This window comes from Thauera phenylacetica B4P, assembly GCF_000310225.1.
Taxonomy (GTDB): Bacteria; Pseudomonadota; Gammaproteobacteria; order Burkholderiales; family Rhodocyclaceae; genus Thauera; species Thauera phenylacetica.
In genome coordinates this window covers 1-57,671 of the sequence record NZ_AMXF01000003.1, presented here as the reverse complement: position 1 = coordinate 57,671, position 57,671 = coordinate 1, and the positions used below count along the sequence as shown (strand labels likewise).

Here is a 57,671-nt window from a genome sequence, read left to right as displayed (position 1 = left end):
GAGGTCGGCTTGAGCGGGTCGGCCACCGCGAGGATGGCGGCGAGGCGGCCGTCGACCGCGGCGTAGAGCGGCGACTTGCCCTCGTCGGCGAGGCGGACCGCGGTGTCGGCGAACACGCCGGGCTCCAGCCCCAGCCGGCGCATCAGGCGGTCGGCGCCGACCTCGACGCGCTGCCCGCCCACCGTCGCGCGCACGCCGTAGCCGGCCTCGGCCGCGAAGCCCTCGGCGGCGGCGATCTCCAGCCCCTCGGCGCGCGCCGCGGCGACGATGGCCTCGGCGATCGGATGCTCGGAGGCGCGCTCGACCGCCGCCACCCGCGCCAGCACCTCGGCGCGCGCGAAGCCCTCGGCCACAATCAGGTCGGTGAGCTGCGGCTTGCCCACAGTGAGCGTGCCGGTCTTGTCCACCGCCACCACCGCCGCGTCGCGCAGCAACTGCAGCGCGTCGCCCTTGCGGAACAGCACGCCCATCTGCGCCGCGCGCCCGGTGGCGACCATGATCGAGGTCGGCGTCGCCAGCCCCATCGCGCACGGGCAGGCGACGATCAGCACCGCCACCGCGTTGACCAGCGCGAAGCTGAGCACCGGCACCTCCGCCGGCAGCCAGACCGCGCCGAACAGCAGCCAGGCCAGGAAGGCGAGCGCCGCCAGCCCCATCACCACCGGCACGAAGACCATGGTGACCTTGTCCACCCTGGCCTGGATCGGGAGCTTGGCGCCCTGCGCCGCCTCGACCATGCGGATGATCTGCGCGAGCACGGTGTCCGCCCCCACCCGCGTGGCGCGGAAGGCGAAGGCGCCGCGGGTGTTGAGCGTGCCGCCGACCACGGTCGCGCCGGCACGCTTCTCCACCGGCACCGGCTCGCCGGTGATCATCGACTCGTCGACAAACGAAGCCCCCTCGACCACCTCTCCATCCACCGCCACCTTCTCGCCCGGGCGCACCTCCACCACGTCGCCCACCGCCACCTCGGCGATCGGAATCTCCACCACCTCGACGCCTGTCGACCCACCCCGGCGCACCCGCGCGGTGCGCGGCTGGATGCGCATCAGGCGGCGGATCGCGTCGCTGGTCTTGCCGCGCGCGCGCGCCTCGAGCAGGCGCCCGATCAGGATCAGCGTGATGATCACCGCCGCGGCCTCGAAATACACATTGACCGTGCCCGCCGGCAGCAGCCCGGGCGCGAACAGCGCCACCACCGAATAGCCCCAGGCCGCCGAGGTGCCCACCGCCACCAGCGCGTTCATGTCGGGCGCGCCGCGCAGCAGGGAGGGCACGCCCTTGCGGAAGAAGCGCAGCCCCGGCCCGAACATCACCGCGCTGGTAAGCACGAACTGCAGCAGCCAGCTCTCGCGATGGCCGATCGTGGCCATCACCCAGTCGTGCATGCCCGGGATCAGGTGCGAACCCATCTCGAGCACGAACACCGGCAGCGTCAGCGCCACCGCGATCCACACCGCGCGCCGCAGCGCCGCCTCCTCGGCCGCGGCGTCGGCCTCGCGCGCGCCCTCGCTCACCTCCGCCGCCGGCTTGGCGCCGAAGCCCGCCTTCTGCACCGCCGCCACCAGGGCCGCGGTCGGCACGCCACCCGCCAGCTCGACGTGGGCGCGGCGCGAGGCCAGGTTCACATTGGCGGAAACCACCCCGGGCACGCGCTGCAGCACCTTCTCGACGCGGCCCACGCAGGCGGCGCAGCTCATGCCCTCGATGTCGAGCTCGAGCGCCTCGCGCCGCACCGCGTAGCCGGCCTTCTCGACCGCGGCGATCAGCGCCGACAGCGGCACCGTGGCCCGCGCGGCGACGGTGGCGGTCTCGGTGGCGAGGTTGACGCTGGCCGCCTGCACGCCCTCGACCTTGAGCAAGGCCTTTTCGACGTGGGCGACGCAGGAGGCGCAGTTCATGCCCGCGATGCGCAGGCTGCGGGCGGGGGCGCCCTGGGCGACGGGAGCGTTCATGGCGAGCATCCGTTCAAAAATGCGATGAATGCCTCACACTGTAAACCTTGCCAACATTGGAAGGTCAACCCGCAACGCGCATCTGCCCGTGACGCTTTGCCGTTGTGGCCCCCATGCAGGGGCGCTAACCTTGGCGCGATCCGCAAACCCCGCGCCCCGCGCGTCTCTCCAGCATCGCCACCGGCCGCCATGAACCACACCACGCTGCTGCACCACCTGATCGCCGCCTCCGCCGCGCGCGCGCCCCAAGCCCCCGCGCTGAGCTTCGGCGGCGCCACGCAAAGCTATGCCGAGCTCGACGCCGCGCTGTCCGCGTTCGCCGCCGGACTGCTCGCCCTCGGGCTCGAGCGCGGCGAACGCGTCGGCATCTACCTCGACAAGCGCCCCGAGACGGTCACCGCCTTCTTCGGCGCCAGCGCCGCGGGCGGCGTGTTCGTGCCGGTGAACCCGATCCTCAAGCCCGAGCAGGTCGGCTACATCCTGCAGGACTGCAACGTACGCGTGCTGGTGACCTCGCCCGAGCGCTTCGCCGCCCTGCGCGACACCCTTGCGCAGTGCCACGACCTGCGCCACGTCGTGCTCACCGGCAAGGTCGAGACCCTGCCCGAACTGCCCGGCGCGAGCGTGCTGCGCTGGGACGAGCTGTGCGCCGCGCCGCCCGCAGCCGGCCACCGCATCATCGACACCGACATGGCCGCCATCCTGTATACGTCCGGCAGCACCGGGCGGCCGAAGGGGGTGGTACTGTCGCATCGCAACATGGTGGCCGGCGGCAAGAGCGTCGCCCAGTACCTCGGCAACCACCCCGGCGACACCCTGCTCGCCGCCCTGCCGCTGTCCTTCGACGCCGGCTTCTCGCAGCTCAGCACCGCCTTCCACTCCGGCGCGCGCGTGGTGCTGCTCAACTACCTGATGCCGCGCGACGTGCTGAAGGCCGTGGAGAAGGAGAAGGTCACCGGCCTCACCGCGGTGCCGCCGCTGTGGATCCAGCTCTCGCAGCTGCAGTGGCCCGAAACCGTCACCGAGCACCTGCGCTACATCGCCAACACCGGCGGGCGCATGCCGCTGGAGACGCTCACCACGCTGCGCGGCATGCTGCCCAAGACCCGGCCCTTCCTGATGTACGGCCTCACCGAGGCCTTCCGCGCCACCTTCCTGCCGCCCGAGCAGGCCGACGTGCGCCCCGACTCCATCGGCAAGGCCATCCCCAACGCCGAGATCATGGTGCTGCGCGAGGACGGCAGCGAATGCGCGCCCAACGAACCGGGCGAGCTGGTGCAGCGCGGCGCGCTCGTGGCCATGGGCTACTGGAACGACCCGGAGAAGACCGCCGAGCGCTTCAAGCCCCTGCCCGCCAGGGCGCCGGGCCGCCAGAGCGGGCTGGTGCTGCCCGAGATCGCGGTGTTCTCGGGCGACACCGTGCGTCGCGACGAGGAGGGCTACCTCTACTTCATCGGCCGCCGCGACGAGATGATCAAGACCTCGGGCTACCGCGTCAGCCCCACCGAGGTGGAGGAGATCCTCTACGCCACCCGCCTGGTCGGCGAGTGCGCCGCCTTCGGCGTCGCCCACGACACCCTCGGCCAGAGCATCGTCGTCATCGCCACCGCGCCCGCCGGCGGCACGCTCGACACCGCCGCGCTGCTCGCCGAGTGCCGCGCGCGCATGCCGGCCTACATGGTGCCCGGCCGCATCGAGGTGCGCGAAGGCCCGCTGCCGCGCAACCCCAACGGCAAGATCGACCGCAAGACGCTGGCGAGCGAGATTGTGGAGTGAGCGCATCCGCCTGCGTTGCCGGTCAAGACAAGAACCGTGCGGATATCCAGGCCCTGCGGGGCTTGGCGGTTCTCCTCGTGGTCGTCTATCACGCACGGCTAGGGGCGCCAGCGTCGGGCTTCCTCGGCGTCGATATCTTCTTCGTGATCTCGGGCTTCCTGATCACGGGACTGGTCAAGGCCGGCATCGAGCAGGGCACATTCACCTTTCGCGACTTCTATTTCCGGCGCGCGAAAAGACTGCTGCCGGCGGCGTACGTAACCTTCCTGATCACGATTCTCTGCGCGCCATTCATTTTGGGCACCAGCGAGTTGCGCGACCTCACGGCGCAAGTCGCTGGCGCCCTGAGTTTCAGCGCGAACATCGTGCTTTGGCAGCAGAGCGGTTACTTCGAGGGCGCGGCGGAACTCAAGCCCCTCCTGCACGTCTGGTCGCTCTCACTGGAGGAACAGTATTACTTCCTGCTGCCGGCAACGCTCGTCCTGATCCCGCGACACCTTTGGCTGCGGGCAACCATCCTGATCGCAATCGCCAGCCTCGGCCTGTGCTTGGCGCTGATCCAGTGGAAGCCCATCGCGACCTTCTACCTGCTGCCGACCCGGGCGTGGGAACTCGCCATCGGCTCCCTCGGCGCCTTCCTGATCGCACAACCGCAGGTGCGGACTGTCGCCGGGCGCCTGTTCTGGCCAAGCCTCGTGCTCCTGATCTCGCTGCCCTTCGTCGCGGTCGGCGGCAGACATCCTGGACTCCCCGCTCTACTGATCTGCATCGCTACCGTTGTCGTCATCCTCGATGGTCGATTGGCGCGCAACACGTCGAAGCCGTTACGGAGTCTCGCTCGTATCGGAGACCTCTCCTACTCGCTCTATCTCGTTCATTGGCCAATCTTCGCCTTCATGAACAACGCATGGGTCGGCGAAACGGCGGGAGAACTTCCCCTGGAACTGGGACTGGCAGCAATGGCAGCCTCCTTTCCAATCGCGTGGCTGCTGCACAGACTCGTCGAGGAGCCCATGCGAAGGGCCAGGATCGCCTTCTCATGGTCGCACTTGCGCCAGGTCGCGATCGTTTCGCTCGCGCTGGCGATCCTTCCGTTGGGGCTTGTGCGGGCCTTCGCCTCCGAGGTACCTTCCGGCACCTTCCGTGAGACGCAGTTCGGGCTCGCCCCCGGTTGCGAGCTAAGCCACTTCCAGGTGCGCCCGGCATGCATGACCTCGACAGATCCCGAGGTCCTGGTATGGGGAGACTCGTTCGCGATGCATGTCATCGCCGCCCTGCGCTCGGGAGCGCAAGCCAGTCTGCTGCAGGTGACGAGAAGCGCATGCGGCCCGCTTGCGGGCATCGCCCCTGTGGAGCGGAACTCGCGCAAAGGCTACGATGCTGCATGGGCACGTACCTGTATCGACTTCAACGATGCGGTCCTCGAGTACCTGAAGACCGCCTCGACGATCCGGACGGTGGTTCTGTCCAGCCCATTCCGGGGCTATCTGGACGGGGAGCTTTTCGACGTGTTGGTCAAGTCCGACTCCCTTTACGTACAAACGCACCCGGACCCGGACCTCGCGCTGAAGCATCTTGCAGGAACGATCGCGCAGATTCGGACGCTCGGGCTCAAGGTCATCATCATTGCCCCGCCGCCATCGTCCGGTTTCAACGTCGGCGCTTGCCTGGAACGTCTGCAGGAGGAGAAGCTGATTCTCGGCGCTCCACAAGACTGCATCATTGACGAGAAGGATTACCGGGAGAGGCGATCACGGGTCCTCGCCTTCCTGAATCGCATCGAAAACGAAGGGAATGTGAGCGTGATCCGATTCGACGCTTTGCTTTGCGACGGCACGAAGTGCCGGACGACGCTGGAAGGAACCCCTCTGTATCGGGACAGCGCCCATCTATCCGATCCAGGCTCCGCACTGCTGGGGACACGGCTGGCGCTGTTCGATCAAGTCGAACGTCTCGCGCGCTGAATGAGGCAAGCAAAATGTTGATCGACCGACGGGACCGTTTGCGCAAACATGCAGCGCGACTCGGCCTGATGCTCACCGCACTCCTGGCGCAACCGGCTGGTGCGGATGTTCTGCGGGTCGGCTCGGGACAGGAGTACGCCCGCATCGCCGACGCAGCGAAAGCGGCACGCGACGGCGACATCGTCGAGATCCTCCCCGGCGAATACCGCGGCGACGTCGCCACCTGGCGCCAGAAGCAACTCACGATCCGCGGTGTCGGCGACCGCCCGGTGCTGATTGCCGACGGCAGGATCGAGCAGGGCAAGGCGATCTGGGTGATCGCCGACGGCAACTTCCTCATCGACAACATCGAGTTCCGCGGCGCCCGGGCCGCAGATTACAACGGCGCGGGGATCCGCTTCGAGCGTGGCCGGCTCGAGGTTCGCAACAGCGTCTTCATCGACAACCAGGCCGGCATCCTCACCGCAAATTTCGCCGAGTCCGAGCTCTTCGTGCGCGACAGCCTCTTCGCGCAAGCTCCGAAGCAAGAGGAGTCGCTGCCCCACCTGCTCTACGTCGGCCGCATCGCCCGCTTCGAGATCAGCGGCAGCCGCTTCCATCAGGGCTACCGCGGCCACCTGCTCAAGTCGCGCGCAAGCTACAACGACATCCGCTACAACCTGCTCTATGACGGGCCGCAAGGCGAAGCCTCGTACGAGCTCGAGCTGCCCAACGGCGGGCTCGCCTTCGTCGTGGGCAACATCGTCGGCCAATCCGCCGCCACGCAGAACCCGGTGATGGTCGCCTATGGTGCCGAGGGCAACGCCTGGCCCGAGAGCGCGCTCTACCTCGCCCACAACACCCTGCTCAGCGATCGCCACACCGGCACCCTGTTCCTGCGCACCTGGCCCGACCGCCTTCCCGAGGGCACCGGGATCGTCGGCATCAACAACCTCAGCGTCGGCCTGGGCAGCCTGACGCTGGCCAACACCGGGGAATTCCGCGGCAACCTGCCCCTCCCGCCGGGAGGGCTGGAGGACCCCGAGACCCTCGACTTCCGCCCGCTCGGCGCCAGCCTGCTGCGCCGATTCACCTCGCCCGCGGGCAGCGCGCGCGGTGTTTCTTTGCAGCCCGAGGGCGAGTTCGCGCTGCCGATCGGCACCCGACCGATCACCCCGCCCGACAGCTGGCTGCCCGGCGCCGTGCAGCTAGGCTACTGAACGGCAACCTCGCCGCAGACGACATCGTGGGAGCGAGCTTGCCCGCGAATGCGGCGATCGGGCACGGAGTTTTCGCGGGCGAGCCCGCTCCCACGGACGCACTCCTGCGGGAGTCGCCAGCGGCGGGACATGATCACGCCCGGAGACTCGGCACTGCGCCACAGTTCACTGACATTCCACGCAGCATGGGGCATCATCCGGGCGGTTCAATGCAATGCGGCGCCGGAAGGCAGCCGATGGAGAGACTCGTGCGCGAACGTTTTTGTGGTGTTCTCGGCTCGTCGGAGGCCGCCGCCTCCCTGCCCGGACAGATGGCCCGTCTGCAGTTTCCTGCCGGAGCGCTGGCGTATCGGCCCGAGGTGAGCTCCTTCCAGGAGGGCGGACGCGTCAGCATCGTCCTTGGGCGCCCGCGCTTTCACGACGCGGCGCTGCAGCAGATCAACACCGCCCAGGGCGCGGCAGCTGCCTGGGCACAGGCCTTCGCGCGTTTCGGCGACGACGCGGTGCACCAGGCTGCCGGGCGCTTCTGCGTGGTGATGGTGGCCGACGACGGGCGCGAGGCGCTGCTCGCCACCGACCGCTTCGGCACCTGGCCGATCTGCTATGCCGCGCGCGACGGCCGGCTGCACTTCTCCGACCGCGCCGACACCGTCCCCGGCGTCGAGCGCAGGGTCGCCCCGCAGGCGGTGTTCGAGTACCTCTTCTTCCACATGATCCCGGCGCCGACGACCATCTTCGAGGGCATCGTGCGCCTGCCCCACGGCCACCTGCTGAAGTGGCGCGACGGCCAGGCCGAATGCCGGCGCTGGTGGAACCCGCAGTTCGACGAGCACGGCTCGCCCGATCTCGAGCCGTCCAAGGCGCGCTTCCTGCAGATCGTCGAGGACGGCGTGCGCCGCGAGGCCGAGGGCGCCAGCGTGGGCTGCTTCCTCTCCGGCGGCACCGACAGCTCGACCGTCACCGGCATGCTGTGCAAGGTGCTCGGCCAGCCGGCGCGCGCCTTCTCCATCGGCTTCGACGCCAGCGGCTATGACGAGATGGAGTACGCCCGCCTCGCCGCCAAGCGCTTCGGCGCCGATCATCGCGAGTACTACGTCACCCCCGCCGACCTGGTCGACGGCATCCCCAAGGTCGCCACCCATTACGACCAGCCCTTCGGCAACTCCTCGGCGCTGCCGGGCTGGATCTGCGCCACGCGCGCACGCGAGGACGGCGTCGAGCGCATTCTCGCCGGCGACGGCGGCGACGAGCTCTTCGGCGGCAACAGCCGCTACGCCAAGCAGCGCGTGTTCGGCTGGTACGACAGCGTGCCCGGCGCGCTGCGCCGCGGCCTGCTCGAGCCCGCGCTGGCACTGCCCGGCATGGACCGCCTCCCGGTCACGCGCAAGGGACAGAGCTACGTCGAGCAGGCGCGCGTGCCCATGCCCGACCGCATCCACATGTACAACATGCTGGTGCGCCTTGGCATGGACTCGGTGTTCGAGCCCGGCTTCCTCGCCCGCGTCGACACCGGCCGCCCAAACGTCGAGCAGCGCGAGGTGTGGCACGCGACCAACGCGCGCTCGCACATCAACCTGATGCTCAACTACGACTGGAAATACACCCTCGCCGACAACGACCTGCCCAAGGTCATCGGCACCACCGGCCTCGCCGGTGTCGAGGTGGCCTTCCCGCTGCTGTCGGACGAGCTCACCGACTTCTCCACCACGCTGCCACCGGAGTGGAAGCTCAAGCGCCTGACCCTGCGCTGGTTCTTCAAGGAGGCGCTGCGCGGCTTCCTGCCCGACGAGATCATCGCCAAGAAAAAGCACGGCTTCGGCCTGCCCTTCGGCGTGTGGGCCTGCCAGCACGCCGGCCTCAAGGCGCTCGCCGCCGACGCGCTCGGCAGCTTCCGCCAGCGCGGCATCGTGCGCCCGGGCTTCATCGACGAGCTGCTCTCGGTCCACCTCCCCGCGCACCCCGGCTACTACGGCGAGATGTTGTGGATCCTGATGATGATGGAGTTCTGGATGCGCGCGCACTGTGATGGAATCAGCATCGACTGATCCATCCTTGTGCCGCCCCAGGCTCGCCCAAGACGGTGACCTGCGCCCAGCGCCGGCCGGCGGGATGCCGCACACGCCGGCAAGTGGCCTGAACTCGTCTCGTCCCTTCCGCTTCGATCACGAACACCCGAATCCACCATGACCGAACCCCGCCAAGCCCCCACCCACACCCCGATGTCGCAGTTCCGCAGCGCAGGCGGCGAGCTGCTGGTCAACGCCCAGCCGATCAGCCGCATCGCGGCGCGGGTCGGCCACACCCCCTTCTACGCCTACGACCGTAGCCTGCTCGATGCGCGCGTAGCACAGCTGCGCGCGGCCCTGCCCGCCGCGGTCAAGCTGCACTACGCGATGAAGGCCAACCCCATGCCGGCGCTGGTGTGCCACATGGCGCGCCTGGTCGACGGCATCGACGTGGCCTCGGCGGGCGAGCTGCTGGTCGCGCTCAACGCCGGCGCCGATCCGCAGGAGATCAGCTTCGCCGGCCCCGGCAAGACCGAGGCCGAGCTGCACCAGGCGGTGGCCGCCGGCATCCTGGTCAACGTCGAATCCTTCCGCGAGGTGCCGATCCTGGCCGCGGCACAGCAGGCGCTCGGGCTGCCGGCGCGGGTGGCGGTACGCGTCAATCCCGACTTTGAGCTCAAGTCCTCGGGCATGAAGATGGGCGGCGGGCCCAAGCAGTTCGGCGTCGATGCCGAGCAGGTGCCCGAGCTGCTCGCGGAGATCGGCCGCGCCGGGCTGGCCTTCGAGGGCTTCCACCTCTTCGCCGGCTCGCAGAACCTCAAGCCCGAATCCATCGTCGAGGCCCAGCAGAAGAGCTTCGCGCTCGCCTGCCGCCTGGCGGAACACGCGCCCTCGCCGGTCCGCTTCCTCAACCTCGGCGGCGGCTTCGGCATCCCCTACTTCCCCGGCGAACAGCCGCTCGACCTCGCGCCCATCGGCGCCAACCTCGCCGACATCGTCGAACAAGCGAAGACCGCGCTGCCGCAGGCCGAGATCGTCATCGAGCTCGGGCGCTACTTCGTCGGCGAAGCCGGCCTCTACATCGCCCGCGTGCTCGACAAGAAGGTCTCGCGCGGCCTCACCTACCTGGTCACCGACGGCGGCCTGCACCACCACCTGTCCGCTTCCGGCAACTTCGGCCAGGTCATCCGCAAGAACTACCCCGCCGCGATCGCCAACCGCATGGATGCCGCCACGACGGAGGCCGTCTCGGTCGTCGGCCCGCTATGCACCCCGCTCGACCTGCTCGCCGACCGCATGAGCCTGCCCGCCGCCGAGCCCGGCGACCTGGTGGCGATCTACCAGTCCGGCGCCTACGGCGCGACGGCGAGTCCGCAGCGCTTTCTGGGGCATCCGGGGGTGGTGGAGGTGCTGGTGTGAGCGCCACCGAGCGTTCATCATCGCAAGACATGCTTCATGATCTCGCCGACGACAAATCCCGCACCAAAATTCGAAAGATGGTCGTCGTCGTAATATAGCGGCAAGCCAGAAACGTTTCCTACACAACGCTCTCTGACGTACGTATCGCAAAAAAATTCGGCCGGTCTCACCCTCACCAAACCTTCATGCTCACCGATCTCGTCGAGAATTCGGTAGGTTCTCTTGTTCCGTTCTCGGAAAACATCCAGCGACACCGATGCGTCATGATCGTTCAAGACGCCACGGTATTGCACCGCACGGACCAACTGCAGCGGAACGCTCCAACCCATCTCGGGCGCCGGATAGACAAGCACGACCCGATGCCCTGCCGCGATCATTTCCATTACCGAACTCTTGATGCTTTCACCCAGTGTCTCCACGTATCCGGTTGCGAGATAGCCCGGAACAATCCAGGGATCGTCCTCTCCAAGCTCAACTCCACCTTCGCCGTTATCGAACCTCGATCGCTCGACCCTTAATGTCCACCGAGCAAAAACGACTATTGTTCTCGGCAATCCCCCTCTCTCGAGCCGATCGAAAAAATCACGCCGCAAGTCCGAACAAACCCTTGAATTCGCGTCATTCTTTGCATCCGAGCCGTGTCGGATCGGAGAGCAGGCGATGTAGGTGAAATCGTATCCCGAAACCCCGCTTCTTCTCGCGTGTAGATCCATCTGGTTAGCGAGTGTCGCGGCGTGGCTATCCCCAAACAGGGCAAAAGTAAGGGGCTTCGAATCGTCTCCCAGCACACAAGCGCCCTCGAGGGATCCGCTTTCCCGCAATTTTTCCCAGCATTCCTTGCTCCTCCCTGTCTCCCGGGCCGTCTTCTGTATCAACAACGCGGCATCGTCCGGGTTTCGACCGAAATAGCCATCTGTAACGTGGCCAATCACGCCGACAAGGCCAAAAAAAGCCAACCCGGCCGAGGCGCCTCCAAATATCAGACTTCGACTCGTTTTTGCCTTGTTTCGAAAAGGCGTCTCGACGAATCGCCATGTAAGATAGGCAAGAAACAACGACGTCAAGGCCATTGCAAAAAAAAGTGATCCGCTCGGCTCGGTGAGACTCCTGTGCCGCAAAAAAGCAAACAGAGGTTGATGCCACAAATAGGCGCTATAGCTGATCAGCCCAATACCTACAGCGACCTCCGACCCCAACCAACGTCCAACGGCGGTGGCGGGCGATGAGCAAAGAATGACGAGCGCAGTGCCTGCCGTTGGTACAAGCGCACTGAGACCTGGAAAAGGGGTGGCTTCGTCAAACGTGAAAACGCTGTAAACGAGCAACAGAAAACCGAGCAAGCCGCCAGCTTCCGCAACATCTCGCCGCGGGGCGACACCAGCCTTCGAGCTGAGGTAAAAAGCGACAAAGGCCCCAACCAACAGCTCCCAACCGCGAGTGGGTAGAAGATAAAACGCCAGAGCGGGATCGGATCGCACGCCCCACTCTGCCAAAACCAGGCTGCCAAGGGTAAGAAGCCCCATGATCAATAAAATCGGACCTTTCCCGATTCTCCATGCAAGCATCAGGAAAACAGGAAAGAAGAGATAATATTGCTCTTCGACAGCCAAACTCCATGTGTGCAGAAGAGGCTTGAGCTCGGCAGCGACATCAAAGTAGCCGCTTTCTTTCCAGAATAGCAAATTCGATGAAAAAGCAACTACCGCAACGAGGCTTTGCGAAAAGTCCTTCATATCTCCCGGCAACAACCAGCGCCAGGCAAACGGAAGGCAGACAAGCATCACGAAAAACAACGCGGGAAGAATCCGCCTCGCACGCCTCTCGTAAAACCCGACGATGGAGAACCGACCATGCTCGAGATCGGAAAGAATGATCTTCGTGATCAGATAGCCACTGATCACGAAGAAGACATCGACACCAACAAACCCACCGCTAAAAGACTCATAACCGGCATGAAAAAATATTACAGGAAGCACAGCAAGGGCTCTCAGCCCGTCAATCTCTCGCCTGTATTCCATTTATTCTTCGAGCTCTTTGCCGCGTTAGTTTTCAAACAATCGAAAATATTCAGGATCAAAATCGGCCGAGGCAGAATTTGAAGAAAAATTCACGTGCATCACAAATAACATCGAGCAGTCTCATCCAGATCGCGCCCCCTCCGCCGTGCGCCCTTGAGTCCATCGAGCATTGAGCCATCTTCGGCAGGGGTCTTCAAGGAAGTAATACGACGCGAGCGCCACGCCCATCGCCACCACGAACGCCCCCGCTGAACCGCCGATGAACTCGGCTCGCAGCACGAAAAAAGGCTGTTGCCAGACGTAGATAGAAAAAGACCAGATGCCAAAAGATGTCATCAATCGCGAAGATAGCAGTGCTCGCACCGCGACGTGGGCGTCCACGAGGTGATTGACGGCAAAGGCGAGCAGATACGGGGACAGCAGCCGGGGCGCCCACCATGGCGCGATATCCGAATATAGGCAGGCTGCGGCGAACGTCGAAAGGAGTGGCAACCAAGACGAGACCGTCCAGCGATAGTGCTCCCGTACCAGTCGGTATCCCGCCGCAATGAACAAGTGCGAGGCGGCGACCTCCGTGCCAAGGTCGCCAGAGTGCGGGGCCAAGGGGCCGAGCCGGACATAAGCCAATCCGATCAGGATGCAGAGCGTGCCGCTCGAGAGCAACACCCACCCTTCCCTGCCCCGAGCCCAAGGCAACAGCGTCACCAGGCTCATCAGCAAATAGGCATGCTCCTCTACATTCAACGACCAGAGATGGCCAATCGGAACATTGCCTTGCCAGATACCGATTTCCAGCGGAAGGTAAGTGCGGAGGAACGCTAGCGTCGCAAAAAACTCTGCTGATGAGAAGTCGGCTCCAGAAATCTCGGCAACGCTATAGATCGAAACGACAAAAAATAAAAAAACCGGGAATACCCGGCTTATTCGACGCTTGTAGAAAATGCTTAACGGCTGCTGCTTGATGAAAAGCAGGCCACTCATCAGGAACCCGGAAAGGCAGAAGAAGACATCGACGCCGAGGCGCCCGGTGTTCAGCGGCAAAATGCTCAGGAAGTGCCCCTCCAGAACCAAGAGGATGGCGAGGCCACGCCACCCGTCGAGGTAGCGCATCCTGCTTGATTCAGGATCCCCGACGCCGCCGATTGGAGCCATTTTCAAGCCTCGACCCGGCGTGATGAACCGTGAAGGCTATCGACTACCTCCACCGCCCTGCCTCCTGCAATTGACGCCGGAGTCCGGGAAAGGAGACACCAGCCTGGTACGCCTTGCGGGCATGAATCAATGCAGCGTCCCAATCCTTGAGCTTGACGAGAAGGAGGCCGAAGTTGTAGTGGAACATCGGTTCATCGTAGCCCTCCGAGAGCGCCACATCGAACTGCTTCCTCGCTTCGGCGTAACTTCCCTTCTTGTATAAATAGACTCCGTAGATCTCACGCGCCCTGGCATCCTTGGGGCGGAACTTGATCGCTCGATCGAGGAAGCATTCCGGGCTCCGGGTCATCCCCCCTCTCAGTCCCTGATCTCGACTCAGCGCAACGTTCATCATTGCAATCAAGGCGCGGGGGTGATTCGGGAAAGAATTCAACGTATAGCTCAGGTCCTGTCCGACCGAGCCGGTCGAGCCCCTCCTCAAGCTCTCTACCGAGGGCGTGAAGTGATGGGTTTCCACGACAGACAAATACTGCCGCTGCGCCTGCACATCGTAGTAATCATACGGCCCGACCCCCGGATCCTCAGGGCCGTTCTTGAACGGCGAACCCGGACAGTACAGTTCCGCTGCAGCGGGCGTCACGTACAGAAGGCAGACGCACAGTAGGGAAAAGAAAACGCTACGCCCTTGCATAATCAACTCTCCAAATCCACCGCAAACGACCAGACCGCGATGCGGCGAGGTCAGGCCAATGACCGACGCGACTTCGCGGCCGCGATCAGTATCTTTGCCATCCTATCCGCCGCAACGTGCCAGGGGAAATCCACTGCCCTCATCCGAGCTGCGTCCCCGAGCTGGCGTCGAAACTCCCTGTCCCGAAGGACTCGGTCGATCGCAGCCCCGGCTGCTGTTGCATCCAGCGGATCCACGAGCAGTCCCGCATCCCCGACGACCTCCGGGATGGAGGAAGTGGACGAGGCCACGACCGGGACGCCGAAGCTCATGGCTTCAAGCAAAGGAAGACCGAAGCCCTCGTAGAGCGACAGGTAGCACAAGCACGCCGCATGTTCGAACCAGGCAGGAAGCTCCGAATCGGAGACGAACCCTGGAACCACGAGCCGCCCAGCCAGCCCCATGGTCTCTGCCTGCGCGGTGAGTTCATGCGACAGGTCTGCGCGGCCCATGCCGAGTACGACCAGCTTCAAATCAGGATAGCGCTCGGCGATGGTAGCGAAAGCGCGCAAAGTCCCGGACACATTTTTGCGCGGCGCCCCACCCCCAAGGGCTAGCACATATTCCGCGTCCAGCGGCCGAACGCTTCCCGGTGGAACGATATCGCACCCCCAGTGAATGACCTCCACCGGCGCGCCACCTCCGGGAAACGCAGCCTCGAGATCGGAGCGGGTATTCGCGGATACGGTTACTACCGCTGACGCCACCCGCATTCCGTTGGCCAGCCGTCGCCGGAAGAACGCCTTTTCGCCAAGGGACTGCCCATCATCGCCTCTTAGGGGGATGAGATCATGGACCGTCATCACGACAGGCACGGCCGAAAACATCGGCGCGCCGCTGCTGGCGCAATGCAGCACATCGCAGCCAGCACGCCAGGCGTGCCACGGCAAGCCGAGATTTTCCCAAGTGTTCCAGCGGTATCCCGGCAGATCGAAAAAAGACACCGTGGCGCGCGGAATCCCTTGCCACAAATCACTTACAGCCGAGGCGCCCTGCCCAAAAAGCAGGAATGAAAAGTCGGGGCGTAGCCTTGCCATTTCGGCATACAACCGAAACAGCGAACGTCCCTCGCCACGCGGTTGCGCGCAAAGGAGGCTGGTCGCATCGACGCCGACAAGCATCAGACCTTCCCCGTCAAACGACCGCCGGCCTGCCCTGCATTCGCCGCCTGCATCAACAAGCCTTCAAAGCTGGCTGCACGGCCCGCCCACGAGTACTCCGCAGCGACGGTCTGCCGGCCCTCGTCCCCGAGCAGTTGCCGTTTCAACGGATTGGCGAGCAGGTCGAGCACGGCGTCTGCCATTTCCCGGGCAGCATTCGCCACGATCACGTTGCGACCTTGCAGTACCTTCAGGCCACCGACGCTGACGGTTGTCGCCACCACGGCCTTCCCCATCGCCCACGCCTGCAGCAGCTTGTTCTTGATTCCTGCACCCGACAGCAGCGGACACACGAAGACCTCCGCCTCCTGGACATACGGACGCACATCGGGCACCGACCCCGTCACCTGCACGCGATCGCTGCGCAGGGCCAGGATCTCGGCCGACGGATCACGGCCGACCAGGGTCACGGTGGCGTCGGGGCGCTGCGCCCACACCAGGGGCATGACCTCCGTGACCAGATGGATCGCGGCGAGCTGATTGGGCCCGAACGCCATGCTGCCTTCGAACACCAAACGCCCGGGAATCTGCGGCCGATCGGATGGCGCAAAGTAATCGAGATCCACGCCGTTCTGCACCACGCTCACCGGCACGGTCGGCGAAACCCGCCGAAAGCTCTCCGCATCCTCCTCGGACACGACCACGCAAACTGCTGCACGGCGCATCACGTAGCGCTCGAATCGGTAGTAGAGGCTCAGGTACTTGAGCTGCCGCAGGCGCGCGGAAAATCCCTTCGTCGCAAGCAAGGCCCGGCGGCTCGTGAGCACCATGTCGTCGACCAGGTCGGCGACGACCGGAACGTGGTCCCAGCCTGAAGGGAGTTGCTGGAAGATCGATGCACCCGCGTCCCAGACGAGGTCGTATTCGTCCGCGCGCAGCTCACACTCGAGCAAGTCGCAGAGTTCAACGCTGGGCGGGTAAAAATCCCGCACGGCCCACCCGGTGAACGGTGCCAGCCATCCCGGTGCGGCCTTCGCCCGCGGACGGGGAACGGTCCACACCCGTCTGAAAAACTCCTCATGCTCCGGAGACCGCTCGCCATCGTGATAGGCGATCAGGTCGAGATCATGGCGCACACCGATCCAGCGTGCCAGGTGCAATACGCGTAGCAGCAGGCCGTCCTGATAGGAGTCGGGATAGCGATCGCACAAGACGAGAACTCTCAACGCAAGGTCTCCTCGAGATCCGCCAGCCAGGACAGCATCGCATCCTCGACAGCACGCTTTTGCGCACGGCTGGAAAAAGTATGGTCGGCCTGCGGAAAGTCGAGCACGGTTGTACGAGGATCCGCAGACCAGGCGAGCAGCAGCGGGGTCTGCCGGAGGTGATCGCGAAACTCGGCGGCAACCAGGTCACGACCGCTCAGCATGACAAGGGAGCGCCCTTGGAATGCCGCAAGCGCAACGGACATCCGCTCACGAAAATCAGCAGGAGCAGCCGCGGAGAGGGCGGTTTGCTCCAGGGGTGACGTACGAGACTTCATCATCCGCCAGGCCTTGGCGGCGAAATCGGCTATCGCCGGGCCCACCGCCACACCTCCACGAACGAGCTTGCGCCAGAAGGCGGGGTCTCGAAACCGACGCGCGTAGTAGTGCGTAACCTCGGCCCGCTCCTGCGACGCAAGCGTGCGCACCCAAGGGTTCAGCAGCGCGACTCCAGCTATCCGGCTGTCCTGAGGCAGGTACATGGCAGCGGCGCTCGCGCCATCGCACAGTCCCCACAAGACAAGATGACGCACCGACGGCGCGGCGCGCATGAAGGCCTCGGTCGCTGCCGCGATGTCCGGTCCGGTGTGCTCGAAATCGACCACCTCGCCGCCTGCGTCGCCCATCCCTCGATAGTCGAAACGCATCACAGGCACGCCAGCCGCGGCGAGCCTGCGAGATAGCTGGAGGAACTGCCGGTGGCTGCCTACGCGGTATTGCGGACCTCCAACGATCACCAGCACCCCGACCGAGCCGGTCGGTTCGTGTGGTAGCGCCAGGACACCGACCAACTCGGTCTCGCCGCAGGGGAAAACGCAGGCAAGCTCGGCAAAGCTCATCGCCCCAGAACCTCGAGCACATGACAGGACCGCTCGATCAGCTCGGGCGCGAGCTCGATCTCCTGCGTCTGCCAGAACGCCGGCCCCGTGACCTTCTCGAGCGACACGGTCGCGCCCTGCGCTTCGAGCCGCGCCCGCAGCGCGGCAAGTGCCGGCGGGGGCGCAGTGCGTCCGCTTCCATCGACCTCCAGCATCGCTACCGCGTACCCACCGGATGCCGGGAGCTCGAAGCTGGACGCCTCCATGCCGTTGGCCAGTTCGGGCGACAGTTCGTAACCCGCAACCTCGACCACCTCGCCCGCATGCAGGGCAACGCGTGCGCGCGCAAGCGCGGTCTTCGCATCGGCGTCCGAGAGCATCTCGCTCGCAGCCTTGAGGCGCAGGAACTGCGACAGGTGCTGGCGGCCATTGGTCACCGGCTGCCACAGCAGCAACGGGAGACGCGCGCCGGCAAGCTTCAGCCAATCGGCAGCAAGCAGGCTGCCGGCACGATGTGTCCACAACACCACCGGGCCGCTGCCGCGCGCACTCAGGAAAGCATGTCCCAGACCGACATCCTCGACCCATTGCGACCAGCTCGCATCGACCAACTCGCCAGCGCTGTCACCACAGCCCAGGAGGTCGAGTTGCAGGACGGTCCAGCCGCGGGCCGCAAACGCCTGCGCTGCCAGCGCGACCATGCGCCGAGACTTGTTCTGCTCCTCGGCGAAGGCAGGCACATGGAGGATGGTGCCCCGGACCGGCCCCTGCGCCCTTGTCAACAGACAGAAACGCCCGCCCAGGGGGGCTTCGAGAAAAAAGGCCTCCCGGGCAGGCAGCGCCATGTCAGCCCAGCTTGGCTTCCACGAACTCGACCACGGTGCCGACCGAGGCGAAGGCGGCACCATCGATCTCGTCGTCTTCGATGACGAAACCGAAACGCTCCTCGATCATGTTGATCAGGCCGACGACCGCCATCGAATCGAGTTCCGGCAGAGCACCGAGCAACGGGGTATCGAGCTCGAAGTCGTTCGCCCGCCCCCCGAGGCTGAGAACCTCGTCGATGATCGCGAGCACTTCCTTCCTGATGTCCAAATCCATCTCCTGCGGCATTTTGTTGGGTCGAAACGAGGAGGATTCTACGATGCCCCCACGGATTCGGCCGGTATTATATGGCGCGTTGCCCTTCGAACTGCTGCGCATGAGACTTGGCCTGCCGATACGGACAGGAAAGACGAAGCGCGACTGCCCCCGGATCGCCATGCCTCTACAACGCCTGAAGCGGACCTTCGCCGAGCTCGGAGCGTTCGAAGCCAGTCTCTACCTCTTCGCAAACCTGCTCGCCCGGATCAGCCGGGGGCGCTGTCGCCTCATCCGCTACTACATCGTCGCACAGCCCGTCGCCAGCGCTCCCGCGCACGCACTTCGCCCCTCCCCGAGCAATCCCGTCCGCATGATCGGCCGTGAGGACGCGGCCGTCGCGCAGTTCCCTCGGCCCAAGACCGTCTTGGCGAGACGTTTCGACGACGGTGGGCTTTGCTTCGTCGCCGAGAGCAAGGGCCGCTTTGCCGGCTTCCTATGGATCTCGCACCGCCAATACGAGGAGGACGAGGTGCGCTGCCGGTTCGATCTCCACCCCCCGGAGCGCTGCGTGTGGGACTACGACGTCTATGTCGAGCCGGATTTTCGTGTCGGCCGCACGTTCGCGCGCCTGTGGGACGCCGCCAACGCCTACCTCACGGCCCAGGGCGTACGCTGGAGCCTGTCGCGGATCTCCGCATTCAACCCCGTGTCACTCGCCGCGCACCAGCGCCTGGGCATCCGCAAGCTCGCGAGCGCGACCTTCATCGTGACCGGAAGGGTCCAGCTCTCGTTGTTCACCACGCCACCCTTCGTGCACCTGGGCTGGAACGACGATATGCGCCCGCAACTTCCGGTAAGGGCCCCCTCGGATGACTGACATCGCTTCCCCTGCCACATTGCTTTCCACGCTACCAGACCTTCCCCGGCCATGATCCGATTTGCCGACAAGCGCATCCTGCTGGAGTGCCTCCGCCCCGACCTCGCCGGACTGGGCAGCAAAGTCGCGATCGGTGCTGCGTGGACCTTCACCAACGTCGGCTTGCGCATCGTCCTTACGATCGCATCGACGGCGATCCTTGCACGCCTGCTCACGCCGGAAGATTTCGGCCTCATCGCGATGTCGGCACTCGTCACCGAATTCGCCGCCCTACTCGGGAACATCGGCATCGGTGGCATCCTGATCCAGCGCAAAGCCTTGCGTCGGCTGGACATGGACACCGCGTTCTGGATCACGATGGCGATCGACACGGCGCTGTGCCTGCTGGTGCTGGTCGCCTCGTTCATCGCTGCTGCGATCTTCGAGACGCCGCAGGTGCAGACCATCATCGCAGTGTCGAGCCTCTCCTTCATCCTTGCCGGGCTCTCGACCGTTCATCTGGCATTGCTTAGCCGGACGATGCGATTCAGGGAAGACTTCGTGGTGCAGGCCGGTTCCCTGATCGTTCGCCTGACCGCCAGCATCGTCCTCGCCGTGTCCGGTTTCGGAGTGTGGAGCCTCGTCTTCGCCGCGCTGATCGGTCAGGCCACGACGCTCCTCCTGGCCTGCGCAATCGTGCCCTTCGTGCCGCGCCTGCGCTTCAACCGCAGGCTTCTCTCAGCGTATGCCCGCACATCCGGAAGCTATCTCGGTGGGGGTATCGTCAATTACTTGATGTCGAATCTCGACTACATGATCGTCGGTCGCCGCTTTGGCCCGGAAGCGCTCGGCTACTATCAGACGGCGTTCTCCCTTCCCGAAGAACTGCGCAACCGCCTGTCAGCGCCTCTGCAACGCGTGCTGTTCCCTGCATATTCTAGGCTGCAGGACGATCTGTCGGCCATGCAGTACGGCGTGCTGAAAAGCCTGCGACTGCTTTCGGCCATTACCATTCCTCTGGGCGTCGGTCTGGCCGCAGTTTCCGACGGCCTCGTGCAAGTCCTTTACGGAAACCAGTGGCTGCCGGTGATCCCGCTGCTCGAGATTCTTGCGATCGGCGGTGCCGCACGGTCGATCTTCAGTCTGACCGCAAACATCTTTTATGCGACGGACAATCCACACCTTGCATTCAAGATCTCGCTTGCCATGCTCCCTGTAACCATCGTCGCGCTGGTCACGGGATCTCAATGGGGCCTGACCGGAGTCGCATGGGCGATGCTGGCTGTACAGTTCCTGTCGGCCATATCGGCGCACCTGGCATTACGCCTGGTCGAATTGAGCCTGCTCGACTTCCTCAAGCAGCTTTTCCCTGCCACGACCGCCAGCGCTCTGATGTTCGCCGCGTTGCGCGCCCTTCCCGACGAGCTTCTATCCGCGCCACCACTCGTGTCCCTGCTCCTGGAAGTAATGATCGGCGCCACGTTGTATGCGCTCGCCCTGGCCTTCATCGCGCCGCCGCTATTCAGGGAGTTTCGTGAGATCGCCCGCCGGATTGTCGGACGCCGATCACCCCCCGAGGGCCCGGGATCGCCCCTCCGATAAATGATGACCTGCCACGCCCGAAGCACACCTACAGGACGCACGAATGAAGGAAACCGTCTGCTACGTACTGGACGCATTCCCCGCCGCCTCCGAAACCTTCATTACGAACGAGCTCCTCGAACTCGTCAGACGCGGCGTGGAAGTGCACATCGTTTCCATGGCCCGCCCCGACATCACCACCGTTCTTCATCCTGGCGTCGCATCCTTGTTACCGCGCGTCACCTATCTCGACGACACGAGCCGCCAAAGACAACTCCGGGCTCTCGGCGCAACCGTGCTGCACAACCCGGTCGGACTTCTGCATGCATGGAGAACCGCCCTCCAGCTCGGTGGGCACTACACTTGGATTCTGCGCCATGCGTTTCCGCTGATCGCGGCGCTCCGACGTAGTCCATGCCAGCGTGTACACGTCCACTTTGGCGGCCCCGCCTTGGAGTATGCCGCTCTGGCCTGCAACGTCGTCCGAAAGCCTTTCACGGTCACGCTACATGGTTCGGACATCTTTCTTCGCCCCTTGCAGGCACTTCGGAAGCTTTGCACACTTGCGCAACGCGTGATCACCGTATCGAGCTTCAATCGCAACTACTTGCAAGACGAGTTCGGTATACCGGTTGGCAAGGTGGATGTCGTGACCTGCGGTATCGATACCGAGTTCTTCAGCACTGGACCCGAAACCCTGCGCCGCATACCGGGAAGGATCGTCACTGTCGCTCGTCTCTCGCCAGAGAAGGGACACATTTACCTTGTGGAGGCTGCCGAACGGCTGAGGAACGCAGGGGTTCAATTCGAATGGAGGATGATCGGCGACGGACCTCTCAGAGCACAACTCGAGTCCATGGTTCAGAAACGCGGACTGAGCGGTCAAGTGCACTTTCTCGGCATGCAGGATGCACGTTCCGTGCTCACCGAGTTGCGTCAGTCCTGCGTCTTCGCATTGGGCAGCACCTCCGAGGCTGCTCCAGTCAGCTATTTCGAAGCCATGGCGACCGAAACCCCGGTGGTTGGAACGCGAGTCCGTGGAGTGCCCGAGTTCGTGCTCGAAGGAGAAACCGGGTTTCTAGTGGACGCCGAAGATCCTGCCGCGCTGGCCGACCGCGTCGCCCTGCTGCTGAAGAACTCGGACCTCGCGCGGTCGATGGGGCGAAAAGGTCGGGTTCATGTGGTCGAACACCTCAGTTTGGCGCGTCAGGTCGACGGTCTGATGCGAGCATGGACCGGCTCGCCCACTCCATGATTTTTGCGCCCCCGGACAGGCCTCGTCTGAAGACCCATGACGAAAAATAAGCTCCTTGTCATCGCATCGGATTTCCCTCCGCTGGTGGGCACCAACACCCAACGAATCATCAGCTTCGTGCGTCACCTGGCACATTGCGGCTGGAAGACGACTGTCGTCACGCGTGCACTCGCCGATCTCGAAACAATCGATAGCAGGGATTATTCGACCATTCCCGCAACGGCAGACATCGTCCGGATCGAAGACCCCGACCTGTTCGCCAAACGCCGGCGGAATACCGGAGTGGGGCCGTCGGACATGGGGCAGGAGCGCCTTCCCCAGTCTCCGGAGTCATCGGGTAACCCGATCGCCGAGGTCCAGCTCCAATGGAGCACCACCGCACTGCAACGCCTACCGCGTGAAGTTGCGTCCCGGGCGGTAAAGACCTGGCTTCGATACCGTTCATACCACCCGGACACTCTGCGACCTTGGGCAGATGCGGCGGCCCGCGCGGTCATCGACCTCGACATCCCCCGGCCCCACGATGTACTGCTGACAAGCGCACCAAGCTACTCCGGGCACGTCTCGGGCTTGACGATCAAACGCGGTACGGGCTTGCCCTGGGTGGCCGACTTCCGTGACCTGTGGGTGGGGCGGCCGTTCCGGGAACCTGTCAGCCAGCTACACGCATGGATGGACAAACGGCTCGAGGCTGCCGTCGTGCGCGAATGTGACGTGTTGCTGCTCGCATCACCCGCGTGGGTAGCAACCTTCGTCCAACGATACGGCGCGGAGATCGAGTCCAAGATTGTCGTGCTGACCAATGGCTACGACGCAGAAGAAACGGACGCGGTACGCGCCTCGCTCGGCGAAACAGACCACTCGATCCGCCGCTTCGTGCTGACGGGTTCGATGCATGCGGCCGAATCGCCTCTCCAGTTCATCCACGCACTCGGCGCCTTGCGCCGACATTCGCCCGATCTGGCCGCGCAGGTGCGTGCCGACTTCATCGGCAATGGCGGGGAAAACACGGCACTGCTGAACGCGGCAAGCCGCGACGAGGGGGTGTCCGACCTGATCCAGTTACACGGGCCGCGGTCGCATGTCGCTTGCGTCCGCGCGCAGTTCGAGGCGGACTTCCTGTTCATGGCGCTTGCCCCGGAACACCGCGATACGATCAGCGGCAAGAGCTTCGAGTACATGGCCACCGGCAAGCCGGTGCTGGCCTGCCTGGCGGAAGACAGCATCCAGGCCAGGCTGCTGGGCGAAGCCGGCACGATGCGGCGGGTGGATTTCGGGGACGTCCAGGCGACCGAGTCCGCGATCCGGCACTTGCTTGCCACCGACAATGCGGACCTCACGCCCAACTGGCAGGTGATTCGTGAGTACGAGCGCGGCGCGCTGACCAGACGGCTCGCAGCAGTCCTGGATCGACTCGCGGCGCAAGGCAGCCGTTCGACGCCTGCCTAGCCAGCCGAGCCTGTCTGCGTACTACGAAGATTGTTCAGGGTGCGCAAGCCGAAGCGAAGGCGCGTCCGATCCCAGGGCGTGAAGCGATTCAACTGGAAGGGGTCTGTAGCCTGTGCGTTCGCACCCCAATTGGTACTGACCGCGGCATCGAAGCCGAGTCGCCTGGCCATTTCCCGGTGTTCGAGTCGGTAATCGCGACCAAACTTTCCGTTCGGATAGGCGAAGAGCCCGACCCGCGTCCCCAGAATCGACTGGAGCTGATCACGGCTGTCGCCCATCTCGCGCAGGGCATCGGCGTCGCTGCAATTCGCCAGGATGGGATGCGAAACCGTATGCGCACCGATTTCCATATCCGCAGCATGCAATGCACGCAGCTGTGCCGTGGTCAGCATGAGATCCGAGGGCAATCGCGCCCTGCACCGACCCATGATGTGCTGCACCGCGTCCTCGCGCGCCGCCTGCTGCAGGTGCTTGACCGCGGGGATGATCCGCTCGAGGGCCGCGCGCTTTTCAGCCACGGTCTCGACGGCCAACTCGCCCAGCCCGAGCACCGCGCAATCGATCCGATCCACCGTCGCATTGCGCACGGATTCGATGACGGAGTCGTTCCACATCCTTCCACCATCTAGAAATCCGGTGCTGATGAAGAACGTCGCCTTCAGTCCATGGCGCTGGAGGATGGGGAGGGCGTGCAGATAGTTGTCGGCATAGCCGTCATCGAAGGTGATCGAGGCCGCACGCGCGGGCAGATTGCCCTGCGAGAGCCTGGTGACGGCTTCGCCAAGGGGCAGGACGGTGAACCACTCCGAGATCCAGCGCATGGACTGATCGAACCGCACGCGGTCGACCTCATCGGGAAAGAGCGGATCGGCGTTCTCGAGCACGCGGTGATAGATGAAGATGCTGAGCCGAGCCTTCGGCCCCGCAGGCGAGAGGATGGAGCAGGCGGCGCGGAGAATCATTTACGGCTCACGGCGAAGAGTGGCCGGGTGCGGCACGCCGGCCGAATTGCGGATCGGGTTTGGGCGCACGCCGCAAACCGATGTACTGAAGCCAAGGCATCTCGACATCGCGCTCCCATCCGCGGCGCTCCACCCACGCACGCGTCATGACCGCGAGCACCATCATGTTGTATGGCAAATCGAAATAGGAGAGGCTCAGGAACGCTCCCCCGGTCGCATAGCCGACGAGACTGACCTGGATCATCGAGCCAAGGTCGGCGGTCCACGCGCTCTGCTCCTGCGCGCGACCATTCTTGCGCAGCCATCCGGCGGTACGGTAAGTGGAGAACCAGATCCCCAGGAAAAGGAAAAGGCCGACGAATCCGTGATTGCCAAGAACCTGGAAATAGATGCTGTGTGCGGCCCGCACGGAAGTTTCGTACGTGCCATAGAGGAAAAAGAAGATCGGATGTTGGTAGCTCATGCCGCCACCGAAGACATTATGTACGGCGACATTCCAGGCGACCCCCCAGGCGTTGATGCGCCCCATGGCCGACGCATCTTCCTGATAGGTCGAGATGGTCTCCATCCGGGTCCACCAATGCTCGGGCATCATCGGTAGCGCGACCAGGACACCAAAAAGCAGGAAGCCCCCGATCAGCGCCTTCTTGCGACTGCGCAGCCAGAACATCGCAGACATCGCTCCGATGGCAAGAAAGCCGCCGCGCGAATGCGTACCGATCGCCGCGGCTGCACAGAGCATCATGAGCATGGTGAAGCCGTATTTGAGCCAGAGCGCCTTGACCTGCAACTGCAGGAAATGCAGCAGCGGAATAGTCATGATCAGCGACAGCGCAAACTCGTTGTTGTCTTCGATGAACGATCCGGGTGGCCCCCAGACCCTGGAGTTACCACCGGAGAGCACCGTGAATAGCCCACCCTTTGCCCCGAGCAGTGCCATCGATCCGACTGTCACCCAGGCAAACGCAAGGATCTGCATCCGATTGATGACCAGCATCGCGGCAACGAAAGTCATGAAGTAGATCTTGATGACCTTGTTCCACTGAGCATAGTCGCCGACCGGATCCATCCCGAATAGCCACGAAACGGTCATCCAGCAGGCGAACAGCGCAAACCACGCCATCGGCGCGCCCTGGAACGGACTCTGCCGATCGCGCGTCATGAGCAGCCCGAGTACGGTCGCCCCCGCTGCGATGGCGGCCAGCGGCGCAGAGTAGGCGAACCCCCAGGCGAATCGGTGGGGGTTCATGATGCTGAGCCAGGTCCACAGCATCACGCCAACCCATGGCCGCTTTAAGGCCAGCACCGCTGCAACTGCAACAATCGACAAAATGATCAAGTCACGCATGGCGAAGCCCTTTCAACGTACGGCCACATGACTGACCACATAGCGAAACTTCCCGGATTTCTCGGCCGCAATGGTCTCGACGAACTCGACGGACACCTCCACCCCCTGTCCCAGGCGGCGCCGAAAGCCTTCGATCACGGTCGTGTCCAATCCCTCGGTGCTCGCCCCAGCTTCCGGCACGATCAGCGCCCGGGTGTGGCTGCGCGTCTCCTGCACGATCTTGAAGGCACGCACCGCGGGGATGTCACGCAGGATGTAGATAAGCGACAGCCCGTGCAGAACGGTGCCATCTTCCGCCACCACGAAATCGGTGCTGCGCCCCTGGATGTCCTTGAGGATCGGCAGCCCGCGCCCGCAGGGGCAGGCATCCTCGCCCAGCGTGCCGATGTCGCCGGTGCGGTAGCGGATGAAGGGATAGTCGCGCGTGGCGAGGTGGGTGACGACGATCTCGCCCGACTGGCCCGGCGGCAGCACCCTGCCCGCCTCGTCGATGATCTCGACGACGATGTCCTCGGCGGTGACGTGCATGTTGCCGCTGGGACATTCGTGGGCGATGAAGCCGGCGTCGCGCCCGCCGTAGCCATTGGCCACCGGGCAGCCGAAGAGCCGGCTGATGGTTTCGCGCTGGTGGTCGTAGAGCCGCTCGGAGGTGCAGAACACCACCTTGATGCCCAGGTCGTCGAGCCGCACGCCGCGCTGTTCGGCGCGCAGGGCGATGTGGCTGATGGCCGAGGGGTAGCCGAAGAGCATCTTCGGCCGGCGCTCACGAATGCGGGCGATGAAGCCGTCGACCTTTTCGTCGGACATCTCGAACGCGGGCAGCAGCTCGGTGCGCATCAGCGCGTCGCGCACCAGGCGCACGCGGTCCTGGGTGCCGAGCTCGATCGGCGAGCCCCAGACGACGATCTCGCGGTCGCCGATGTCGACGTCCCACCAGCGCGTGGCGCGCCACTTGGCGGCGACATCGTGGGTGACGCGCTCGGTGCCGATGAAGAAGATCAGCGGCTCGCCGCTGCTGCCACCGGTGTTGAAGCGGGCCAGGCCCACGGCGTCCTCGGCGCGCAGGGTGTCGGAGTGGGCGCGAATCTCGGCCTTGGTGAGGAAGGGCAGTGCCTGCAGGTCGGCCACGCTGCGTGCGGCGGCCGGGTCGAAACCGGTACGGGCGAAGAGCTCGCGGTAGTAGGGCACGTGCACGGCTACGTCCTTCAGCAGGGCCTGCAGGCGCTCGAGCTGCAGGTCGAGGATGCGCTCGCGCGGCCACCACTGCGAGGCTTCCATGTCGCGGTGCACACGCACGGTGTCGTGCTTCTTGATCCGCTCCTGGGCCGGGAAAAGGATGGATGAGACGAAGCGGGTGTAATAACTGCTCATACGATGTCGTTTGCTCGAGCGCCGTCTTGCGAAGACTCGAGTTTAAGCCCCAAGGCCTGCCGGTATTCGTTGAACAGAACACGCCGGACGTTAGTCCAGTCGTGACCTTGGACCTCTAGCTGCGCAGCGTGCGCGATCGTCCTTGCGCGTTCGGTGTCGAGCAGCAGGGACAAGGCGGCAGCGGCCAATGCTCGAGGATCCTCGCTCGGAACCAGCAGCGCAGTCCTTTCGTTCTCCAGCATGTAAGGCACCCCGCCCACTGCGGTGGCGACGATGGGCACGCCACTTGCCATTGCCTCGAGAACGGCAACCGGCTGGTTGTCTGCGCGACTGGGGTTCAGAAGCAAATCGGAACGCTGAAACAACGCGCTCATCTGGTCGCGATCGAGTCGCCCCGGAAAAGAGACCCTGTCATCCACCTCGAGCTCTCGTGCCAGGCGCTCGAACTCCGCACGCGCTGGACCGGACCCGGCGAGCGTCAGCCGGGCGTGTGGAAGAACACTCGATATGTGCGCAAATGCCTTGATCGCGATGTCTACGCCGTAAACGAACTCGAGATTGCGCGCAACGATCAAGTGAGGGCTTTCAGGGTTATGGTCGTAAGACACCGAAGCACTAAAACGGGACAAGTCTACGACATTGGGCAATACACGCGCTGCAATGCCATGGCGGCCGAAAACTTCGACGAGGAAGTTCGACGGAACGAGCAGCGAGCGGGCCCCGCGCAGCCGCCGGCGCACGCGAACCGCAGATCCCTCGAGAAATTTCTCGGCCTCTCCACCGTGGTAATTCACCACGACGGGTACGCCGCGCCACTCGGCAATCGCGAGCGCCGGCGCCGCATAGAGATGCCAGGACCAGCCGGAGTTGGCCATCACATGGACGAGTTGAGCGCGCCCGACTTCTCGCCAGAGGCTTGCAAGGTAGGGCAATAGCCTGAAGAGTGCGCGGAGCCCCTTGACCCGCCCGACCCAGGAAGGCCGATACGCTGCGTTGACCTGGACGAGGCGAACCGCCAGCCCCTCCCCACCAAGCAGATCCCCGAGTTGACGCGTCAGCACCGCCATGCCGCCCGCTGGAGGCGGCAGCGGACCGACCAGGCAGAGGCGAACCCCCTTCAAGTCCATCGCGAGCACTCGTGTAAGGTCATATCCTTGCAGCGAGAGTGAAAATGCCGACTCCCGCACGCGGCCAACCCGACGCCTGCTTCATTGCCGAAAAGGTCGAGAAGGCGGTAAACGCACGGGTGGGATGTGCCAACAGTTCGCGCACAAAATGCATGCGCGACGGCCCCCTGAAGTGAGCCTCGCCGCCCCATCCCGGTCTCAGCACCCTGTCGGCATGGACCACTTCGCTGAAGCCCCTGTCCAGCAGGATCTTTTCCATCGATTCCGGAGAGAAATACCACCTGTGATCGAGCTGATACATCCAGTGGCGCGCCCCATCCTGAACACGATCCGCGCTTTTGTAGTTTCCCGTTTCTAGCACCAGCCAACCGCCTGTTCTCAGTCGCTTCTTCGCCTCGTCGATGATCGCGAGCGGCGTCACCAGATGTTCGATCACATCCCACATCGTGATCACGTCAAAAGTTTCATCAGGCGGCAGATTAGACATCGTTCCACGAACTCCCTGGAGATTAGGCAGTTCAGCGATTCGCTCAAGCTCAAGCGCCGGATCGAGCGCGGTGACGCAGAAGCCGCGCTCTGCCGCCACTTTGGCAAAAATTCCCGCCCCAGCACCGATATCGAGCAGTTTCTTTCCAGGAAGAGTGAGCTGCGACAGAAAGTCGACCTCCAGCAGAGCGATATCGCATTTCTTTTCCGGATCGAAATACTCTGAAAGCCGCTTGCCCTGCGCCCTATAGTTGCGATCGAAGTGCTCGACGCTTTCCGTCTCAGTACGCCCCAGCGGATATTGCCATGCAAAATGACAGCGCCCGCACTCGACAATATGGACGCAAGAATGCCCCTCCACATCGCTCGCCACGGCGTCGAAACGTTTGAACTCGGGTGACTGACATACCGGGCAGCTTTGAACGGTTGGATCAAGCTCTACGAACATAATCTAAACCTCATGAGATTTACCGCCGTCAAATTACTCTTGACCCACCTGCAATCTGCACGTCCAAATCGGTCTCTCCGCCGCAAAGGGCACGTCAGAATTGGTGGCAATGAACACCCCTAGGTCATACTCACGGTCTCGAGCCAAGCGCAGCGTACACATGCATGTAATTCGCCACGCTGTTCTTCCAGTTGCGCACCTCTTCCACAAAGTGCCGCCCCGCCTCGCGCATCGCTGGCCAACGCTCGCGGTGGTCGAGCATGTCGTCGATGGCGGCGGCGAGCGCCTCGGCGCTGCCGGCCTTGAACAGCTTGCCGGTCTCGCCGTCGCGAATCAGTTCCTTGTGGCCGCCGACGTCCGAGGCAACGAACAGCCGCCCCTGCGCCATGGCCTCGAGCGGCTTGAGCGGGGTGACGAGCTCAGTCAGGCGCATCGAGTGACGCGGGTAGGCGAGCAAGTCGATCTGGTCGTAGTAGCGGCTGACCTCGCTGTGCGGCACGCGGCCGGTAAAGACCACCTTGTCGGCCACCCCCAGGCGCTGGGCCTGGGCCTTGAGGTTGGCTTCCTGCGGACCACCGCCCACCAGCAGCAGGCGCAGGTCGGGGCGCTTTTGCAGCAGCGCGGGGAATGCGTCGAGCAGCAGGTCGAGGCCTTCGTAGGCGTAGAACGAGCCGACGAAGCCGATGGTGGTGCAGCCCTCCAGGCCGAGCTGGCGGCGCAGTTCGGAGTCCGGGTCGCCGGAGAGCTGGAAGCCTTCTGTATCCACCGCGTTGGGGATGACGGTGACCTTGGCCGCAGGGATGCCGCGCGCCACGATGTCGACGCGCAGGCCTTCGCAGATGGTGAAGGCGTGATCGACACGCTTGAGCGCCCAGGTTTCCATGGCGCGCGTGGCACGGTAGCGGATGCTACCTTCGGCGGTGGTGCCGTGGTCGACTGCGGCATCCTCCCAGAAGGCGCGGATCTCATAGACGACCGGGATGCCCAGGCGCTTGCCGACGCGGATGGCGGGGATGGCGTTGAGCACGGGCGAGTGGGCGTGCAGCACGTCGGGTTTGAGTTCGCGGGCGAGCTGTTCGAGGCGGGCTTCGGTGGCGCGCATCAGGCGCAGCTCGTTGATCCCGGCCGGGCCGGCCTGGGGCACCGGGCAGCGGTAAAAGCGCAGGCCGTCGACGTCTTCAATATCCGCTGCGGTCTTGCCCTGCTTGGGCGAGGTCAGGTGAAACGTCTCCCAACCCAGCGCCCGCTGCTCGCGCAGGATTGCCGCGGTGCGGAAGGTGTAGCCGCTGTGCAGCGGGATGGAGTGGTCGAGGATGTGGAGGATGCGCATATCAGGCGCCTATGAACATGCGACTCTTCTTGCCGAGCAAGCGCTTGGCAGATCGAATCGCATACACCGTGAATACAATGACGAGCCCCGAATACAGCGCAAACGTCAGCAGGTTCCCGGGAACATCGGCGTGCTCCTGCCCGTCATAGATCGTGCCATGCAGCCAGTAAACAGTTAGAACTTTGATTGCCGAGATAAAGTAAGCATGAATGAAGAAAATCCCGAAACTAATCTCCGCGATGTAGTCGAGTCGATGCCCGAAAACGTGATGATGTCTATACAACTGCCAGGTAATAATCAGCGCAAGCGCTGCCTTCATCGGCATGTGCCAATAGGGCGGAGACGACCATTCGAACACAACTCCTGCCGCGGATGCGGCCGCGATCAGCAGCAGAACGGGCCACCAGCGCATTACCAGCGACATCGCCACTTTTTTGTAGTGCGAGAACGCCATGCCCATCAAATAAACGGGAAAAAGGTAAATGACTTTATCAATTGGACCATAGGGGCCGTCGCGACCCAGGTAGGTAGAAAGCGCCAGCAGCGGAAGAATCAGCCAGTAGCCTTGCGGTAGCTTGCGATCCATCCAGATCAGCAACGGGGCAACAAGGTAGAACAGCGCGATCGTGGGCACGAACCAAAGAGGTGCAAGATGCTTTCCGGTAAGCATGAACAAGCCGATCTGCTGCCAGATCTCGAGGTCGTAGAACCACGACCACATGCCTGTGCGCTCGGTAAGCACCGTAAAGATGAAAAGGGCCGGAACAGACAACACCAAATACGGCAGGATGACTGTCAACAACTTCTGCTTGAGGTATTGCGGAAAGGAAAAGCGCGCGCTCAGATGCTGGAACAGATAACCCGCGATAAAGAAAAAGAAGATCGAGCTCTGATTGGCGACGGCGTCGATCAGCTTGCCGGTGAGCGGCCAGTCGCTCCAGTCCAGCGACGGGATCGTGTGGGCAAAGACGATGAAGATGATCGCGACCCCACGAAAAACATGAATGTGTTGCTGATACTGGTTTTCCTTGCTCATACGAGAAACTCCTGATGCAGGCGACAGTCAGCGCTCGCCCTCCGGGCTGACTCGGCACGTCGCACCTTGATTTCGCAAGAAGGCCTCGAACATCAACAGCGTCCACAGCGGCGAGCTGTAGTCGCGAGCACCCGAATGATGAGCGTCGACCAGATGCTGCAAGTAGTCGCGCTTGAATATACCGGTGGTGGCCAAGGTTTCGCCCAGCACTGCGTCACGCACGCGCTGCTTGAGCGGACCGCGGAACCAGCGTGCGAGCGGGACGGCAAAGCCCATCTTCGGGCGGTAGAGCACGTCGCTCGGCAGGAAAGGCTCCATCGCCTTCTTGAACAAGAATTTCCCTTCGTTGCCCTGGATCTTGAGGCCAGAGGGAAGTGTGGCGAGCCATTCGACGAGCGGGTGGTCCATCAGCGGCTCGCGCACCTCCAGCGAGTGGGCCATGCTGGCGCGGTCGACCTTGGTGTTGATGTCGCCCACCAGGTAGGTCTTGAGGTCGAGGTACTGGATCAGCGCCAGCGGGTCGTCGGTGTGGGCGCTTGCTGCATGGCGGCGGAAGACCTCGAGCGCGTCATAGCCGCCGAGCTTGCCCCGGAAATCGGCGCTGAAGAGCTTCTCGCGCATGTCGCCGCGCAGGATGGAGACGCTGTGGAAGTAGGCCTCGGTGGCGTCGCGCGCCATGGCCTGGAAGGTGGTCTTGGCGCGGAACACGCGCGGCGCCCAGTCGGCCTTGGGGTAGAGGCGGCCGAGCAGGCCGAAGACGGGTTGCCTTAGAGCCTGCGGCATCGCCGCGCGCATCCTTTCTTCCGTCAGGTGCGAGCGATAACGCCTGTAGCCGGCGAAGCTCTCATCGCCACCGTCCCCGGACAAAGCCACGGTAACGTGCTTGCGCGCGAGCTGGCACACGCGGTAGGTGGGGATGGCGGAGCTGTCGGCGTAGGGCTCGTCGTATAGCGCGGCCAGGGTGTCGATGAGGTCGAAGTCGTCGGACTTGACCGTCTCCACGAAGTGGTTCGTGCGGTAGCGGTCGGCGACCTTCTGGGCGAATTCGGATTCGTTGAACTTGGGGTCGTCAAAGGCGATGGAGCAGGTGTTGACCGGCTCGTTTGAGAGCCCCGCCATGGTGGCGACGACCGCGCTGGAATCCACTCCACCCGAGAGGAAGGCACCCAACGGCACCTCGGAAATCATGCGCAGGCGCACGGATTCGCGCAGGCGCTCGGTGAGTTCGGCGGTGGCCTCTTCAAGGCTGATGTCGTTGTGCAGGGTGAAGCGTACGTCCCAGTACTGCCTGGGCTCGGGAATCCGCTGGCCGCGGCGGATGCAGAGGGATTCGCCCGGACCGAGCTTCTTCGCACCGAGGAAGATCGTACGCGGTTCCGCGACGTAGCCGAGCGCGAAGTACTCCTCGACCGCCAGCGGGTCGATGCGGCGGTCGAGCGCCGGGTGCTGCATCAGCACCTTGAGCTCGGAGCCGAAGGCGAGCGTGCCATCGGGCAGCAGCGCGTAGAACATCGGCTTGACCGCCAGGCGGTCGCGCGCCATGAAGAAGGTGTCGCGGTTACGGTCGTGCAGCGCGAAGGCGAACATGCCGCGGAAGCGCTGAACGCAGTCCTCGCCCCAGGCCTCCCAGGCGTGGACGATGACCTCGGTGTCGCTGCGGGTGTGGAAGACGTGGCCCAGGGCCTCGAGCTCGGGGACGAGTTCCTGGAAGTTGTAGATCTCGCCGTTGAACACCACGGCCACCGAGCCGTCCTCGTTGAACAGCGGCTGCTGGCCAGTGGCGAGGTCGATGATGGACAGGCGGCGGTGGGCGAGCGCGACGCCGGGCTCGAAGTGATAGCCGCCCTCGTCCGGGCCACGATGGTGCTGCACGTCGTTCATGCGCTGCATCAGCGCGCGGTCGAAGTCGCGTTTGCCGCGAGTGTCGAATAGGCCGGCGATGCCGCACATGGGTCAAGGTCCTGTAATCAAGCCGCTTACATGGGAGCGGTTCTTCTGGGGGCGGGCTTGCCCGCGAATGTCGAGTGAAATAAAGGCCCTATTCGTCGGCGAGCCCGCTCCCCCGGCGAAGCGCTTGTTCATAGAGGCTGGCGTACCGTTCCACCATGTTGTCGATGCTGAAATCCTGCTCCACCCGCTGTCGGCCGGCAGCACCATGATTTTTCCGCAGCGCAGCATCCGAAGTGTAGCGTAACAAGGCACCTGCCATCCTCTCTGGATCTTCTGCCGGAACCAGCTCGCCCGTCCGTCCAGGCAGGACGAGTTCGGCGCTCCCCCCCACATCGGTCGCGACGACCGGCAAGCCAGTCGCCATGGCCTCGAGAATGGTGTTGGAGATGCCCTCCGACCTCGAAGGCAACGCAAAGACATCGAGCGCGCGCATCACATCGGGAACGTCGTTGCGCTCACCCGCGAGCCAGGTCAGGTCACCGATGCCGCAGGCGCGCACCTCGGCCTCGACCTCGAGGCGCAGCGGTCCGTCTCCGGCGATGATCAGGCGCACGTCGGCCGCCCCACGCCGACGAGCGATCGCCACCGCACGCACCAGCGTGAGCTGATCCTTCACCGCCTGCAGGCGGCCCACCGTACCCACCACAACCGCTCCATCCAGGCGCAGCGGGCAACCCGAGAGCGCTGCACGCGGCGACGCCGGGAAGAAGCGGGCGGTATCGACACCGTTGCAGATGCGCTCCACCCGTCCGGCAGCGACGCCGACACGCTCGATCAAGTAGCGCTCGATCTGGCGCGAGAGCGCCACGTAGCGCCCGACCAGCGGCGAATAAAGCTTGCGGACCAGGCGGTACTTCGCGCTGCTGCCCTCACGGTCGAAGCTGTCCCACCCGTGTTCGCCATGCACGCGGGCGCGCACGCCCGCGAGTGCAGCCGGAACCAAGGCCTCGAGCGCAGCCAGGTTGCGCGTATGGACGATGGCCGGACGCATCCGCCGAAACAGCTTGTACAACTGCGGATACAACCGGATTGCATGACCGGGCGGCTTGTGCAGAGAGATGAACTCGACGTCGTCGCGCTGCACACGTTGGCAGAACGTCGGCGCACAGTGCAGCAAAGCCACCACCGCATGCCGAAACCGATCCGCAGGCAGGCGGTTGATCAGGTTGACCACCCCGTTCTCCAGCCCGCCCACGTCGAAGCTGTAGAGGACGTGCATCACCAGGGGGCGCGGATCTGCAGCGTCCGCGCGCGCAGCCTCGTTCATCGCGGAATGCTCGCCGCGGGCGCCTCGAGCGTTGCCCGAATCGCCCCGGCATGCGCGACCAGGAAAGCCTCGAGGTGCGCCCTCGCCCGCTCCGGCCCCTCCTCGGCCACCGGGGTGGACAGCACCACCACCGCGGACTCGTCCGGCCTACTGGTCAAGCGATCGACCGCGAGCCGCAGCTTGACCTCGGCGTCGCGGGCGAGCTCCCGATCGTTCAGGCGATACCAGTGCCAGGTGAGGACGCGACCCGATGGGGTGAAAATGAAGTTCTCGACCACGGGCACGCCGGCCACCGTCATCGCATGCGCGCTGCGCACCAGGTGCAGATCGCCCAGGACATGCGAGGCCGGTCCGTTCTCCCATGCAATCATCTCCTGCCCCTCCCGCTGGCCGAGATACCAGGCTGCGAAAAGGCCGACAGGCGCAGTTCTGCCCTCGCCCAGGTAGGTTTGCCGGAGCTGCGCACGCGCGCCGGCGTAATGCGGGACGTAGGCGAAGCGCTCCGCAGGGGCCGTCGTCCAGCCCTCCGCAGGCGCGGGCGCGTCCAGCGTCACCGCGAACGCGTCGATGGGCCGATCCATTATCGCGAGCGCCGGCGGGAACGCGGCTAGCGCCAGCGCGATCGGCACCACCCCCACCCAGCGCGTGGCTGTGGTCGCCACGGGTACCGACCGCAGCTGCGCCGGCTCCTCCTGCCAGCGGCTGCCGACCCAGAACATCAGGAAGATCACCACCCCGAAAAACACCCAGCCGTAGATCAGGTGGTCCACCCCGGCGGCGATGTTGTTGTCGGAGAGGTAGCCGAGCATCACGATGATGTAGGCGCGCACCCAGTTGGCCACGATGGGCATGGCCAGCGCCACCAGCATGAACAGCAGCCGACGCTTGAGGCTGGTGTAGTTGAGATAGGCATACAGCGCACCGACCACCAGCGAGGCGATCAGGTAGCGGATGCCACTGCACGCCTCCACGACCGACCAGCTGCCGTTGGGAACGATGAAGAACAACCCTTCCTGATACACCGGCACGCCCGACAGGCGCAACGCCCACACGGTGAATTCGGCGGTGTAGTGCATCAGCGTGGGCAGCAGGAACTCGCCGATCGGCACGCCGAAGAACAGGAAGGCGAGCGGGAATAGCAGGATGCGGCTGAGCCTCCAGCCCAGCACGCCAACGAAGGCCGACACCAGCATGACGAAGAGCGCGAAGTGCTGCGCCGCGGCGACGCTCACCAGGCTACCGAGCAGCCAAAGCAGCCCCGCCGCGAGGATCGGCATGGCCATCCAGGCGACCGGCTGCGGGCGCAAGCCACCGATGCGCTCTCGCGCGTGCCAGGTCAGCCAGGCGAATGCCGGTAGCACGATGAGGCCGTGCGCGAAGGTGTCGGAACGCCACCAGATGCCCGCGACGTCGGCGGCCGTCGGCCAGTACCAGGCGACGACCCACAGGAAGGTCAGCGCGAGCGCGCCCGCGACAATCGGAAAGGCCGGGGAGATGCGGGTCATGCGGTTTCACTCAGGAGTTGATCGAGCAACGCGAGGTGGGCGTGCCAGCTGTAGCGTGCTTCGACGCAGGCGCGCGCAGCCTCGCCCATCCTGGCACGTCGCGCCGGGTCGGCAAGGAGCTCGAGAACGCGTGCCGCCGTCCCCTCCGCCCCCTCGACGATCTCGCACTCGACCCCGTCGCGCGCAGCCAGGCCCACGGCCGATGCGGCCGAAACCACCACCGGCCGCGCCATCGACATCGCCTCCAGCACCTTGTTCTGGATCCCGCGCGCGATCCGCAGCGGCGCGACGACGACATCCGCATGGGCGACGTACGGCCGCACGTCTGGAACCGTGCCGGTGACGAAGACCTCGGCGGATGCCAGGGCACGTACCGCGGGTGCGGGGTTCATTCCCACGATCCAGAAGCGCACCGCGGGCAGGGTGCGGCGAATGATCGGCAGGATCTCGCCGACGAACCAGGTGACCGCGTCGATGTTGGGCCAGTAGTCCATCGCCCCGCTGAACACGAGCACCGGCCCGCCCGGCGTGAAGGGCGACGCACCCGCGTTGGCGGGCGAGAAGAAGTCCGCGTCCACACCGTTCTGCATGACCCCCACCCGACTGGCGAGCGCCGGCGCGGCGCGCCGGAAGAGCGCAGCCTCGGCCTCGGTGACGAAGAGGCTGGCATCCACCGTGGCGGCGGCGTCGCGCTCGAAGTCGAGCAGGCGCTCGCCCTCGCGCCGGTACAGCCAGGACATCGGCCAGCGCCGGTCGGCGGCGTACTGCGTCCATTTGGCCGAGTCGACATCGCAGAAGTCGACCACGCGGCGGCTCAGCCCGGGCACGTCGAGGTATTGCGCCATCGGCCCGGAGAAGGCCACCGCCGAGCGGATCCCGTTCTCCGCCACCACCTGCTCCACCCAGCGCGCCAGGCGCGGGCTGCGGTAGTACGGCAGGCTCAGCGCCTCGCCGCGCAGCAGGCCGCGCAGGCTGGCGACGCGCCGGATGCCAGGCTCGATCGGGATCACGCAGGTCTGCTCGCACCACTGGCGCAGGGCCGGGATGTGGCGACGGTCGTCCGGATGGTCCACGAAGCTGCCCAGCCACACCCGGTGCGTGCTGGCGAGCTGGCGCAGGATGTTGAAGGACCGCAGCTTGTCGCCCTTGTTGGGCGGATAGGGGATGCGGTGCGTCAGGTAGAGGAGCGGCGGCCGGCTGTCCTGCACCGCCCTACCCCAGGTTGCGCACGATGTGCGGTCCGAGCCGGTTGGCCACGCCGATCGGCAGGCGCTTCCAGAGGGCGATGAAGGCCCGGTACTTGGGGTTCATCGGGTTGTTCTGCGGGATGCTGTCGCGCTTGTACAGGCGGTATTCGTAGGACAGCGGCTGCGGCTCGAAGCCCCAGTTCTTCTTGAAGGCGTAGGGACCGGTGCCGACCTTGCTGCGGCCGTAGTCGAACACCTTGCAGCCGCGCTCGCAGGCGCGCCGCATCAGCTCCCAGTACTTGAAGTCGTTTGCGGCGAGCTCGCGCGCGGCGAGGTCGTCGCCGGCGTAGTAGGGCAGCACCTCGTCGCGGAAGTAGAAGCTGAGCACGCTCGACAGCGGCTTGCCCTCGGGCGAACTCACCGTGAGCACCTCGCAGGCCTCGCCGAAGCGCTCCTTGAGCTGCTCGAAGAACCTCTTCGGCAACGCCGGCGTGCCATGACGCAGCACGTTGTCGGCGTAGAGGGCGAAGAAGCGCTCGACAGTGGCGTCCACCTCGCCGATCAGCCCGTTCTTGATGCCCTTGCGCACCATGGCGCGCTGCTTGCGCGGGATGGCGAGCAGGTTGGCCTCGACCTCGGGCAGGATCTCCTTGCGGAAGGTGACGTAGAGCTCGGCCTGGCGCGGCCAGTCTTCGTGGCGCGGCTGCAGGTTGCGGTACTCGAGGTGCTGCACGCCGAGCGCCTGTGCCAGCGTCTCGGCCTTGGACTCGAGCGCGTGCAGGGTCTCGGGGCCGGCGTCCTCGGCGGCGGCGATGCCGCCATACACGCAGAAGGGCAGCGACACCAGCGCATGGCCGAAGAGGCGGCTGCGCACCTCGGCGAGCGGCAGGACGCCGACGATGTCGCCGGCGCGCTCGGCGTAGAGGTAGAAGGTGCGATGATCGAACACCTGCTCCATGAGCTCGCGCCAGGCGGACAGGTGGAAGAAGGTCGCCTGCGGGCAGCAGCGCACGAAGTCGTCCCAGCGCGGGGCGTCCTCGCCCTTGAGCAGGTTCACGACAATCGGCAATCGGTCCATGGCGCGCATCCGGATCCAGTCGGGTTCAGGCGGCGTCGCGGAAGACTTCGTCGGCGCGCCCCCAGGAGAAATCGGAGAGAAGCCGGTCGAGCCGGGCTTCGGTGTGCTGGAGGTTAATGTAGTGCCTGAACCGGGTCTTTGCCGTGGCAGCGGTCACGCGCGGCTGTTCGGGATCGATTTCCCAGGGATGGAAGTAGAAGATCGCGGGACGACGATCGGCGGCGTTGACGCGCGCGATCTGCCAGCGCGACAGCGCATAGGGCAGCAGGCGGAAGAAGCCGCCGCCGCCCGCGGGCCAGTTGCGCCCGAGCATCTGCACGGTGCTAATCGGCACCTCGACCAGGCCGTTGGGCAGCCGCCACGGAAAGCGCGGCGCGTCAGGGATGCCATAGTGGTCGTGGCGGACCGGGTAAACGCTGGAACTGTAGCGGTAGCCCGCCTCGGCGATGCAGTCGTGCGCCCACAGGTTGGCCTCGCCGATCGAGAAGCTCGGCGCGCGGTAGCCGACCACCGCGCTTCCGGTGATGTCCTCGAGGATGAGCTTGGCGAGGCGGATGTCGGCCGTGAAGGCCTGGGGCGTCAGGTCGCTGGCGCGCTGGTGCGCGTAACCGTGGCTCGCCACCTCGTGGCCGGCGGAGGCGATGCGCCGCACCAGGCCGGGATAGCGCTCGGCGACCCAGCCCAGGGTAAAGAAGGTGCCGCGCGCGCCGTGGCCGTCGAGCAAGGCGAGGATGCGATCGACGTTGCGCTCGACGCGGCAGGGCACGCTGTCCCACTGCTCGCGCGGAAAATGCGGGGCGAGCGCGGAGACCTGGAAGTAGTCCTCGACGTCGCAGGTGAAAGCGTTGGTGATTCGCTCAGCCATCCCGGCCTCCCGCCCCGGCGCGCGCCGCCTCGTGTTCGACGAGCCAGTCGTGCAGGTGGGCGGCGACACGCTCGGCGCTGCGTCCGTCCCAGTACTCGGGCACGCGTCCGGCCTTGCCGCCGGTGGCGAGGATCTCGCGCGCCGCGGCGACGATGGCCTCGGGGTGGACGCCGACCAGGGTGTTGGTACCCTGCTCCACGGTGATCGGGCGCTCGGTGTTCTCGCGGATGGTCACGCAGGCCACGCCGAGCGCGGTGGTCTCTTCCTGGATGCCGCCGGAGTCGGTCAGCACCATGCGCGCGCCCGACATCAGGCCGAGCATCTCGAGGTAGCCCTGCGGCGGCAGGATCAGGAAACCGGGGCCTGCGAGGCGATCGAGCATGCCGAAGCGCTCGAGGTTGTTGCGCGTGCGCGGGTGCAGCGCGACGACCAGCGGCAGCGCCTCGCTCACTGTGCGCAGCGCGTCGATGATGGGGCCGAGGGTGTCGGCGCTGTCGACGTTGGACGGGCGGTGCAAGGTGACCACGCCGTAGCCGCGGGCAATGCGGCTGGCGTCCAGGCCGGCGGCGGCGAGCAGTACTTCGGCCTGGACCGCGCGCGGGAGGCTCGCGCGCAGGCTGTCGATCATGACGTTGCCGACGAAGACCGCGCGCTCGGCGGGGATGCCTTCGCGGACGAGGTTGTCGTGGGCGGAGCGCTCGGTGGTGTAGAGGACGTCGGAGATCTGGTCGGTGAGGATGCGGTTGATCTCCTCGGGCATGCGGCGGTCGTTGCTGCGCAGGCCGGACTCCACATGCACCACCGGGAGTTGACGCTTGCTGGCCACCAGCGCGCAGGCGAGCGTGGAGTTGACGTCGCCCACCACCAGCACCGCGCGCGCGCCGTGCTCGTCGATGACCGGCTCGAAGCGCTTCATCACCTCGGCGGTCTGCACCGCGTGCGAGCCGGAGCCGACCGCGAGGTTGACGTCGGGCTCGGGCAGGTCGAGGTCGGCGAACAGGCGGTCCTTCATCGCCGGGTCGTAGTGCTGCCCGGTGTGCACCAGCAGCGTGCGGATCGGCGGGTTGTGCGCGGCGAAGGCGCGGATGATGGGCGCGACCTTCATGTAGTTGGGGCGTGCGCCGACGATGCAGATCACCGGCGCCTCCGCGCGATCGCGGGCATTCATCGAGCTTCCTCCTCCGGCGCGGCATCGCGGCGCACCGCCTGCAGCAACTGGTTGAGCACGGCGAGCGTGGCCGACACCGACTGCTCCAGCCCGGCCAGGCGCGCCTCGATGCGCTGCAGGTCGTAGTTGCCGGCCATTCCGGCGACCTGGCTGGCGAGCTCGGGAGAGACACGCAGGCGTTCGACCGCCAGCGCCTCGACCGGCGGCAGCGCCGCCACAGGCTCCGCCCCCGCCAGCACCGCGCGCCCCATGCCTGCGGCAGGACGTGCGCGCGGCGGGGCGAACTCTTCCTTGAGCTCGGCGATCACCTCGCGCACCTGCGCCTCGGTGATCACGTGGTTCTCGCCGAGATAGGCGGCGAGCAGGAGGCGGTCGCACAAGGTGTTGATGGTGCGCGGGATGCCGCCGGTGTGGCCGTAGATCGCATTGAAGGAGCCGGGCTCGAAGCGCGGGTCCTCGTTCCAGCCGACGTGGCGCAGGCGGTGCTCGATATAGCCCCGCGTCTCCTGCAGGTCGAGCGGCCCGAGGTGGTAGGACGCGATCACGCGCTGGCGCAGCTGCTGCATCTCGGCGCGCTGCATCACTTCGCGGAACTCCGGCTGTCCGACCAGGAAGCTCTGCAGCAGGGCGTGGTCCTCGAGCTGGAAGTTCGACAGCATGCGCAGTTCCTCGACCGCGGCGGCGGAGAGGTTCTGCGCCTCGTCGATGATCAGCAGCGCGCGCTTGCCCGCGGCCGCTAGCGAGACGAGGTAGGTCTCGATCGCGAGCAGCAGGCCGGCCTTGTCTAGGTTGCGGCTGGGCACGCCGAAGGCGCCGGCGACCATGCGCAGCATGTCGGAGGCGTCGATCTGGGTGCTGACGATGGTGGCAGCGACCACCTTGGCCGGATCGAGCTGCTCGAGCAGGCTGCGCACGATGGTGGTCTTGCCCGCGCCCACCTCGCCGGTGATGACGATGAAGCCCTCGCTCTGGTGCAGGCCATATTCGAGGTAGGCCATCGCCCGGCGGTGCCCTCGGCTGCCGTAGAAGAAGGCGGGATCGGGGTTGAGCTGGAAGGGCTTTCCGCTCAGCTTGAAAAAGGTTTCGTACATCGGAGATCCGCTTAGAACCGCATGCCGAGGGTGGCTGTGACGGCGTTCTCGGTGTAGTCGTCGCTGCCCTCGGAGCGCGTGTGGCGATACGTCAGGCCGCCGTCGGTGTTCGCGCCAAGCCGCCTGGAGATGCCCAGTCTTGCGGTGGAACGTGTCGTTTCGTCGCTCTCCTCGCCCGAACCGGTCGACTTGCTATGCAGGTAGCCGGCGTTGAGCGTGGCGAATCCGGACAGGCGGTGGCTGAAGGAGATCGAGGCCGAGCGCATGCTGACGCGGTCGTAGCTCTGCAACTCGCCGCCAAAGCTGAAGCCCGACAGGGTATCGAGGCTGTTGCGATCGCTGCGCAACACGCTCAACGTGAGTGTGTTGCGTACCCCTTCGAGCGTCCAACTCGCCCCCACCGTGCGCTCCACGTAATAGGCGTTCGAGCGCACCGCGTCACTCGCGCCGCGGCGATAGGCCTCGAGCGCGAGCCGGCTGCGCTCGAATTCGCTCAGGTCAGGACGCAGGGAGGTCAGGGCCTGGTAGAGCACCTGGTAGGCCGGATCGAACATGAAGCCGTCCGCGATCTCGTCGGCGAGCGAGGAGATGTCGCGCCGCGCGGTGAAGCTGAACGCAGAGCGGGCCATGCGGTGACGCAGGCTGACGTCGTAGCCGTTGCCAAAGGTGCGTTTTTCTCCCGTGGCGGACAAAGCGGTGCGCTCTGTCGGGTACCAGTCGAATCCGGCGCCCCAGATCTCTCCCCTCTCGCCCTCGGCGATGGCGTAGTCGTTCGACTCGTAGCCACCGATCGCGCGCAGGCGGAACTGAGGGTCGATGTTGATGAAGAGCGTGCCGCGGGCGAGCTCCTGCTCGACGTCGCGTGTGGCATTCTCGTCGTAGCGGGTCTCCGAACGCGAAAAGTCTAGGCTCCATCCAAACAGGCGCAGCGCAACCGGATGGGAAAGACCGACGCCCAGGGTCTGCGCGCGCTGACCTCCGAGGCCTCCGCTGCTGGTGCCGCCGCCTAGCCAGCGCTCGCGGTAGTTCACTTGCCCCTCGCCGCCTGAACCGAAACGGAAGAGATAGCGCGGCGCCACCGAAAACACGCGGACCTCGTTGTCCTCGTCGTAGTCAAGCACGTCGCCTGGCACGCGGCCGCGGAACAGGGACTGGTTGTCGCGCGACACCGAGGCGTCGACGTCGACGAAGAGAGAATTCTCGATCGCCTCGAAGCTGCCACGGCCATCCACCGCAACGTAGGTGGTGTTCTCTTCCGTACGCTCGGCGTGGGTGAGGTTGCGTAGGCGAAGGTCCAGCCCGCCCTTGAGCCTTCCCGACTCGCGCACCATGGACAAGCCGGGAGACACCTCCAGGATCCAGTCCTGCTGGGTGTCGGCGCCGTCCGTATCGACGTTGTCGGTCCAGGTGAGCTGGGTGCTCAGCGTGGGCTGGATGCGGAAAGTCTGCGCCTGCGCCGTTCCGACCACGGCCAACGCGAAGAGCAGCACGAGGGGGCGCAGCAACCGTGGCTGCGCACGTTCAGGCCGCATTCTCGCTCGGAGTCTCGCCATAGCCGTATCCGTATCCATAGCCGTAGTACGAGCCCGGCCCGCTGCGCCGCGACTTGTTGAGCACGGTCATCTTCACCGGGCAGCTCTCGATCGTCGCCAGCGCCTGCCGGATCGACGCGTGCGTGGTGCGTTCGGCCTCGACCACCACCACCACCTGGCCCATGTGGGTGGCCAGCACACGCGATTCGGTGGTCAGCAGCAGCGGCGGCGAATCGAACACGATGATCCGGTCCGAATACCGCGTAGCCATCTGCTTGAGCAGGCGGTTCATGTTCTCGGAGGCGAGCAGCTCGGTGGCGCGCGAATGCGGCATGCCGGCCGGCAGGATCGACAGCTTCTCGATGTTGGTGCGCAGCAGCACGTCGCTGAGATCGTCGACCTCGCCCGAGAGGATGTCCATCAGCCCGCGCTCGGGCGCCAGCCCGAGCTGGCGAAACACCGATGGCCGCGACACGTCCGCGTCGACCAGCAGCACGGTGTAGTCGAGTTCCATCGCCATGCTGATCGCGAGATTGATGGCGTTGAAGGTCTTGCCCTCGCCCGACAAGGCGCTGGTGATCATGATCAGGTTCGCGTTGTCGATGCGCGCCGGACCTTCCTCGTTCACGTTGCGCAGCAGCGGGCGCTTGATGACGCGGAACTCCTCGGCGATCGTCGAGCGCGGCCGGTCGGGCGTGACCAGGCCCTTCTCATGGAGCATCGCGAGGTCGATCGTCACGCTGCGCGAGACCGGCGCGGCGCGAACCTGCGGCTGTACCAGCGGCGGCGCGGACGAACGCGCGACCGGCGTGCTCGCGCCCTCCTCGTCGGTCAGCGCCTCCACGGGAGCGGCGACCGGGACAGGCTGCAGCTCCGCGGGCTCGTCTCCGGGCTCGGCGGTCGCCTGCTTGAGCTGGTCCAGGCGCTGTGCGGCTTTTTCGATAAGGCTCATGATGGATTCCGGTTCAACCCTGGATCAGTTGCAAGGCCACCACCGCGGCGGCGACCATGCCGGCATAGGCGAACAGCCCGGCCCCGAAGGCGAGCAGGCCGCGCCGCCGCGCCGATGTGCGCTCGGGTGTTGCCAGCATCGACACGGTGCCGAGCACGGGCAGCCCGGTCACGTCGCGCAGGCCGCGCGGGTCGACCACCGCCGGTCGCAGCTGGCTGATCAGGAAGGTGAGCGCAAAGCCGGCGAGCAGGCCGGCCAGCCCCGCCACCGGAATCAGCAGCAGGCGGTTCGGCGCGGACGGCTTGGTCGCCAGCGTGGGAGGATCGATGACGCGGAAGTCGGCGACGCCGGTCTGCGTGTTCATCTCCACGGCGATGTTGGCGGACTCGCGGCGCGCCACCAGCGCGTCGTAGTTCGTCTTGTGCACCGCGTAGTCGCGGTTGAGCTGGGCAAGCTCGGCCTCGATTTCGGGCACTAGGCGAGCCTGGTCGCGCAGCTGGTCGAGCCGGGACTGGAACTCGGCCACTCGCGCGTTCAACGAGGCCGCCCGCGAATCAGCCTGGGCGAGCGCCAGCTTCATCTGCTGGAAGTAGGGGTTGGCATCCAGTGCGCCGAACTGCGAACCACCCGAAGCCTGCATGGCCTCGACCTGGGTCCGTTTCTGCACCTCGAGCTCCTCGATCAGGCGGCGCGTGCCGGTGACGTCGGGGTGCTTGTCGGTGTAGCGCAGCAGCAGCTCGTCCAGGCTGCGGCGCAACGTGTCGATGCGACCGTCGAGCTCGGGCACGGCCACCCCCGACTGCGAAGGCATCTGTGGCAGCAGCACCGGCTCCTCGCCGACGAGCTGGCGCTGCAGTGCGTCCCGCCCATTGATCGCCTCGCGCAGTTCGAGCTGGGCCTGCTGCAGTTGCACGGTCAGCGCACCGATCTGGGAGACGTAATCCCGCGCACCGTCGCCGAGCACGCCCATGTTGCGCAGGCGGAACTCCTTCACTCGATTCTCCGCCTCGGTCAGCTTCTGCTCGTACGTCTGGATCTGCTCCTCGATGAAGCGGCGCGCCGCGTCGGCGTCCTGGCGCTTTCCGCCCAGTCCGGATTCGACGAACAGGGACAGCAGCGACTGCACGACGCGCTGCGCACGCTCCGGCCGGGTGTCGGCGTATGAAAGCATGAAGAGGTTGTTGCGGTCCGAGGACCCGATGCGCAGGTCCCTCGACAGCCGCGTGATCAGCGCCTCACGCTCTTCCGAAGTATTCACCCCGAGGTCGAGATCGGCCATGTTGATCAGCTTCTCGACGTTAGGCCGGCTGATCAGGGTTCGGCTGAGCATCGCGATCTGCTGGTCGATGTTGGGCTGTACGGCTAGCCCCGCCATCAGCGGGCGCAGCACCGACTGCGTGTCTACGTACACCCGTGCGCTCGACTCGTATTTGTCGGGCATCTGGTAGATCACGAGACCGGCGACCACCCCCACGATCCAGGCCAGCGCCATCCCCCACCAGCGGTAGCGCCACATGCCGCGCAGGTAGCTGGTGATCTGCGTTACGAGTTCTTCCATCGATCGGCTTCAAGTGGTTCGGGCCCCCCTCGTCGGCTACGCGACCGAGGGAGTCCCCGAGATTGAATCAACCCGCGCAAGCGGCCGGAGTCAGAACCAGCTCTGCGGAATGATCAGGACGTCGCCCGGACGCATCTCGACGTTGGCCGAGACATCGCCGCGCTTGATCAGATCCTTGATCCGCACGCTGTACTGCTTGTTGCCCTCGCCCGTGCGCAGGATCGTGGCCGAGTTGCCGTCGGCGAACTCGGTCAGCCCACCGACCGCGATCATCACGTCGAGCAGGGTCATCTTCTGGTTGTACGGCAGGATGCGCGGCTCGGAGGCCTCGCCCACGACACGGATCTGTTCGCTGTACGGCCCGGAGAAGCTGGTGGCGATGACGGTCACCACCGGCTCGCGGATGAACTTGGCGAGCTCCTTCTCGATGTCCCGGGCCAGCGTGCTGGTGTCCTTGCCCTGGGCGACCAGATCCTCGACCAAGGGGGTGGTGATCTTCCCGTCGGGGCGGATCGGGACACTCATCGACAGCTCGGGGTTGCGCCACACCACGATATTGACCGAGTCGCCCGCGCCCAGCACATAGTTGTATTCCGCATCCGCGGCGAGGGGCGGCGCGGGCGGAAGGGACGAAGCACAACCGACGAGCGAACTCGCCACGACAGCGCCAAGCAGGAAACGGGCAGCGCGGAAGCGCGCGCCGGACACGCGACTGAACATGAGAACCCCCTCTGAATTCGCTGAGACGCGAATGATACGACGAGCGCAGCTGTTCGATGATGCTACGGGTTCGATTGCAGGATGAGGAGGAACCAGTGCACACAGGCGCGCACATCGCAGGGACGAGCGAAAGACCGGATTCACTCCTCGTGCTTTCCGGTTTATGATCCAACCTCGAATGATTGTGTTCGCGGCCACCGACGGCTCCGCGGCGCAGAATACGCAAACGAACCGGGCCACTTCAATGCGTCATACCACTGCCGTGCGGGGCGAGCATGTCCGCTTCCCAACGTCGAAGCTCGTATATTTCCCGATGATCGGGAAGGATTCGCTTCGCGAGTCGTCCCCGCTACCCGACCCGGACCTGCCGGATCTGCCTGCGTTGCTCCAGGATCTCTCGTTCGAGCGCGACGGATATGAGATCCGGGTTGCGAACGGATCCGACTGCCTCAAGCGCCAGGCCGCCAAGCTCATCGAGCGGATGTACGCCTCGCGCGGCCTATTCCCTTACGGCACCAATGCCGACATCGACAAACGCGACGTCACCGTCGTGGCGGTCCGCGGCGATCGGGCGGTCGCGACGCTGACCGTTCGCATGGATTTCGGCAGCGGCTTGCTTGCGGACACTTTGTACAGCAAAGAGATCGATGCGGCCCGGGCAACTGGCGGCAAAGTGTGCGAAATTACACAGTTAGCACTCGAACCCTCCTCCGGCGGCTCGCATGACGCACTGGCCGGCCTGTTCCAGGCCCTTTACGTGCTCACTCAGCTCACGCGGCGCATGTCCGACATCTTCATCGAGGTTCACCCGCGGCATGCGAACTTCTATCAGCGCGTCTTCGGGTTCAAGCGGATCGGATGCGAGCGCATCTGCCCGCGCGTCGGCGCACCGGCGGTGCTGCTGCATCTTTCGATGGAAGAGTTCGAACGGGCGCTCATTCGCCACGACCGCATCGAGCAGCGCCGCAACAGCCGCGTCTCACGCCTGTTGCCGCTGAAGGAACATGCCCAAGAACTGATCGAGACGCTCTCCAGCCGCTAGGACGCCAGCACCTCGACCCGGGTCCTCAGAACCAGCGACGCAATTCCAGCCACGCACGATCCTCCTTGTCGTACACGCCGAACACACCCCTGTCCTTGCCGCCGAACACATCCACCCCCACGGCCGCACGCCAGGCGGGAGCGAACTTCCAGCTCAGCTTCGGGCGCAGCGAGTAATCCGAGCGGTTGAGGCTGGTCACCGCGAGCACCTCCGCCTCGAGATCGGTTCCGGCGCCATGCACGACCTGCAGGCTCACACCCTGCTCGTGGCGGTCCATCATCATCCCCGGCCGATGATCGTCCAGGCGGCGACCGTAATACTGCACGTTGAAGCGCCAGTCCCCGCTCGGCAGATCGACGCCGAACGCATAGTCCACCATGTCGGTGCCGACCAAGCCGACCAGGCCGACCGCGGGCACAGCTCCCCCCAGCGTAAAGGTGTTCACGCCGCGCCCGCTCGTATGCACCGCCTCCCCCTTCAGCACGAAGCTGCCGAGGTCCTTGCTGAAGGTGCCGCCCACCTGGTCGATGCGCTCGTGGCGCAGCTCGGCCCGTCCGGGCGCGTAGGCATGCAGCGTCGGTGCGACGTCGTAGCTGTGATAGTAGAAGGCCGACAGATCCCAGCCACCGACCAGATGCGATACGCGCGCACCCCAGTTGCCGTCGTCGAGGTCGTCGCCAGGCCTGTCCTCCGACACCACGGTGTCGGCCGGCATCCACGGATATGCATAGAAGTCGCTACCGGGCTTGCCGATGCGGTCGAAGCTGGGCTTCGGCACCCACAGCAGCTCGAAGTGGGTGTCGGTGCCGAAGTATTCCGCTCGCACCGCCCACTGCCCGATGCGCATGCGCTCGAGCTCGGTCTGCAGGAAATCGCGCATGTCGCGCGCGGAGACCACGTCGGCGAAGAAGAAGCCCACCATCTCGCCCCACACCACGTGCTGGCGGCCGAAGCGGAACTCCCAGTCGCCATGACCGACGTCCACATAGGCCTCTCGCAGCATGAAATCACGGCGCTGGTCGCGGCGAACCGCAGCAGGATAGTGTTCGTCCTCGAGGTCGAAGGCGCCATCGAGCTCGGCACGCGCATTCAGCTTCCAGCGCACCCGCGGCGCGAGCTGCCCGCTGCCGGTCAGCTCCCCGCGGGCGCGCAGGTGCGACCAGCGCTCGGGATCGCGGTAGGTGTATGCCATGCCCAGCTCGGCGTAGCCGCCCCACTTGACGCCCGTCGCCGCCTCGGCGCCCGCAGCAGGCGTGCCGACGTCGAGCAGGGCGTCCAGATCGGCGTCCGACGCCGCGTCGAGCTCGGCGTCCGCTGCGGCGGCGTCCTCGGGCAGGTCGGCAGCCACTGCTTCGTCCGCGAGCGCAGCCTCAGGCACATCCAGCGCCGCGTCCGCGGCCAGAGGCTGGGCGCGTGCAGCAGGTGTGGCGAGGCTGGCGAGCGCAAGCGCGATCAGGGTCAGGCGGTGGATTCGGTTCAGGCGGAGCATGTGCGGTCTTCCTAGATTTCGCGAATGTCTTCGTCACGCGGCGTCCGGCCATCGACGAACACCCAGCGATCCTCGACTCTCAGGCCGAGCGCGGTGATCTGGCCGTCGGCGATGCGGACCAGGCGGTCGGCCATGTTCATGACCTTGCGGTCGTGGGTGGAAAAGACGAAGGTCGTCCCCGACTGGCGGTTGATGTCGCGCATCAGCTTGAGGATGCTGGTGCCGGTCTTGCTGTCGAGGTTGGCGGTCGGCTCGTCGGCGAGGACGATCTTGGAGTGGGTGGCCAGCGCGCGCGCGATCGCCACGCGCTGGCGCTGGCCTCCGGAGAGCTGGTTCGGCCGATGTTCGGCGTATTTCTTCAGCCCGACCACGCCGAGGTAGTGGCGCACCCGCTCGGCACGCTCCGCCTTGGTAAGCTCCGGCATCTGCAGCAGCGGATACTCGACGTTCTCCGCGGCCGACAGCACGGGGAGCAGGTTAAAGGTCTGGAAGATGAAGCCGATGGTACGGGCACGCAGGTCGGCCAGTTCGTCGGGCGTACGGTTCGAGACGTCGTGCCCGTCCACGACCACACGCCCCGAGGAGGGCGTGTCGATGCAGCCGATGATGTTGAGCAGGGTCGACTTGCCACTGCCCGAAGGCCCAGCGATCGCCAGGAACACCCCCGGTTCGATCTCGAGCGAAACGTCGTCCAGCGCCAGCACGGTCTGCTCGCCGAGACGAAAACTCTTGCTCACGTGATCGATCTGGACGATGGCCATCGTAACGACCCAGAATGAAATAAACCCCCGGAGGATAGCACTCATGACGCCAAGCTTACGATCCCGCCGCCGATTCGTCGCCTGCCTCGCGGGCAGCCTGCTGCTGCCCGCGCTGGCGCATGCGACCGATGCCGGCACCCCCGCCGAGCCCGCCGGTGCCGAGACCGGCGACACGGTCGCGCTCGACCTGGTCCGGCGCGCCGATGCGATCCGATTTCCACGCGAGAGCTTCCAGACCGAGATCGTCGTGCGTAACTTCGCCGATGGCGTGGAGGGCGAGTCGCGCACCTTCCGCGTACTCTCGCGCGGCAACGAGAACACCATCGTGCTGACGCTCGAGCCCGCCACCGAGCGCGGCCAGGCCCTGCTCATGCGTGCGCGCGACCTGTGGATCTTCATGCCGAGCGTGTCGCAGCCGGTGCGCCTGTCCCTGGCCCAGCGCCTGACCGGCCAGGTGGCCAACGGCGACCTGGCGCGGGCGAACCTGGCCGGCGACTACACCCCGACCGTCGCCGGCACCGAAACCATCGACGGCCAGCCCGCGGTGGTGCTCGATCTCAAGGCGGTGGACCGTGGCGTGACCTATGCGCGCGTGCGCTACTGGGTCGGCGAGCGCGACAGCCGCCCGCTCAAGGCCGAGTTCTACGCGCTCTCCGGGCGCCTGCTCAAGACCGCGCGCTACGAGGAGTTTCGCCAGATGGCGGGCGCGATCCGCCCCACCCGGCTGGTCATGGAGGACGCGCTCAAGAAGGGCGAGATCTCGGTGCTGACCTACGAGAACATGAACGTACGCGACCTCCCCGAGCGCATGTTCACGCGGGAATACCTGCGCCGCCTGCAGCAGTGACCTGGCGGGCCGCGCGCGGCCTCCGCAAGGGAAGATTCATACCACCACGCGCACGCGCTCGCCAGCCACCTCCCGTAGGTGGGCGGCGAAGGCCGCACGCACCGTGTCCTCGCCATGCACCAGGCGCACCTCGCCAGGCAGGTGGCGCATGCGGGTCACGAAGCGGGTCAGGTCGTCGCGATCGGCGTGCGCCGAATAGCCCGACAGCGTGTGGATGCCGGCGCGGATATCCACGCGCTCGCCGTCCAGCTCGACATATCCGCCGCGCGGCCCGTAGGCCTGGATCGCGTGCCCCGGCGTGCCGCGGGCCTGGTAGCCTACGAAGAGCACGTCGTGGCGCGGGTCGCCGAGCATCTCGCGCAGGTAATTCACCACCCGGCCTCCGGCGCACATGCCGCTCGCGGCGATCACCACCGCCGGCTCGCGGCTGCGTGCGAGCCGGCGCACGTTGGCGAGATGGTCCTCGTGATCGTCGATCGCCACCAGCTGCTCGTAGGAAAGCGGCTGCCGCCCGGCACGCACGCGGGCGCGAGCCTCGGCATCCCAGAACGGCTGCAGCTCGCGGTAGAGCGCGGTGAAGCGCTGTGCCAGCGGCGAATCCAGGAAGATGTGCAACCCGCCCCACGCCGCAGCGTGCGGCCCCGGGCGCACCCTCTGGCGATGCAGGATGTCCTCGAACTCGTAGAGCAGCTCCTGCGTGCGCCCGATGCTGAAGGCGGGCACGATCACCGTGCCGCCGTCCTGCAAGGCGTGCTCGACGACCGCCTGCAGGCGCGCGCGGCGGTCGCGGCGATTCTCATGGACGCGGTCGCCGTAGGTGGTCTCCAGCACCAGCACGTCGGCCCGCCAGGGCGGACGCGGCGACGGCAGCAGCGGCGCGTGCGGCGCGCCCAGATCGCCCGAGAACACCACCCGGCGCGGCTCCGGCCACGCCGCGCCGGAGAGCTCGCACTCGACGTAGGCAGAGCCGAGGATGTGGCCGGCGCGCTGCAGGCGGATCCGGCAGCTCGCATCCGGGCTGCGATACACGAGGTGCCACTTGCCGTAGGGCAGCGCGCGGATGCGCGGCTCCACCTTGCCCAGGTAGCGCTCGATCAGCGCACGGTCGCGGCTCACGCCCACCGCGAAGGCGTCCGCGAGCACCGTGGGCAGCAGGCGCGCGGAGGGCTCGCTGCACAGGATCGGCCCCTTGAAGCCGGCGGCGAGCAGCCAGGGCAGGCGGCCGCAGTGGTCGATGTGCACATGCGTCAGCACCAGCGCGCCGACACCCTCGAGCGGGAAGTCGATCTCCAGCCGGTCGGCGGCTGTGCGCCCGTCGGGCGCCGTCTCCGCACCCTGGAACAGGCCGCAGTCGACCAGCAGGCTGTTGCGCCCCTCGACGAAGAGCTGGTGGCAGGAGCCGGTGACGCCGTTGCGCGCACCATGGTGCAGGATGGTCGGGTTCATGACGTCATTCTAGACGCCCATTCGCGGGCGTCCACCCGCAACCCCGCTCCTCCAACCGCCACGCCCCGCAAGAGTGCCGGCACGCGCAAAGGCGGTGATGACGTCTGCGCCCATGTAGGAGCGCCGGCAGGCGCGAACGCGGCGGTTCGGCACGCGCCGCGCCCAACGTAGCCGCGCAACTCACCGCCCGATTCGCGCCTGCCGGCGCTCCTACATAAACCGTCGCAAGGAATGGCGTCGTGCCTCACCCCGCGCGGTGTTCGTACATGAACCGCCGCGCGAAATGGCGTCGTGCCTCGCCCCGCGCGACGCGTGTACCGAAAACATCGAGCGGGATGGCGGCCGTCGTCTCGCGCGCGACACCGCCCTGTAGGAGCGCCGGCAGGCGCGAATGCGGCGATAACGCCCGCTCCCCCCTGTAGGAGCGCCGGCAGGCGCGAATGCGGCGGTGACGTCCGCATTCCCGCTGCAGGAGCACCCCGGAAGACGCCCCCTACTCCATCCCCCACTTCTGCAGCCGATAGCGCAGCTGGCGCAAGGTCATGCCCAGCATGCGCGCGGCCGCCGAGCGGTTCCAGCGCGTCTGCTCGAGTGCGCGGATGATGCGCAGGCGCTCGACCTCGTCCTGGCCCTCGCCGGCCTCCGCGGATTCGGGCCCAGGTGTCGCCGTGCTCCCGGCCACGCCCGCCGCGGCGAGCGGGCTGCAATCCCCCTCCACGCCGATGTCGCCGGCACCGATCTCCTCGCCCTCGCAGAGCGCGCAGGCGCGCTCGAGCAGGTTCTCCAGCTCGCGCACATTGCCGGGAAAATTGTAGGCCTGCAGGGCCTCGAGCGCGGCCGCGTAGAGGCGGCGCGGTGCACCGCCCTCGCGCGCGGCGAGGCGGGCGAGGATGTGGGCGGCCAGGTCGGGGATGTCCTCGCGACGCTCGCGCAGCGGCGGCACGCGCAGCGTGATCACGTTGATGCGGAAGAACAGGTCCTGGCGGAAGCGCCCCTCCGCCACCAGGCGGCCGAGATCCTGGTGCGACGCGGACAGGATGCGCACGTCGACCGGCTCCTCGGCGTGGGCCCCCACCGGGCGCACGGCGCGCTCCTGGATCGCGCGCAGCAGCTTCACCTGCATCGCCAGCGGCAGCTCGCCGATCTCGTCGAGGAACAGGGTGCCGCCGCTGGCGGCCTGGAACAGCCCGCTCTTGTCCGCGGTCGCGCCGGTGAAGCTGCCCTTGCGGTGGCCGAAAAACTCGCTCTCCATCAGCTCGGGCGAGATCGCCCCGCAGTTGACCGGCACGAAGGGCCCGCCGGCGCGCGCACCGAGCGCGTGGATGTGGCGCGCGATGACCTCCTTGCCGGTCCCCGATTCGCCATGGATGAACACCGGCGCCTGGTTGCGCGCGAGCTTCTCCGCCTGCGCACGCAGCTGCACGAAGGCCGCGGAGTGGCCGATCAGGCTGCGCTCGGCCGGCGCGGCGGAGTGCTCCTCCGAGCCGCCCTCGCGCAGCTTGAGCGCATGCTGGACGAGCTCGCGCAAGGCCTTGAGCTCGACCGGCTTGGTGACGAAGTCGAAGGCGCCGAGCTTGAGCGCGCGGATCGCGGTCTCGATGCTGCCGAAGGCGGTGATCACCGCCACAGGCAGGCCGGGACGCACCGCCTGGATGTACTCGACCAGCTCCAGCCCGTCGCCGTCGGGCAGGCGCATGTCGGTCAGGCACAGCCGGTAGCTGCGCTCGGCCAGCAGCGCGCGCGCCGCGCCGACCGAGCCCGCGGTGTCGCAGGCCAGCCCCATGCGCATCAGCGAGAGCTCGAGCAGTTCGCGGATGTCGTCCTCGTCATCGACGACGAGGACGTCGGCGGCGCGTGGCCGGTTGCGGCGGTCGACCTGGGTCATGGCTGCTGGTTCGCGGTAAGGATGAAGTCGGCCCCGGAGGACCCCGGCGCGAGCGCGAGGGTGGCGTCGTTGGCCTCGGCCAGCTCGCGCGCGATGTACAGGCCGAGCCCGGTGCCCTTGGGGTGGGTGGTGAAGAAGGGTTCGAACAGGTGCGCCCGCATCGCCTCGTCGAAGCCCGGGCCGTCGTCCTGCACGTGCAGGGCGAGCTTGGCGTGCGGGAGGGCCTCCGCCCACAGGCGCACCGCCCCCGGCCTGCCCGAGGCGTGGCGGGCCGCGTTCGACAGCAGGTTGTCGAGGATCTGGTGCAGGTGGGCGCGATCCATCGCCAGGGTCAGCGCGGGATCGATCGCGAGTTCGTACAGCTGCGCCTCGGCGGGCTCGCGGAACACGCGCGCGTCGAGGATCTCGCGCACGAAGGCGGCCAGCGCCAGGGCCTCGGGCATGGCCTGCTCGCGCCGGCCGAGCGCGAGCACGTCGCGGATCATGCGCTCGATGCGGCGCGCGTTGTCGTTGATGATGCGCACGAGCCGGGCCTGCATGTCGGCCCGCTTCTCCTCTCCGAGCAGCTCCGCGGCCTGGGTCACCGCCGACAGCGGGTTGCGGATCTCGTGCGCCATGCTCGCGGTGAGGCGGCCGAGCGCGGCGAGCTTGATCTGCTGCAGCTGACGCTGGATCTCCTCGTAGTCGGTGAGATACAGCAGGGTGTCGCCCTCGGCTGCGCTCCCCGGATCGCCCTGCACGCGCCGGCAGCGCAGCAGGCGGCCGGCCGCGCCCAGGCGCATCAGGCGTCCCTCCTCGCCCACCGCCGGTTGCAGCATGTCCTCCAGCCCGGCGTCGAGGTCGGCGAGCACGAGCCCGTCGAGGGCCCCCTCGCCAGCGCGGGACAGGCCGAGCATCTCGAGCGCCTGTGCGTTGGCGTGGAGGACGCGGCCGCGCGCACCGACCACGATCACGCCGTCCTGCATGTCGCGCAGGATATGGGCGCTCACCGCCTGCTGCTTGGCGAGCGCCACCCCGCGCTCGGCCGCGAGCGCCGCATTGGCCTGCGCGCGCAGCGCGAGCAGGCGCGCGATCGCCGCGATGCCGAAGAAGCCGGCGCAGAAGATGCCGACCTGCAGGAACTCGACCGACTTGCCACCGCCGACGAGGCGCGAGGCGTTCTCCGCCAGCACCGCCAGGGTGGCGAGCGCGGCCGAGAACATCACCATGCGCCCCTCGCCGATCAGGCCTGCGCCGGCGAGCATCACCATCATCAGCACCGGCATGCCGCTACGGTAGCCGCCGCTCACCCACATGATCGCCGCGAGCGCGACGATGTCGGCGATCGCCAGCAGGATCACCACGCGCGCGAAGCCCAGCCGCCGCACCGCGTCGGGGAAGCCGAGGGTCAGCACCGCGGCGAGGTAGCCCACCACCGCCGCGAGGTAGAGGCGCGGGCTCTCGCTGCCGAGGCCGAACTCCTCGCCGGCGACGAGGAAGAGACCGCCGAGGATCAGCCGGAAGACGTTGAGGTAACGCAGCGCGCGCTGGCGCGCGCGGTCGGCCGAGTCGACCGCGAAGGCGGCCGCCTCAATCGGGTCGCGGGCCGGCACGGCGATGTTCGTCGCAGCAATAGAAGGACTCGCCGGCGCGCACGCCCTCGGACTCGGGCACGATCAGCCCGCAGTGGCGGCACTCGAGCATGGGCTCGGGCTTCCCGAGGCGCCCGTCCTCGGCCTTGCGCCCGAGGCTGGCCCGCGCCTTGAAGCGGCGCCACGCGCCACGCGCCCACCAGATGCCGAAGACGACGAGGATCAGCAGGAGCAGGTTGCGCACGTTGGGGCCGGAGGGAAGTCGGGAACGCCAAAATTCTAGCATGCACCCCCGCCGCCCCCTGCAGGCGCCCCCAGGCGATGCCCGCACGCCTACCGCGCACCCTGCCGGTTTGCGACAATGCCGGTCCGCACCGTACCGAGCCCCGCCGCCATGCCGCACTTCCCCGCGCCGATCGAATCCCGCCTGCCGCACGTCGGCACGACGATCTTCACCGTCATGTCCCGCCTCGCCCAGGAATGCGGCGCGATCAACCTGTCGCAGGGCTTCCCCGACTTCAACGCCGAGGACCTGCTGTTCGAGCGCGTCGCGCACTGGATGCGCGCCGGCCACAACCAGTACGCGCCCATGGCCGGCACGCAGGCGCTGCGCGCGGCGATCGCCGCCAAGGTCGAGGCGCTCTACGGCACCGCCTACGACCCCGAGCACGAGATCACCGTCACCGCCGGCGCCACCCAGGCGCTGTTCACTGCGGTGACCTCCTGCGTGCACCCGGGCGACGAGGTGATCGTGTTCGAGCCGGTCTACGACTCCTACGTCCCCGCCATCGAGCTCGCCGGCGGCAAGGTCGTGCGCATGCGCCTGGCCGCGCCCGACTACCGCCCCGACTGGGACGCGGTGGCGGCCGCGATCGGGCCGCGCACGCGCATGATCATGATCAACACCCCGCACAACCCCACCGCCACGGTGTGGACGCGGGACGACCTCGACCGCCTCGCCGCGCTGGTGCGCGGCACCGGCATCGTCGTGGTGGCCGACGAGGTCTATGAGCACATCGTCTTCGACGGCGCCGCGCACGCCTCCTGCGCCGCCCACTCCGAGCTCGCGCAGCGCAGTCTCGTGGTGTCGAGCTTCGGCAAGACCTACCACATCACCGGCTGGAAGGTGGGCTACGTGCTCGCCCCGCGCGAGCTCATGGCCGAGTTCCGCAAGGTGCATCAGTTCAACGTGTTCACGGTGAACACCCCGGTGCAGCTCGCGCTCGCCGACTACATGGCCGACGCCTCGCGCCACCTCGGCCTGGCCGCCTTCTACCAGGCCAAGCGCGACTTCTTCCGCGCCGCGCTGGCCGCCTCCCGCTTCGAGCTGCTGCCCTCGCACGGCACCTATTTCCAGCTCGCGCGCTATGCGGGGATCTCGGACCTGGGCGACGCCGCCTTCTGCGAGCACCTCACGCGCGCGGTCGGCGTGGCGGCGATCCCGGTGTCGGCCTTCTTCGCCGACGGCCGCGACGAGCACGTGATCCGCTTCTGCTTCGCCAAGAACGAGGCCACGCTCGCGGCCGCCTGCGCCAGGCTGGCGGCGCTATAGCCCCCAGTCCAGCCCCGCCCGCCCAGCCCCGCACGCCCAGCCCCGCACGCCCCACTCCACCAGAGCGCCCCGATGTTCGAACAACCCATCCCCACGCTGCAGCGCGACGGCGGCACCGTCCGCATCCTCGACCAGACCCTGCTGCCCTTCCGCACCGAAACCATCGCGCTGCGCACCCTCGCCGAGGCCGCGCACGCCATCCGCAGCATGCAGGTGCGCGGCGCACCGCTGATCGGCGCCACCGCCGCCTTCGGCGTGGCGCTCGCGCTCGCTGACGAGGGCACCGACGACGCTACGCTCGCGCGCGCGCTCGCCACCCTGGGCGCCACCCGGCCCACCGCGGTGAACCTGCACTGGGCGCTGGAGCGCATGCGCCGCGCGCTGCAGCCCTTGCCGCCCGCCGCGCGCGTCGAGGCGGCGTGGGCCGAGGCCGAGTCGATCCGCGCCGACGACGCCGCCACCTGCGACGCG

At 66.1% G+C, this 57,671-nt stretch carries 47 protein-coding genes (1 of these 47 running past the window's edge); 13 read left to right on the top strand and 34 right to left on the bottom strand.

Annotation, left to right across the window (positions count from 1 at the left end; translation table 11 throughout):
- Window positions 1–1,964 carry the 5' portion of a heavy metal translocating P-type ATPase gene (locus C667_RS01565; protein WP_004355730.1) on the bottom strand. The gene continues 664 nt to the left of window position 1, outside the view, so the window shows 1,964 of its 2,628 coding nt (coding positions 1–1,964); it begins with the start codon at window positions 1,962–1,964; its stop codon lies off the left edge, out of view.
- A gap of 180 nt (window positions 1,965–2,144) precedes the next feature.
- Here C667_RS01565 and C667_RS01560 point away from each other — a divergent pair, with 180 nt between their 5' ends.
- From C667_RS01560 to C667_RS01540, 5 genes are all read left to right on the top strand, one after another.
- Window positions 2,145–3,731: an acyl-CoA ligase (AMP-forming), exosortase A system-associated gene (locus C667_RS01560; protein WP_004355728.1), complete on the top strand. Its 1,587-nt coding sequence runs from the start codon at window positions 2,145–2,147 to the stop codon at window positions 3,729–3,731.
- On the top strand, window positions 3,728–5,695 hold the full coding sequence (locus C667_RS01555) for an acyltransferase family protein (protein WP_004355726.1): 1,968 nt from the start codon (window positions 3,728–3,730) through the stop codon (window positions 5,693–5,695). Before C667_RS01560 ends, C667_RS01555 begins: the two co-directional genes overlap by 4 nt.
- Before the next feature lie 68 nt (window positions 5,696–5,763).
- Entirely contained in the window at window positions 5,764–6,894 is a 1,131-nt protein-coding gene (locus C667_RS01550; RefSeq protein WP_039920547.1) for a right-handed parallel beta-helix repeat-containing protein, read from the top strand.
- A gap of 311 nt (window positions 6,895–7,205) precedes the next feature.
- Window positions 7,206–8,939, top strand: coding sequence for an asparagine synthetase B family protein (locus C667_RS01545; protein ID WP_004355722.1), 1,734 nt, complete (start codon window positions 7,206–7,208; stop codon window positions 8,937–8,939).
- Between the two features lie 138 nt (window positions 8,940–9,077).
- Window positions 9,078–10,319, top strand: a complete 1,242-nt coding sequence (locus C667_RS01540) for a pyridoxal-dependent decarboxylase, exosortase A system-associated (RefSeq protein ID WP_004355720.1) — start codon at window positions 9,078–9,080, stop codon at window positions 10,317–10,319.
- 17 nt (window positions 10,320–10,336) lie between these two features.
- Here C667_RS01540 and C667_RS24555 read toward each other — a convergent pair whose 3' ends face one another.
- The 8 genes from C667_RS24555 to C667_RS01505 form a co-directional block, all read right to left on the bottom strand.
- Complete coding sequence (locus C667_RS24555; protein WP_004355719.1) at window positions 10,337–12,337, bottom strand: acyltransferase family protein; 2,001 nt, start codon at window positions 12,335–12,337, stop codon at window positions 10,337–10,339.
- 120 nt (window positions 12,338–12,457) lie between these two features.
- Window positions 12,458–13,447: an acyltransferase family protein gene (locus tag C667_RS01535; RefSeq protein ID WP_004355718.1), complete on the bottom strand. Its 990-nt coding sequence runs from the start codon at window positions 13,445–13,447 to the stop codon at window positions 12,458–12,460.
- 85 nt (window positions 13,448–13,532) lie between these two features.
- Window positions 13,533–14,180 carry a tetratricopeptide repeat protein gene (locus tag C667_RS01530; protein ID WP_004355715.1) on the bottom strand — a complete coding sequence of 216 codons (648 nt, stop codon included), beginning with the start codon at window positions 14,178–14,180 and terminating at the stop codon, window positions 13,533–13,535.
- 50 nt (window positions 14,181–14,230) lie between these two features.
- Window positions 14,231–15,340 (bottom strand): glycosyltransferase family 4 protein, encoded by a 1,110-nt coding sequence (locus tag C667_RS24550; RefSeq protein ID WP_083881238.1) that lies wholly within the window; start codon window positions 15,338–15,340, stop codon window positions 14,231–14,233.
- Window positions 15,340–16,545, bottom strand: a complete 1,206-nt coding sequence (locus C667_RS24250) for a glycosyltransferase family 4 protein (protein ID WP_004355710.1) — start codon at window positions 16,543–16,545, stop codon at window positions 15,340–15,342. The genes C667_RS24550 and C667_RS24250 overlap by 1 nt, the downstream gene beginning before the upstream one ends.
- Window positions 16,542–17,423 (bottom strand): hydrolase 1, exosortase A system-associated, encoded by an 882-nt coding sequence (locus tag C667_RS01515; RefSeq protein ID WP_004355708.1) that lies wholly within the window; start codon window positions 17,421–17,423, stop codon window positions 16,542–16,544. Before C667_RS01515 ends, C667_RS24250 begins: the two co-directional genes overlap by 4 nt.
- Complete coding sequence (locus tag C667_RS01510; RefSeq protein WP_039920533.1) at window positions 17,420–18,247, bottom strand: hydrolase 2, exosortase A system-associated; 828 nt, start codon at window positions 18,245–18,247, stop codon at window positions 17,420–17,422. Before C667_RS01510 ends, C667_RS01515 begins: the two co-directional genes overlap by 4 nt.
- A gap of 1 nt (window position 18,248) precedes the next feature.
- Window positions 18,249–18,497, bottom strand: coding sequence for an acyl carrier protein (locus C667_RS01505; protein WP_004355703.1), 249 nt, complete (start codon window positions 18,495–18,497; stop codon window positions 18,249–18,251).
- On the opposite strand from C667_RS01505, the gene C667_RS01500 reads away from it, so the two are divergent.
- Genes C667_RS01500 through C667_RS25445 form a run of 4 tightly spaced genes read left to right on the top strand, consistent with a single transcriptional unit; the run spans window position 18,490 to window position 23,626 of the window.
- On the top strand, window positions 18,490–19,362 hold the full coding sequence (locus tag C667_RS01500) for a GNAT family N-acetyltransferase (protein ID WP_245538402.1): 873 nt from the start codon (window positions 18,490–18,492) through the stop codon (window positions 19,360–19,362). The two genes, C667_RS01505 and C667_RS01500, sit on opposite strands and share 8 nt — an antisense overlap.
- Before the next feature lie 51 nt (window positions 19,363–19,413).
- Window positions 19,414–20,943, top strand: coding sequence for a lipopolysaccharide biosynthesis protein (locus tag C667_RS01495; protein WP_004355699.1), 1,530 nt, complete (start codon window positions 19,414–19,416; stop codon window positions 20,941–20,943).
- A gap of 43 nt (window positions 20,944–20,986) precedes the next feature.
- On the top strand, window positions 20,987–22,177 hold the full coding sequence (locus C667_RS01490) for a glycosyltransferase family 4 protein (protein ID WP_004355697.1): 1,191 nt from the start codon (window positions 20,987–20,989) through the stop codon (window positions 22,175–22,177).
- A gap of 36 nt (window positions 22,178–22,213) precedes the next feature.
- Window positions 22,214–23,626: a glycosyltransferase gene (locus C667_RS25445; protein ID WP_157302093.1), complete on the top strand. Its 1,413-nt coding sequence runs from the start codon at window positions 22,214–22,216 to the stop codon at window positions 23,624–23,626.
- On the opposite strand, the gene C667_RS01480 is transcribed toward C667_RS25445, so the two are convergent.
- From C667_RS01480 to C667_RS01385, 19 genes are all read right to left on the bottom strand, one after another.
- Entirely contained in the window at window positions 23,623–24,588 is a 966-nt protein-coding gene (locus C667_RS01480; RefSeq protein ID WP_004355691.1) for a polysaccharide deacetylase family protein, read from the bottom strand. The two genes, C667_RS25445 and C667_RS01480, sit on opposite strands and share 4 nt — an antisense overlap.
- A 7-nt stretch (window positions 24,589–24,595) precedes the next feature.
- Window positions 24,596–25,936 (bottom strand): putative O-glycosylation ligase, exosortase A system-associated, encoded by a 1,341-nt coding sequence (locus C667_RS01475; RefSeq protein ID WP_004355687.1) that lies wholly within the window; start codon window positions 25,934–25,936, stop codon window positions 24,596–24,598.
- A 12-nt stretch (window positions 25,937–25,948) separates the two neighbouring features.
- Window positions 25,949–27,307: a phenylacetate--CoA ligase family protein gene (locus C667_RS01470; RefSeq protein WP_004355686.1), complete on the bottom strand. Its 1,359-nt coding sequence runs from the start codon at window positions 27,305–27,307 to the stop codon at window positions 25,949–25,951.
- Window positions 27,304–28,434 carry a glycosyltransferase family 4 protein gene (locus tag C667_RS01465; RefSeq protein ID WP_004355683.1) on the bottom strand — a complete coding sequence of 377 codons (1,131 nt, stop codon included), beginning with the start codon at window positions 28,432–28,434 and terminating at the stop codon, window positions 27,304–27,306. Before C667_RS01465 ends, C667_RS01470 begins: the two co-directional genes overlap by 4 nt.
- A gap of 19 nt (window positions 28,435–28,453) precedes the next feature.
- A complete protein-coding gene (locus C667_RS24545; RefSeq protein WP_083881237.1) occupies window positions 28,454–29,368 on the bottom strand; it encodes a class I SAM-dependent methyltransferase in 915 nt (304 codons plus the stop codon).
- Window positions 29,369–29,498: 130 nt separating this feature from the next.
- Window positions 29,499–30,698 carry a TIGR04063 family PEP-CTERM/XrtA system glycosyltransferase gene (locus tag C667_RS01450; RefSeq protein WP_004355674.1) on the bottom strand — a complete coding sequence of 400 codons (1,200 nt, stop codon included), beginning with the start codon at window positions 30,696–30,698 and terminating at the stop codon, window positions 29,499–29,501.
- Window position 30,699: 1 nt separating this feature from the next.
- Window positions 30,700–31,734 (bottom strand): acyltransferase family protein, encoded by a 1,035-nt coding sequence (locus C667_RS01445; protein WP_004355671.1) that lies wholly within the window; start codon window positions 31,732–31,734, stop codon window positions 30,700–30,702.
- Window positions 31,735–31,761: 27 nt separating this feature from the next.
- A complete protein-coding gene (locus C667_RS01440; protein ID WP_004355670.1) occupies window positions 31,762–33,684 on the bottom strand; it encodes an XrtA/PEP-CTERM system amidotransferase in 1,923 nt (640 codons plus the stop codon).
- Window positions 33,685–33,772: 88 nt separating this feature from the next.
- Window positions 33,773–34,951 carry a TIGR03088 family PEP-CTERM/XrtA system glycosyltransferase gene (locus tag C667_RS01435; RefSeq protein WP_004355668.1) on the bottom strand — a complete coding sequence of 393 codons (1,179 nt, stop codon included), beginning with the start codon at window positions 34,949–34,951 and terminating at the stop codon, window positions 33,773–33,775.
- A complete protein-coding gene (gene xrtA, locus C667_RS01430) occupies window positions 34,948–36,456 on the bottom strand; it encodes an exosortase A (protein WP_004355665.1) in 1,509 nt (502 codons plus the stop codon). The genes C667_RS01435 and xrtA overlap by 4 nt, the downstream gene beginning before the upstream one ends.
- Window positions 36,453–37,664, bottom strand: a complete 1,212-nt coding sequence (locus tag C667_RS01425) for a TIGR03087 family PEP-CTERM/XrtA system glycosyltransferase (RefSeq protein WP_004355663.1) — start codon at window positions 37,662–37,664, stop codon at window positions 36,453–36,455. The genes xrtA and C667_RS01425 overlap by 4 nt, the downstream gene beginning before the upstream one ends.
- Window positions 37,665–37,668: 4 nt before the next feature.
- Window positions 37,669–38,721 (bottom strand): FemAB family XrtA/PEP-CTERM system-associated protein, encoded by a 1,053-nt coding sequence (locus C667_RS01420; RefSeq protein WP_004355662.1) that lies wholly within the window; start codon window positions 38,719–38,721, stop codon window positions 37,669–37,671.
- A gap of 25 nt (window positions 38,722–38,746) precedes the next feature.
- On the bottom strand, window positions 38,747–39,586 hold the full coding sequence (locus C667_RS01415; protein ID WP_004355660.1) for an XrtA system polysaccharide deacetylase: 840 nt from the start codon (window positions 39,584–39,586) through the stop codon (window positions 38,747–38,749).
- On the bottom strand, window positions 39,579–40,754 hold the full coding sequence (gene wecB, locus C667_RS01410) for a non-hydrolyzing UDP-N-acetylglucosamine 2-epimerase (RefSeq protein ID WP_004355658.1): 1,176 nt from the start codon (window positions 40,752–40,754) through the stop codon (window positions 39,579–39,581). The genes C667_RS01415 and wecB overlap by 8 nt, the downstream gene beginning before the upstream one ends.
- On the bottom strand, window positions 40,751–41,845 hold the full coding sequence (locus C667_RS01405) for an XrtA/PEP-CTERM system-associated ATPase (RefSeq protein WP_004355656.1): 1,095 nt from the start codon (window positions 41,843–41,845) through the stop codon (window positions 40,751–40,753). Before C667_RS01405 ends, wecB begins: the two co-directional genes overlap by 4 nt.
- Window positions 41,846–41,856: 11 nt before the next feature.
- The gene (locus C667_RS01400; RefSeq protein ID WP_004355654.1) at window positions 41,857–43,350 is read right to left on the bottom strand and encodes a TIGR03016 family PEP-CTERM system-associated outer membrane protein; all 1,494 of its coding nucleotides are present in this window, start codon (window positions 43,348–43,350) and stop codon (window positions 41,857–41,859) included.
- Between the two features lie 16 nt (window positions 43,351–43,366).
- Window positions 43,367–44,329: an XrtA-associated tyrosine autokinase gene (locus C667_RS01395; protein ID WP_004355652.1), complete on the bottom strand. Its 963-nt coding sequence runs from the start codon at window positions 44,327–44,329 to the stop codon at window positions 43,367–43,369.
- Window positions 44,330–44,342: 13 nt separating this feature from the next.
- The gene (locus C667_RS01390) at window positions 44,343–45,887 is read right to left on the bottom strand and encodes an XrtA system polysaccharide chain length determinant (protein WP_004355649.1); all 1,545 of its coding nucleotides are present in this window, start codon (window positions 45,885–45,887) and stop codon (window positions 44,343–44,345) included.
- 90 nt (window positions 45,888–45,977) lie between these two features.
- Window positions 45,978–46,607: an XrtA/PEP-CTERM system exopolysaccharide export protein gene (locus C667_RS01385; RefSeq protein ID WP_004355646.1), complete on the bottom strand. Its 630-nt coding sequence runs from the start codon at window positions 46,605–46,607 to the stop codon at window positions 45,978–45,980.
- A gap of 178 nt (window positions 46,608–46,785) precedes the next feature.
- Here C667_RS01385 and C667_RS01380 point away from each other — a divergent pair, with 178 nt between their 5' ends.
- On the top strand, window positions 46,786–47,649 hold the full coding sequence (locus tag C667_RS01380) for an N-acyl amino acid synthase FeeM domain-containing protein (protein ID WP_157302091.1): 864 nt from the start codon (window positions 46,786–46,788) through the stop codon (window positions 47,647–47,649).
- A 25-nt stretch (window positions 47,650–47,674) separates the two neighbouring features.
- Here the strand turns inward: C667_RS01380 and C667_RS01375 are convergent, their stop codons facing one another.
- On the bottom strand, window positions 47,675–49,138 hold the full coding sequence (locus tag C667_RS01375) for a DUF1302 family protein (protein WP_004355641.1): 1,464 nt from the start codon (window positions 49,136–49,138) through the stop codon (window positions 47,675–47,677).
- An 11-nt stretch (window positions 49,139–49,149) separates the two neighbouring features.
- Window positions 49,150–49,899, bottom strand: a complete 750-nt coding sequence (locus tag C667_RS01370; protein WP_004355638.1) for an ABC transporter ATP-binding protein — start codon at window positions 49,897–49,899, stop codon at window positions 49,150–49,152.
- A 43-nt stretch (window positions 49,900–49,942) separates the two neighbouring features.
- On the opposite strand from C667_RS01370, the gene C667_RS01365 reads away from it, so the two are divergent.
- Window positions 49,943–50,746, top strand: a complete 804-nt coding sequence (locus C667_RS01365) for an outer membrane lipoprotein-sorting protein (protein ID WP_004355636.1) — start codon at window positions 49,943–49,945, stop codon at window positions 50,744–50,746.
- Between the two features lie 36 nt (window positions 50,747–50,782).
- On the opposite strand, the gene C667_RS01360 is transcribed toward C667_RS01365, so the two are convergent.
- The 4 genes from C667_RS01360 to C667_RS01345 all read right to left on the bottom strand — a co-directional run bounded on the left by C667_RS01360 (window position 50,783) and on the right by C667_RS01345 (window position 55,892).
- The gene (locus C667_RS01360) at window positions 50,783–52,192 is read right to left on the bottom strand and encodes an MBL fold metallo-hydrolase RNA specificity domain-containing protein (RefSeq protein ID WP_004355633.1); all 1,410 of its coding nucleotides are present in this window, start codon (window positions 52,190–52,192) and stop codon (window positions 50,783–50,785) included.
- 493 nt (window positions 52,193–52,685) lie between these two features.
- Complete coding sequence (locus C667_RS01355) at window positions 52,686–54,077, bottom strand: sigma-54-dependent transcriptional regulator (RefSeq protein WP_004355631.1); 1,392 nt, start codon at window positions 54,075–54,077, stop codon at window positions 52,686–52,688.
- Window positions 54,074–55,669 (bottom strand): two-component system sensor histidine kinase NtrB, encoded by a 1,596-nt coding sequence (locus C667_RS01350; protein WP_004355629.1) that lies wholly within the window; start codon window positions 55,667–55,669, stop codon window positions 54,074–54,076. The genes C667_RS01355 and C667_RS01350 overlap by 4 nt, the downstream gene beginning before the upstream one ends.
- Window positions 55,647–55,892, bottom strand: coding sequence for a PP0621 family protein (locus tag C667_RS01345; protein ID WP_004355627.1), 246 nt, complete (start codon window positions 55,890–55,892; stop codon window positions 55,647–55,649). The genes C667_RS01350 and C667_RS01345 overlap by 23 nt, the downstream gene beginning before the upstream one ends.
- Window positions 55,893–56,042: 150 nt before the next feature.
- Here C667_RS01345 and C667_RS01340 point away from each other — a divergent pair, with 150 nt between their 5' ends.
- Both C667_RS01340 and C667_RS01335 read left to right on the top strand, forming a co-directional pair.
- On the top strand, window positions 56,043–57,200 hold the full coding sequence (locus tag C667_RS01340; RefSeq protein ID WP_004355625.1) for a pyridoxal phosphate-dependent aminotransferase: 1,158 nt from the start codon (window positions 56,043–56,045) through the stop codon (window positions 57,198–57,200).
- A gap of 72 nt (window positions 57,201–57,272) precedes the next feature.
- Window positions 57,273–57,671 (top strand): translation initiation factor eIF-2B alpha/beta/delta subunit family protein (locus C667_RS01335; RefSeq protein WP_004355623.1); only part of this gene is annotated, 399 nt, incomplete at its 3' end.

What these genes read in the sequence shown, in the direction of transcription:
- C667_RS01395 (WP_004355652.1), bottom strand. Translation starts at nt 44,329, where the DNA reads ATGAGCCTTATCGAAAAAGCCGCACAGCGCCTGGACCAGCTCAAGCAG.
- C667_RS01535 (WP_004355718.1), bottom strand. Translation starts at nt 13,447, where the DNA reads ATGCGCTACCTCGACGGGTGGCGTGGCCTCGCCATCCTCTTGGTTCTG.
- C667_RS24550 (WP_083881238.1), bottom strand. Translation starts at nt 15,340, where the DNA reads ATGCTTGTCGGCGTCGATGCGACCAGCCTCCTTTGCGCGCAACCGCGT.
- C667_RS01490 (WP_004355697.1), top strand. Translation starts at nt 20,987, where the DNA reads ATGAAGGAAACCGTCTGCTACGTACTGGACGCATTCCCCGCCGCCTCC.
- C667_RS01355 (WP_004355631.1), bottom strand. Translation starts at nt 54,077, where the DNA reads ATGACCCAGGTCGACCGCCGCAACCGGCCACGCGCCGCCGACGTCCTC.
- C667_RS01435 (WP_004355668.1), bottom strand. Translation starts at nt 34,951, where the DNA reads ATGAACGAGGCTGCGCGCGCGGACGCTGCAGATCCGCGCCCCCTGGTG.
- C667_RS01440 (WP_004355670.1), bottom strand. Translation starts at nt 33,684, where the DNA reads ATGTGCGGCATCGCCGGCCTATTCGACACTCGCGGCAAACGCGACTTC.
- C667_RS24545 (WP_083881237.1), bottom strand. Translation starts at nt 29,368, where the DNA reads ATGTTCGTAGAGCTTGATCCAACCGTTCAAAGCTGCCCGGTATGTCAG.
- C667_RS01480 (WP_004355691.1), bottom strand. Translation starts at nt 24,588, where the DNA reads ATGATTCTCCGCGCCGCCTGCTCCATCCTCTCGCCTGCGGGGCCGAAG.
- C667_RS01375 (WP_004355641.1), bottom strand. Translation starts at nt 49,138, where the DNA reads ATGCTCCGCCTGAACCGAATCCACCGCCTGACCCTGATCGCGCTTGCG.
- C667_RS01510 (WP_039920533.1), bottom strand. Translation starts at nt 18,247, where the DNA reads ATGGCGCTGCCTGCCCGGGAGGCCTTTTTTCTCGAAGCCCCCCTGGGC.
- C667_RS01475 (WP_004355687.1), bottom strand. Translation starts at nt 25,936, where the DNA reads ATGCGTGACTTGATCATTTTGTCGATTGTTGCAGTTGCAGCGGTGCTG.
- C667_RS01530 (WP_004355715.1), bottom strand. Translation starts at nt 14,180, where the DNA reads ATGCAAGGGCGTAGCGTTTTCTTTTCCCTACTGTGCGTCTGCCTTCTG.
- C667_RS01360 (WP_004355633.1), bottom strand. Translation starts at nt 52,192, where the DNA reads ATGAACCCGACCATCCTGCACCATGGTGCGCGCAACGGCGTCACCGGC.
- C667_RS01450 (WP_004355674.1), bottom strand. Translation starts at nt 30,698, where the DNA reads ATGCGCATCCTCCACATCCTCGACCACTCCATCCCGCTGCACAGCGGC.
- C667_RS25445 (WP_157302093.1), top strand. Translation starts at nt 22,214, where the DNA reads ATGACGAAAAATAAGCTCCTTGTCATCGCATCGGATTTCCCTCCGCTG.
- C667_RS01465 (WP_004355683.1), bottom strand. Translation starts at nt 28,434, where the DNA reads ATGGACTTGAAGGGGGTTCGCCTCTGCCTGGTCGGTCCGCTGCCGCCT.
- C667_RS24555 (WP_004355719.1), bottom strand. Translation starts at nt 12,337, where the DNA reads ATGGAATACAGGCGAGAGATTGACGGGCTGAGAGCCCTTGCTGTGCTT.
- C667_RS01540 (WP_004355720.1), top strand. Translation starts at nt 9,078, where the DNA reads ATGACCGAACCCCGCCAAGCCCCCACCCACACCCCGATGTCGCAGTTC.
- C667_RS01340 (WP_004355625.1), top strand. Translation starts at nt 56,043, where the DNA reads ATGCCGCACTTCCCCGCGCCGATCGAATCCCGCCTGCCGCACGTCGGC.
- xrtA (WP_004355665.1), bottom strand. Translation starts at nt 36,456, where the DNA reads ATGACCCGCATCTCCCCGGCCTTTCCGATTGTCGCGGGCGCGCTCGCG.
- C667_RS01470 (WP_004355686.1), bottom strand. Translation starts at nt 27,307, where the DNA reads ATGAGCAGTTATTACACCCGCTTCGTCTCATCCATCCTTTTCCCGGCC.
- C667_RS01420 (WP_004355662.1), bottom strand. Translation starts at nt 38,721, where the DNA reads ATGGACCGATTGCCGATTGTCGTGAACCTGCTCAAGGGCGAGGACGCC.
- C667_RS01495 (WP_004355699.1), top strand. Translation starts at nt 19,414, where the DNA reads ATGATCCGATTTGCCGACAAGCGCATCCTGCTGGAGTGCCTCCGCCCC.
- C667_RS01405 (WP_004355656.1), bottom strand. Translation starts at nt 41,845, where the DNA reads ATGTACGAAACCTTTTTCAAGCTGAGCGGAAAGCCCTTCCAGCTCAAC.
- C667_RS01370 (WP_004355638.1), bottom strand. Translation starts at nt 49,899, where the DNA reads ATGGCCATCGTCCAGATCGATCACGTGAGCAAGAGTTTTCGTCTCGGC.
- C667_RS01380 (WP_157302091.1), top strand. Translation starts at nt 46,786, where the DNA reads ATGATTGTGTTCGCGGCCACCGACGGCTCCGCGGCGCAGAATACGCAA.
- C667_RS01445 (WP_004355671.1), bottom strand. Translation starts at nt 31,734, where the DNA reads ATGAGCAAGGAAAACCAGTATCAGCAACACATTCATGTTTTTCGTGGG.
- C667_RS01390 (WP_004355649.1), bottom strand. Translation starts at nt 45,887, where the DNA reads ATGGAAGAACTCGTAACGCAGATCACCAGCTACCTGCGCGGCATGTGG.
- C667_RS01550 (WP_039920547.1), top strand. Translation starts at nt 5,764, where the DNA reads ATGCTCACCGCACTCCTGGCGCAACCGGCTGGTGCGGATGTTCTGCGG.
- C667_RS01545 (WP_004355722.1), top strand. Translation starts at nt 7,206, where the DNA reads ATGGCCCGTCTGCAGTTTCCTGCCGGAGCGCTGGCGTATCGGCCCGAG.
- C667_RS01365 (WP_004355636.1), top strand. Translation starts at nt 49,943, where the DNA reads ATGACGCCAAGCTTACGATCCCGCCGCCGATTCGTCGCCTGCCTCGCG.
- C667_RS01500 (WP_245538402.1), top strand. Translation starts at nt 18,490, where the DNA reads ATGTCCAAATCCATCTCCTGCGGCATTTTGTTGGGTCGAAACGAGGAG.
- C667_RS01515 (WP_004355708.1), bottom strand. Translation starts at nt 17,423, where the DNA reads ATGAGCTTTGCCGAGCTTGCCTGCGTTTTCCCCTGCGGCGAGACCGAG.
- wecB (WP_004355658.1), bottom strand. Translation starts at nt 40,754, where the DNA reads ATGAATGCCCGCGATCGCGCGGAGGCGCCGGTGATCTGCATCGTCGGC.
- C667_RS01560 (WP_004355728.1), top strand. Translation starts at nt 2,145, where the DNA reads ATGAACCACACCACGCTGCTGCACCACCTGATCGCCGCCTCCGCCGCG.
- C667_RS01385 (WP_004355646.1), bottom strand. Translation starts at nt 46,607, where the DNA reads ATGTTCAGTCGCGTGTCCGGCGCGCGCTTCCGCGCTGCCCGTTTCCTG.
- C667_RS01415 (WP_004355660.1), bottom strand. Translation starts at nt 39,586, where the DNA reads ATGGCTGAGCGAATCACCAACGCTTTCACCTGCGACGTCGAGGACTAC.